The 56817-nt window shown below is 50.1% G+C and carries 60 protein-coding genes, 1 tRNA gene and 1 riboswitch (1 of these 62 only partly in view); of the genes, 29 read left to right on the top strand and 32 right to left on the bottom strand.

The features are described from left to right. Positions 1-960 carry the 3' portion of a TIGR01212 family radical SAM protein gene (locus ACLTX1_RS06220; RefSeq protein ID WP_308448269.1) on the top strand. The gene continues 9 nt to the left of window position 1, outside the view, so only the last 960 of its 969 coding nucleotides appear in the window; the start codon falls outside the window, past its left edge; its stop codon occupies positions 958-960. 57 nt (positions 961-1017) lie between these two features. Then, entirely contained in the window at positions 1018-1938 is a 921-nt protein-coding gene (locus tag ACLTX1_RS06215) for a glycoside hydrolase family 25 protein (RefSeq protein ID WP_176820012.1), read from the top strand. A gap of 53 nt (positions 1939-1991) precedes the next feature. Here the strand turns inward: ACLTX1_RS06215 and ACLTX1_RS06210 are convergent, their stop codons facing one another. Beyond that, positions 1992-2312 (bottom strand): MGMT family protein, encoded by a 321-nt coding sequence (locus tag ACLTX1_RS06210; RefSeq protein WP_308448270.1) that lies wholly within the window; start codon positions 2310-2312, stop codon positions 1992-1994. Positions 2313-2437: 125 nt separating this feature from the next. Between ACLTX1_RS06210 and ACLTX1_RS06205 the strand changes: the two genes are divergently transcribed. Continuing rightward, positions 2438-3265, top strand: coding sequence for an alpha/beta hydrolase family protein (locus ACLTX1_RS06205; protein WP_308448271.1), 828 nt, complete (start codon positions 2438-2440; stop codon positions 3263-3265). A 213-nt stretch (positions 3266-3478) separates the two neighbouring features. Here ACLTX1_RS06205 and ACLTX1_RS06200 read toward each other — a convergent pair whose 3' ends face one another. Both ACLTX1_RS06200 and ACLTX1_RS06195 read right to left on the bottom strand, forming a co-directional pair. After that, positions 3479-4606, bottom strand: a complete 1128-nt coding sequence (locus ACLTX1_RS06200) for a DUF2974 domain-containing protein (RefSeq protein WP_308448272.1) — start codon at positions 4604-4606, stop codon at positions 3479-3481. Positions 4607-4629: 23 nt separating this feature from the next. After that, complete coding sequence (locus ACLTX1_RS06195; RefSeq protein ID WP_308448273.1) at positions 4630-5037, bottom strand: TM2 domain-containing protein; 408 nt, start codon at positions 5035-5037, stop codon at positions 4630-4632. A gap of 186 nt (positions 5038-5223) precedes the next feature. On the opposite strand from ACLTX1_RS06195, the gene ACLTX1_RS06190 reads away from it, so the two are divergent. From ACLTX1_RS06190 to ACLTX1_RS06100, 19 genes are all read left to right on the top strand, one after another. Continuing rightward, positions 5224-5682 (top strand): phage holin family protein, encoded by a 459-nt coding sequence (locus ACLTX1_RS06190; protein ID WP_308448274.1) that lies wholly within the window; start codon positions 5224-5226, stop codon positions 5680-5682. A 4-nt stretch (positions 5683-5686) separates the two neighbouring features. Beyond that, positions 5687-6406 carry an N-acetylmuramoyl-L-alanine amidase gene (locus ACLTX1_RS06185; RefSeq protein WP_412330638.1) on the top strand — a complete coding sequence of 240 codons (720 nt, stop codon included), beginning with the start codon at positions 5687-5689 and terminating at the stop codon, positions 6404-6406. Between the two features lie 213 nt (positions 6407-6619). Then, a complete protein-coding gene (locus tag ACLTX1_RS06180; RefSeq protein WP_412330637.1) occupies positions 6620-6898 on the top strand; it encodes a hypothetical protein in 279 nt (92 codons plus the stop codon). 91 nt (positions 6899-6989) lie between these two features. Then, on the top strand, positions 6990-8777 hold the full coding sequence (locus ACLTX1_RS06175; RefSeq protein WP_412330636.1) for a P-loop NTPase fold protein: 1788 nt from the start codon (positions 6990-6992) through the stop codon (positions 8775-8777). A 422-nt stretch (positions 8778-9199) separates the two neighbouring features. Next, positions 9200-9856, top strand: a complete 657-nt coding sequence (locus ACLTX1_RS06170; protein WP_308448318.1) for a thymidylate kinase — start codon at positions 9200-9202, stop codon at positions 9854-9856. Continuing rightward, positions 9853-10395, top strand: a complete 543-nt coding sequence (locus tag ACLTX1_RS06165) for a DJ-1 family glyoxalase III (protein ID WP_308448317.1) — start codon at positions 9853-9855, stop codon at positions 10393-10395. Before ACLTX1_RS06170 ends, ACLTX1_RS06165 begins: the two co-directional genes overlap by 4 nt. After that, a complete protein-coding gene (locus ACLTX1_RS06160; RefSeq protein ID WP_308448316.1) occupies positions 10395-10976 on the top strand; it encodes a 5-formyltetrahydrofolate cyclo-ligase in 582 nt (193 codons plus the stop codon). The genes ACLTX1_RS06165 and ACLTX1_RS06160 overlap by 1 nt, the downstream gene beginning before the upstream one ends. 4 nt (positions 10977-10980) lie before the next feature. Continuing rightward, entirely contained in the window at positions 10981-12285 is a 1305-nt protein-coding gene (mltG, locus tag ACLTX1_RS06155; RefSeq protein ID WP_308448315.1) for an endolytic transglycosylase MltG, read from the top strand. A 90-nt stretch (positions 12286-12375) separates the two neighbouring features. Then, positions 12376-13596 carry a U32 family peptidase gene (locus ACLTX1_RS06150; RefSeq protein ID WP_308448314.1) on the top strand — a complete coding sequence of 407 codons (1221 nt, stop codon included), beginning with the start codon at positions 12376-12378 and terminating at the stop codon, positions 13594-13596. A gap of 49 nt (positions 13597-13645) precedes the next feature. Next, positions 13646-15244, top strand: a complete 1599-nt coding sequence (locus tag ACLTX1_RS06145) for a peptidoglycan D,D-transpeptidase FtsI family protein (protein WP_412330635.1) — start codon at positions 13646-13648, stop codon at positions 15242-15244. A gap of 49 nt (positions 15245-15293) precedes the next feature. Beyond that, entirely contained in the window at positions 15294-15620 is a 327-nt protein-coding gene (locus ACLTX1_RS06140) for a MazG nucleotide pyrophosphohydrolase domain-containing protein (protein ID WP_176820083.1), read from the top strand. A 278-nt stretch (positions 15621-15898) separates the two neighbouring features. Continuing rightward, on the top strand, positions 15899-16921 hold the full coding sequence (locus tag ACLTX1_RS06135) for a M42 family metallopeptidase (protein ID WP_412330634.1): 1023 nt from the start codon (positions 15899-15901) through the stop codon (positions 16919-16921). A 55-nt stretch (positions 16922-16976) separates the two neighbouring features. After that, on the top strand, positions 16977-19610 hold the full coding sequence (gene alaS, locus ACLTX1_RS06130; protein WP_343284473.1) for an alanine--tRNA ligase: 2634 nt from the start codon (positions 16977-16979) through the stop codon (positions 19608-19610). 48 nt (positions 19611-19658) lie between these two features. Continuing rightward, the gene (locus ACLTX1_RS06125) at positions 19659-19997 is read left to right on the top strand and encodes a histidine triad nucleotide-binding protein (protein WP_176820086.1); all 339 of its coding nucleotides are present in this window, start codon (positions 19659-19661) and stop codon (positions 19995-19997) included. A gap of 49 nt (positions 19998-20046) precedes the next feature. After that, positions 20047-20586 carry a phosphoribosyltransferase family protein gene (locus tag ACLTX1_RS06120; RefSeq protein WP_308448311.1) on the top strand — a complete coding sequence of 180 codons (540 nt, stop codon included), beginning with the start codon at positions 20047-20049 and terminating at the stop codon, positions 20584-20586. Positions 20587-20702: 116 nt separating this feature from the next. Further along, entirely contained in the window at positions 20703-21413 is a 711-nt protein-coding gene (locus ACLTX1_RS06115; protein WP_308448310.1) for an N-acetylmuramoyl-L-alanine amidase, read from the top strand. 69 nt (positions 21414-21482) lie between these two features. Continuing rightward, positions 21483-22868, top strand: a complete 1386-nt coding sequence (radA, locus tag ACLTX1_RS06110; protein ID WP_308448309.1) for a DNA repair protein RadA — start codon at positions 21483-21485, stop codon at positions 22866-22868. Continuing rightward, entirely contained in the window at positions 22856-23623 is a 768-nt protein-coding gene (locus ACLTX1_RS06105) for a DUF6873 family GME fold protein (protein ID WP_308448308.1), read from the top strand. Before radA ends, ACLTX1_RS06105 begins: the two co-directional genes overlap by 13 nt. A gap of 583 nt (positions 23624-24206) precedes the next feature. Further along, positions 24207-25196 (top strand): tyrosine recombinase XerC, encoded by a 990-nt coding sequence (locus tag ACLTX1_RS06100; RefSeq protein ID WP_308448307.1) that lies wholly within the window; start codon positions 24207-24209, stop codon positions 25194-25196. 68 nt (positions 25197-25264) lie between these two features. Here ACLTX1_RS06100 and ACLTX1_RS06095 read toward each other — a convergent pair whose 3' ends face one another. The 8 genes from ACLTX1_RS06095 to queA all read right to left on the bottom strand — a co-directional run bounded on the left by ACLTX1_RS06095 (position 25265) and on the right by queA (position 32039). Next, a complete protein-coding gene (locus tag ACLTX1_RS06095; protein ID WP_308448306.1) occupies positions 25265-26281 on the bottom strand; it encodes a YesL family protein in 1017 nt (338 codons plus the stop codon). Between the two features lie 21 nt (positions 26282-26302). Beyond that, complete coding sequence (locus tag ACLTX1_RS06090; protein ID WP_308448305.1) at positions 26303-27211, bottom strand: tyrosine recombinase; 909 nt, start codon at positions 27209-27211, stop codon at positions 26303-26305. A gap of 32 nt (positions 27212-27243) precedes the next feature. Further along, the gene (locus ACLTX1_RS06085; RefSeq protein WP_343284316.1) at positions 27244-27828 is read right to left on the bottom strand and encodes a hypothetical protein; all 585 of its coding nucleotides are present in this window, start codon (positions 27826-27828) and stop codon (positions 27244-27246) included. A gap of 68 nt (positions 27829-27896) precedes the next feature. Continuing rightward, a complete protein-coding gene (gene proC, locus ACLTX1_RS06080) occupies positions 27897-28715 on the bottom strand; it encodes a pyrroline-5-carboxylate reductase (RefSeq protein ID WP_308448303.1) in 819 nt (272 codons plus the stop codon). A 209-nt stretch (positions 28716-28924) separates the two neighbouring features. Further along, a complete protein-coding gene (locus ACLTX1_RS06075; RefSeq protein WP_343284315.1) occupies positions 28925-29305 on the bottom strand; it encodes a TIGR04086 family membrane protein in 381 nt (126 codons plus the stop codon). 81 nt (positions 29306-29386) lie between these two features. Next, entirely contained in the window at positions 29387-29722 is a 336-nt protein-coding gene (gene yajC, locus ACLTX1_RS06070) for a preprotein translocase subunit YajC (RefSeq protein WP_176820096.1), read from the bottom strand. A gap of 117 nt (positions 29723-29839) precedes the next feature. After that, entirely contained in the window at positions 29840-30970 is a 1131-nt protein-coding gene (gene tgt, locus ACLTX1_RS06065) for a tRNA guanosine(34) transglycosylase Tgt (RefSeq protein WP_308448301.1), read from the bottom strand. 22 nt (positions 30971-30992) lie between these two features. Then, entirely contained in the window at positions 30993-32039 is a 1047-nt protein-coding gene (gene queA / locus ACLTX1_RS06060) for a tRNA preQ1(34) S-adenosylmethionine ribosyltransferase-isomerase QueA (protein WP_308448300.1), read from the bottom strand. 110 nt (positions 32040-32149) lie between these two features. Then, positions 32150-32329, top strand: a riboswitch (Lysine riboswitch). A 174-nt stretch (positions 32330-32503) separates the two neighbouring features. On the opposite strand from queA, the gene asd reads away from it, so the two are divergent. From asd to ACLTX1_RS06040, 4 genes are read left to right on the top strand one after another with little or no spacing between them, the layout of a single operon-like run. Next, the gene (gene asd, locus ACLTX1_RS06055) at positions 32504-33583 is read left to right on the top strand and encodes an aspartate-semialdehyde dehydrogenase (protein ID WP_176820099.1); all 1080 of its coding nucleotides are present in this window, start codon (positions 32504-32506) and stop codon (positions 33581-33583) included. A 24-nt stretch (positions 33584-33607) separates the two neighbouring features. Continuing rightward, complete coding sequence (gene dapA, locus ACLTX1_RS06050; RefSeq protein ID WP_308448299.1) at positions 33608-34498, top strand: 4-hydroxy-tetrahydrodipicolinate synthase; 891 nt, start codon at positions 33608-33610, stop codon at positions 34496-34498. 24 nt (positions 34499-34522) lie between these two features. Beyond that, complete coding sequence (gene dapB / locus ACLTX1_RS06045) at positions 34523-35278, top strand: 4-hydroxy-tetrahydrodipicolinate reductase (protein ID WP_308448298.1); 756 nt, start codon at positions 34523-34525, stop codon at positions 35276-35278. Positions 35279-35296: 18 nt separating this feature from the next. Further along, a complete protein-coding gene (locus tag ACLTX1_RS06040) occupies positions 35297-35758 on the top strand; it encodes an ACT domain-containing protein (protein ID WP_308448297.1) in 462 nt (153 codons plus the stop codon). Between the two features lie 72 nt (positions 35759-35830). Here ACLTX1_RS06040 and ACLTX1_RS06035 read toward each other — a convergent pair whose 3' ends face one another. The 14 genes from ACLTX1_RS06035 to ACLTX1_RS05970 all read right to left on the bottom strand — a co-directional run bounded on the left by ACLTX1_RS06035 (position 35831) and on the right by ACLTX1_RS05970 (position 46813). Next, positions 35831-36010: a hypothetical protein gene (locus ACLTX1_RS06035; protein ID WP_308448296.1), complete on the bottom strand. Its 180-nt coding sequence runs from the start codon at positions 36008-36010 to the stop codon at positions 35831-35833. Between the two features lie 324 nt (positions 36011-36334). Beyond that, positions 36335-37192: a class I SAM-dependent methyltransferase gene (locus ACLTX1_RS06030; protein ID WP_308448295.1), complete on the bottom strand. Its 858-nt coding sequence runs from the start codon at positions 37190-37192 to the stop codon at positions 36335-36337. A 120-nt stretch (positions 37193-37312) separates the two neighbouring features. Then, a tRNA-Leu gene (locus tag ACLTX1_RS06025) sits at positions 37313-37395 on the bottom strand. Between the two features lie 109 nt (positions 37396-37504). Continuing rightward, positions 37505-37765: a TIGR03905 family TSCPD domain-containing protein gene (locus ACLTX1_RS06020; protein WP_308448294.1), complete on the bottom strand. Its 261-nt coding sequence runs from the start codon at positions 37763-37765 to the stop codon at positions 37505-37507. A gap of 14 nt (positions 37766-37779) precedes the next feature. Further along, a complete protein-coding gene (locus ACLTX1_RS06015; protein WP_412330633.1) occupies positions 37780-38601 on the bottom strand; it encodes a PHP domain-containing protein in 822 nt (273 codons plus the stop codon). Continuing rightward, positions 38591-39442 carry an ABC transporter permease subunit gene (locus ACLTX1_RS06010; protein WP_412330632.1) on the bottom strand — a complete coding sequence of 284 codons (852 nt, stop codon included), beginning with the start codon at positions 39440-39442 and terminating at the stop codon, positions 38591-38593. The genes ACLTX1_RS06015 and ACLTX1_RS06010 overlap by 11 nt, the downstream gene beginning before the upstream one ends. Next, entirely contained in the window at positions 39423-40352 is a 930-nt protein-coding gene (locus ACLTX1_RS06005) for an ATP-binding cassette domain-containing protein (RefSeq protein WP_412330631.1), read from the bottom strand. Before ACLTX1_RS06005 ends, ACLTX1_RS06010 begins: the two co-directional genes overlap by 20 nt. 14 nt (positions 40353-40366) lie before the next feature. After that, positions 40367-40951 (bottom strand): HD domain-containing protein, encoded by a 585-nt coding sequence (locus ACLTX1_RS06000; RefSeq protein WP_308448290.1) that lies wholly within the window; start codon positions 40949-40951, stop codon positions 40367-40369. A 136-nt stretch (positions 40952-41087) separates the two neighbouring features. Beyond that, the gene (locus ACLTX1_RS05995; protein WP_412330630.1) at positions 41088-41903 is read right to left on the bottom strand and encodes a metalloregulator ArsR/SmtB family transcription factor; all 816 of its coding nucleotides are present in this window, start codon (positions 41901-41903) and stop codon (positions 41088-41090) included. A 134-nt stretch (positions 41904-42037) separates the two neighbouring features. Then, the gene (locus ACLTX1_RS05990; protein ID WP_308448289.1) at positions 42038-42922 is read right to left on the bottom strand and encodes a YitT family protein; all 885 of its coding nucleotides are present in this window, start codon (positions 42920-42922) and stop codon (positions 42038-42040) included. 429 nt (positions 42923-43351) lie between these two features. After that, positions 43352-44191 (bottom strand): sugar phosphate isomerase/epimerase family protein, encoded by an 840-nt coding sequence (locus tag ACLTX1_RS05985; RefSeq protein ID WP_395506411.1) that lies wholly within the window; start codon positions 44189-44191, stop codon positions 43352-43354. A gap of 31 nt (positions 44192-44222) precedes the next feature. Further along, positions 44223-45275, bottom strand: coding sequence for a Gfo/Idh/MocA family protein (locus tag ACLTX1_RS05980; protein WP_395506412.1), 1053 nt, complete (start codon positions 45273-45275; stop codon positions 44223-44225). A 15-nt stretch (positions 45276-45290) separates the two neighbouring features. Further along, on the bottom strand, positions 45291-46202 hold the full coding sequence (locus tag ACLTX1_RS05975) for an AraC family transcriptional regulator (protein WP_308448286.1): 912 nt from the start codon (positions 46200-46202) through the stop codon (positions 45291-45293). Positions 46203-46309: 107 nt separating this feature from the next. Next, entirely contained in the window at positions 46310-46813 is a 504-nt protein-coding gene (locus tag ACLTX1_RS05970; protein WP_308448285.1) for a MarR family winged helix-turn-helix transcriptional regulator, read from the bottom strand. Positions 46814-46985: 172 nt separating this feature from the next. Between ACLTX1_RS05970 and ACLTX1_RS05965 the strand changes: the two genes are divergently transcribed. Beyond that, positions 46986-47699: a nitroreductase family protein gene (locus tag ACLTX1_RS05965; RefSeq protein ID WP_412330629.1), complete on the top strand. Its 714-nt coding sequence runs from the start codon at positions 46986-46988 to the stop codon at positions 47697-47699. 3 nt (positions 47700-47702) lie between these two features. Further along, positions 47703-48539 carry a deoxyribonuclease IV gene (locus ACLTX1_RS05960; RefSeq protein ID WP_308448283.1) on the top strand — a complete coding sequence of 279 codons (837 nt, stop codon included), beginning with the start codon at positions 47703-47705 and terminating at the stop codon, positions 48537-48539. A gap of 77 nt (positions 48540-48616) precedes the next feature. On the opposite strand, the gene ACLTX1_RS05955 is transcribed toward ACLTX1_RS05960, so the two are convergent. The 7 genes from ACLTX1_RS05955 to ACLTX1_RS05925 all read right to left on the bottom strand — a co-directional run bounded on the left by ACLTX1_RS05955 (position 48617) and on the right by ACLTX1_RS05925 (position 55883). After that, entirely contained in the window at positions 48617-49366 is a 750-nt protein-coding gene (locus ACLTX1_RS05955; RefSeq protein WP_308448282.1) for an HNH endonuclease, read from the bottom strand. A 52-nt stretch (positions 49367-49418) separates the two neighbouring features. Next, a complete protein-coding gene (locus ACLTX1_RS05950) occupies positions 49419-51101 on the bottom strand; it encodes a recombinase family protein (RefSeq protein WP_014080196.1) in 1683 nt (560 codons plus the stop codon). A gap of 118 nt (positions 51102-51219) precedes the next feature. Then, positions 51220-51456 carry a DUF6870 family protein gene (locus ACLTX1_RS05945; RefSeq protein WP_005933564.1) on the bottom strand — a complete coding sequence of 79 codons (237 nt, stop codon included), beginning with the start codon at positions 51454-51456 and terminating at the stop codon, positions 51220-51222. Between the two features lie 499 nt (positions 51457-51955). Continuing rightward, complete coding sequence (locus ACLTX1_RS05940; protein ID WP_015563840.1) at positions 51956-52366, bottom strand: sigma-70 family RNA polymerase sigma factor; 411 nt, start codon at positions 52364-52366, stop codon at positions 51956-51958. Positions 52367-52811: 445 nt separating this feature from the next. Then, positions 52812-53684: a hypothetical protein gene (locus tag ACLTX1_RS05935; RefSeq protein ID WP_235254653.1), complete on the bottom strand. Its 873-nt coding sequence runs from the start codon at positions 53682-53684 to the stop codon at positions 52812-52814. Between the two features lie 131 nt (positions 53685-53815). Continuing rightward, positions 53816-55228: a sensor histidine kinase gene (locus ACLTX1_RS05930; RefSeq protein ID WP_195522533.1), complete on the bottom strand. Its 1413-nt coding sequence runs from the start codon at positions 55226-55228 to the stop codon at positions 53816-53818. Beyond that, a complete protein-coding gene (locus ACLTX1_RS05925; protein ID WP_007887836.1) occupies positions 55212-55883 on the bottom strand; it encodes a response regulator transcription factor in 672 nt (223 codons plus the stop codon). The genes ACLTX1_RS05930 and ACLTX1_RS05925 overlap by 17 nt, the downstream gene beginning before the upstream one ends. Positions 55884-56082: 199 nt before the next feature. Here ACLTX1_RS05925 and ACLTX1_RS05920 point away from each other — a divergent pair, with 199 nt between their 5' ends. Beyond that, the gene (locus ACLTX1_RS05920) at positions 56083-56439 is read left to right on the top strand and encodes a helix-turn-helix transcriptional regulator (RefSeq protein WP_055246230.1); all 357 of its coding nucleotides are present in this window, start codon (positions 56083-56085) and stop codon (positions 56437-56439) included. Positions 56440-56817: the final 378 nt, after the last annotated feature.

Genomic DNA, 56817 nt, shown 5'->3' with positions numbered 1-56817 from the left:
TTTCCGTATACGTTTGATAACAAACGGTATCATACATTAGCTTATCACAACCGGGTGCAGAATTGCAAGACCCAAAAGGCCGTGATCGATGCCGGGCTGAGCTGCCCGAACATAGACGGCACGTGCGGCGTGGGCGGGTGCATCTTCTGCGACGGCGGCAGCGGCTATTTTACGCAGGATAAGGCATTTTCCGTAACGGAGCAGCTGCAAGCGGAAAAAGTGCGTATTCATAAAAAGTCGCCGGAAAGTAAAATCATCGCGTATTTTCAGACGCACACAAACACCTATGCGCCGGTTGAAAAGCTCAGGACGTTATACGAAGAAGCGCTTGCATTCGGCGTTTACGGTGTGTCGATTGCCACGCGCCCGGACTGCATCGGGAAGGATGTTTTGTCGCTTTTAAAAGAATTGAACGGCAAAACGCACCTCACCGTGGAACTGGGCCTGCAAAGCAGTAATGATGAGACGGCTGCGCGTATTCACAGAGGATATAAATACGAGGTATTTAGAGAGATATTTCTGCGCCTGCGCGAAAACAATATTCGCGTTTGCGTGCATATCATAGACGGCTTACCGGGCGAGACGGAGGCGGAGATGATAAAGACCGCCGAAGACCTTGCACAGCTGCGCCCGGACGGTGTGAAAATTCATCTTTTACACGTCATTCGCGGCACGCAGCTTGCGGGCTTATACGAAAGCGGCGCATACACGCCGATGACGTTTGAGGACTATGTGCGCGTCGTAATCCGTCAACTGGAGGTGCTGCCGCCCGAAACGGTCATCGAACGCATTACGGGCGACGGTGACAAAACAAAGCTGCTTGCACCCCTGTGGAGCCGCGATAAAATCCGCGTACTCGGTACGATAGACCACGAGATGGCAGTGGGAAATACTTGGCAAGGCAGACTTTATTCGCCGAATGGCTTGCAAAAAGGACAGAAAATGCGTATAATAGAATAAATCCGAACACGGTGTGCAGTTTACGCTGTGATTTCGTTTATGAAAGGTAATTTTACTATGAATAATAAAGCTCCAAATAAACATAGCGACGCGCGTTCTTTTGAAATGCGCCGTTTGATTTTCCTTGGCGCGGCCGGCGTGCTCATTCTGGTCGTGGTCATTTTATCGCTCCTATCCGCGTTCGGCGGGAAATCCGACGGGCAGAGCACCGGCAACGGCACATCTTCCGCGGTGACGGAGGACGGCAAGCTTGTCATTCAGGATCTTTACGAGGGTGAGATCACCATTCCGAAGTTTAATGTGCCGCTCAATACATACGACCAGTCGAAGTTTAAAAATGACAACGGCCTTGTGACGTATGACGACGCGAACGCGAGCCTCGGCATCGACGTTTCCGACTATCAGGGCGATATCGACTGGGCAGCCGTCAAAGCGAGCGGCATCGATTTCGCGATGATCCGCGCAGGCTACCGCGGTGCAACGCGCGGCAAGCTGAACGAAGACAGCAAGTTTGCCGATAATTACACCGGTGCGAAGGACGCAGGCGTAAAGGTGGGCATCTACTTCTTCTCGCAGGCAACTTCTGTTACCGAAGCGGAGGAGGAAGCGGGCTATGTGCTCCAGCTTTTGCAGAATAAGTCCGTCGATTACCCCGTCGTCTTTGACTGGGAGCAGACGAGCGTAGACGGCTCTCGCACGGCAGATGCCACGGGCGAGCAGATTACGAGTTATGCTTCGGCGTTCTGCAAAAAAATCGCGAAAGCGGGCTACACCGCAGGTGTGTACTTCAACCGCAGTCTTGGCTATAACTATTATGACTTAGAGCAGCTCAAGGACTTTGAGTTCTGGCTTGCGGAATACCGCAGCGTGCCGGCGTTCTACTATAACTTCGGCCTGTGGCAGTATTCCGACAACGCGCAGGTGCAGGGCATCGACGCGGCAGTCGATATTAACGTCAGCTTTAAGAACTACGGCTGATTTTAAAAGTAAAAACGAAAGGTGCTTGATCATTTTGGTCAGGCACCTTTTTGTTATTCTTCGTTTTCGCCGAACCAGCCGCAGGCTTTCATGTCTACGCGGCCGTCGGGCAGGAACTGCACGCCCTCGGCTTCGAGCTTTTCGCGCTGTACATCGGGGCCGCCGAAAACGTAGCCCTTGCACAGAGAGCCGTCTTTGAACACTACGCGGTGGCATGGCGTATTTACGGGGTCCGTGTTGCGGTGCAGCACAAAGCCCACGCCGCGCGAGGCCCGCGGGTTGCCCGCCGCAAATGCCACGAAGCCGTAATTTGTCACCTTGCCGCGCGGGATCTCGCGCACCACCTGAAACACGCGCTCGGAAAAATCGTTCATCGTATTCAACTTCCTTTGCTTTCAAACCGTTTTGTACAGTATAGCATAAAAGTAGTCTTTACAAAAGGGTTTTTATTGATTATAATGAAATATAACGAAACCAAAATTGAAACGGAGTTGTTGATATGGCTATTATTGAAGTGAATTTTATCTCGAAGTGCCTCATGCGCGTGGTGACGTTCAATGCGATTATCCCGGTGGATAAGTTCGGCCCGCAGGCGGAAAACGCAGAGCAGAAGCCGCTGAAGACGCTTTACCTTTTGCACGGTATTTTCGGCAATTATACGGACTGGGTGAACGGCACGCGCATTCAGGCGTGGGCAGAGGCAAACGACCTTGCGGTCATTATGCCCTCCGGTGAAAACCGCTTCTACCTCGACGACGAAAAGAGCGGCGAGCTGTACGGCGAGTTCATCGGCAAGGAGCTTGTAGAGTTCACAAGAAAGCTGTTTCCGCTTTCCGACAAGCGCGAGGATACGTTCATTGCGGGTCTTTCCATGGGCGGCTACGGTGCAATCCGCAACGGCCTGAAGTATGCGGAAAACTTTGGCTGTGTCATCGGTCTTTCCGCCGCGCTCGTGCACGATACGTGGAAGGACGCGGACAACTCCGCGCCGATCTTCACATTCCGCCGCAACTATTACGAGTCAATTTTCGGTGAATATGACAAGGTGAAGGGCAGCGACAAAGACCCGAAGGCGCTGCTTTTGAAGCTGAAGGAGGAGGGCAGACCCGTACCGAAAATGTACCTGTGCTGCGGCACGGAGGACGGCCTCGTCACCGCAAACCGCGATTTCCGTGATTTCCTCAACGAAAACGGTGTTGACCTCACGTATGTGGAGGGCCCCGGCAAGCACGACTGGGTATTCTGGGATACGTACATCAAAAAGGTGCTCGACTGGCTGCCGCTTAATAGAACAGGCGCGGGCATCAACAGCGGAAACGTGAAATAAAGCAAAACAGAAAACAGGGGAACGGATGATGCAGAAGAGAAATCTGAAAAATTCCGCAAGATCACGATGAATGTGCTAACGATGCAGCTCAATTCCATCACGATCATGGATCTCATCGCCGCCAGCTTGCAAATTCGTAAACATAAAGTAAAAGCCATCGAAACGGTGAAGCGCAAGGCTTGCCGCAAACGGTGGCTTTTACTCTATGAAAATTTAATTCTGCGTTTTATTGCCGGGCAGGATATTGAGGTTTTCCGGGACGTTTGGGTGGGGGATGTTGTGCAACGCAAAGCCCGCAAGCTGACGGATGATCTGCAAAACGAACGACCGCGTTTCGGGGTCGAGGTGCACGGCGGCGTTGTAGATAGCGCCGATGTTCTTTTGAATGTCGCCAGCGTCAAATACGTTTTCAATATTGCCGGCGGTCAAAAGGCCGTAGAGTACATCGACAAGGCGTATGCGCTCGTCGATGCTCATGCCGGTGATCCAGCTGTTGAGTGTTTGGTTCATGTATTTTGCGCCGCTGGAAATTTCCTCCAGCGTATGGAATGCACCGTCCGTCACCTGCCACGAGAACGGGTCGTGCTGCATAATGCCCATTTGGTTGCTTTCCACAACGGAGTATGCACCGTGATTTTCAAGCAGCATGCCGATGAGCGAGCCTTTCGGAATGACTTTATGTACGCGGCTTTGAATGCGCCCATATTCTTCGGATTCGAGCGTGTTGCCGATGAAACCGGGGCTGTCGAGCGGGTAGACGCGCTCAATACGCTTTTGAATTTCCGGGTCGCAGAACATGCCCGCGTAGGCTGCAAGGTTGCCGCCTTTGGAGTGGCCCATCAAAAGCAGTTTGCCGGGAAAACCTTCGCCGAGCTTTGTCACATAGTCTGCCGCATCGGCCTGCGAGGGGATGACGGGCAGAAATGCCATGTTAAAATCCTCTTTCCAGCCGACAAGCGTGGCGTCCGTGCCGCGGAATACGGCGCAGGCGTGGTCGTCATCGAGGTATACAGTGATGGCCGCAAACTGCTCCTCTGACTGGTCACACAGCTTTTCAACGAAGTTGCCGATTTTTATGTTGCGCCAGCGCGGGCTTGACGCCATAGCGTACAAAAGCCTCATGTTGCTTTTGGTATCGCGTACGTGGAACATCAACTTTTCAAAGCGCTCTGCCTTTAAAAGCTCTCGAATTTCTATTTTGTTTTCGCATTTAAGCTCGTCTTCAAACGCGCTCAGATTCATGTAGGAAAACTGTGATAAAAGCAGGCTGTCTACATCCGTAAACGGTTTTTCTGCCAAAGGCGAGAATTCGGTTTCTGCATATTCAAGGATGCTTGGCATAGTACGCCGCCTTTCTGAGAAAGTTAAACGTAATAATAGGGACCGGGCTTACAGAGGATGACGATGAGATCGACGAACGCGCCGATGCCGAACAGGCCGCCGGTGAAGATATACAAAACACCCATGCCAATCTTTCCCTCATAAAATTTATGCGCGCCGATGAGTCCTAAAAACAGGCACAGGAAAAACGCTGCCCATTTGCTTTTTGCCACACCACCGTAAGTGACATTGTTGTTTACATAAACAGGCTGGGGCTGTTGGGCAGACTGCAATGGCTCTACCTGCCTGCCGCATGCGGGGCAAACCACGCAGTCGGCACCGATGACCGCGCCGCAGTATTTACAGAATTTCGCGTTTTCGGTGCACGTGCCGCAGTTTGGGCAAAAAAGCTCACCGTTCGGAATATTTGCACCGCAATTTTTGCAGACCATAAGAAAATCTCCTTTGTATATTTGAATGTTTGTCCACCGAAATCATAACACAGATTTTGACATTCCGCAACGTGTTTCACCGCTTTTTCTGATTGCCGCGCACAAAAGCAGCGCGTCTGTCATAGTATGCCGCGGGACAAAGCGCTGTGCATGTCCCAATATGCAGGGAAGGAGGGTAAAGGTTTGATGAAACAGACGGTTTTAAAGACGACGGTGGCCGTGCTCGGCGCGGGACTTGTGTCGTACCTCGGTACGCTTGCGGTGCCGATGCTCGTGCTGCTCGGCGTGATGTTGCTCGATTATATCACCGGCATGATCAAAGCGTATATCCGCGCCGAGTTAAATTCCAAGTTCGGTATTAAGGGGATACTCAAAAAGCTTTGCTATATGGTCATGGTCGCAGTCGGTGCGGCGGTGGATTATCTTTTGCGCGGTGCAGTCATCGGGGCCGGCATCACGCTCGATGTAAAGCTGTTTTTCGGCATGCTCGTCACCGTGTGGCTTACGATCAACGAGCTCATTTCCGTCATGGAAAATCTTGCGGCCATCGGCGTGCCGGGGTTTCCGCGTTTGCAGCGCATTTTAAGGCGGCTCCGTCGCACCGTGGCGGATGAATCGGGTGCAAGTGATGGGAAGAAGGAGTGATCTTATGGTACCGATCCGCGAAAATCTATTATCTTCTGCAAAATACGATTTGAAAGTGCCGGTGGAGTCCTGCGCTAAGGACATGAAGTACATTGTCGTCCACAACACGGCAAACGATGCTTCCGCCGCAAATGAAGTCGCGTATATGATTCGCAACGACAGCTCTACGTCGTTTAACGCGGCGGTCGATGACAAGGAAATCGTCATTGGTATCCCACTGAACAGAGGTGCGTTTGCGGCAGGGCAGCGCGACGGCAACGCGCACGGCATCCACATTGAAATTTGCTATTCGCTTTCAGGCGGTACGCGTTTCGATAAAGCCGAGAAGAACGCCGCAGAGTATATCGCAAAGCTGCTTACCGAGCGCAAATGGGATATTTCGCACGTGAAGAAGCATCAGGACTTCGACGGCAAATATTGCCCGCACCGCACGCTGGATAAGGGCTGGCAGCGCTTTTTGAACATGGTGAAAAGCTACATGGAGCCGGCAAAAACGCCCGTTGCGAGCAAGTTTACCCCCTATCTCATCCGCAAAAACTGCCGTGACCCGCTGAACATCCGCAAAGGTCCCGGTACGAACTACGGCGTGCAGGGCCAGATCAAGGACACGCTGCGCTATACGATCGTTGAGGAGCGCAGCGGTCCCGGCTCCGCCAAGGGCTGGGGCCGTCTCAAAGCCGGCGGCTGGGTCGCGAAGGACTGGGTGAAGAAGGTCAAAAAGTAAATACATAAAGCAAAAGGCGCAGGGCTGCCGGAATCTCCGAGCAGGCTCTGCGCCTTTTTTGTTATAAAAACCGCGCCCCGGGTCGGAAGAACGATGACCGCGGGGCGCTTGACAGATTTACAAGAGCATTATATAAAACCAACAAAGAAATGTCAAGAAAATCTTGAACAGACCTGCAAAAATCTGCTATGATATGTCAAAAGAGGGGTAGCTATGACAAAAGAGCAGATTAGAACAAAATTTGACCGTTGGACTGAACGTGTAGGGCACACGCCGCTTAAAAATGACCTCGACAATGCGACGCTTTTGCTTTCATACGACGATAAGCAAACGAGCGCAACGCTTTCGACCGTGGCGGTCTATGCCGTCGCCGTACATACCGACCACGTGCATGTGTTCTTGTTTTCTGCGCGTACCGTTTGGCAGCTTGACGCACAGGATGATACCGGCGAAGTGCTTGATGAGAGGTATAGGGTTATTGTGGCGTTTTAGCGTAAAGCCTAAATTGCATATTGACCTATGTATTTGACCTAAGTATAATGACAATATCTTAGCTGATCTGAAACGGAGGTAGAAATATATTATGGGCACGCTAGATGAATTAAAATATTATTGTGATGAAGAAAACACTTTCGGTGCGCTATTATTGACCGGTCAATGGGGATGCGGAAAAACATATTTGATAGAGCATCAGCTCTGCGAAGATTCGGATATGAAAAAGAAATTTGTTTTTCTGCGAATTTCCTTGTTCGGTGAGCCTTCAATCGAAAGCATACAGAAAAAAGTAAAGACACTATATCTTTCTCAAAAATGGGCAGGAGAGAGTACTGCGTTTTCAAAAATTGCTAATCCTATTAAAAAAGCCGTTGACATCGTTAAGGACACCGGTGTATTGGGTGACATAGGAAATGCTGTCCTTTCTATAAATCCAACGGATTTTTTTGAAATTGAAAACCAAATTGGTGATAAAAAGGTCGTTTTAATTTTTGATGATTTTGAAAGATGCACCATAAATACAGTTGATCTATTCGGCTGCATCAATAGTTACTGTGAAAACCAAGGACTTAAGGTTATTGTTATTGCAGACGAAGAGAAAATAGAGCCTTCCGAAAAAGCTGAAGAGCAAACCCTACCATATAAAGATATTAAAGAAAAACTCATCACGCGAACAATTCATTACGAGCCTGAGTACGACCAAATAATTAAAGGAATAGTTGGGGCATATAAGGCGCAGTCAACAGAGTATAAAGAATTTTTAAACAAAAATCGCAACCGGATTTGCAACGTGTTTAATAAAAATGAAATCAAAAATTTACGTAGCCTAAAATGTGCAATTCAAGATTTTGAGAGGGTTTATCAAACCTTCAAAGAGCTTGATTATATGACAAAAATTGATGAAACCTTTATTTCTTTTTTAACGTATGTTTTAGACGTTAAAGCAGGAAAAATAGAAACATCATCACACCTTGGAGAGCTAGCACGCGCTAATCCTAATGAAAGGTTTCTTCTTGATCCCGTGAAAGTCTGGGCTGTGTCTAGTAAGTGGGATCAGGAAGAATTAGAAAAAGCAATTAAGGAAAAAATAGAACGAGAAAAGCCTATGGCGCCCAAGGATGAACTTAAATTCACATTTCTATTGGACTTGGATGATGAGACAATTCATGAAGGCTTTGATTCCTATATCAATGAAGCATACTGTGGGTTATTATCACTTGAAGAATATATTACACTTATAGGAAATATTTCGTTTGCAAAAAAAATCGATTATAAATTCCCGAGTGAAATTGATTATATTAAGCTTGAGAATGGTATAAATAAGTGCTTCAGCCGCCTTAATAAAAGCCAAGATGAAACCATCAGATCAGCGCCAATCATTGCGGACTATGATTTTAAAGAACTACCTGAAGAAGAATTTCACCTATATCACCTATATAAAATTATACGCGACTATTCCGATGGGAACATTCAAAAATATGAATTTAATAAACGAAAATATATTGAAGCACTAAACGCGCATGATTCCAAAAAGTTATTAGGCTGTGAATCAATGAGATTTAATACCTTTAGCAGGGAAATGGCTAATGCAGTGTTTGAATATTATCGTAGCTTACCCTCTAACGAACGTAGATTTTTTGTGTATGGATTTTTTGAAATGTGGAAGGGGATAAAGCTCCACTCAGATTTTCGCACTGAAGAATCGCGTATAGGCTTGAATGCGTTGCTATCAAAAATAGCTTCTATTCGTCCTAAGTCTCGATTAGAGCAATATGTAGACGATATATTCATAAAAAGAATAGAAACTTTAATTTCGCTTTTGCCACAGCAACAAGAAAAATCAAACGATGACGAGACTAAACAAAATTTAAAGTAGTTTCATATTGTATTTTTGCAGCTAAGAAGGGGGTTCAGTTTACTTAAATTGGGTCCTCTTTTTACATATCCTTTAGGAAGCTACCTTATAACTTGTATCTCGCTATTCTGAACAGGAATCGTAAATGCGCATGGCATCTATGCAGACGGCTTCTTTTAACGCTGCGCCGTTTTCGCAATCGGGTGTCCGCTCATTTTCAGCCATATTTGTAAACCTCCTTTGTGGTTTCTCAATGCCATTGTACGAAAAAGGGCGGGTATTGTGCCTGTCCCGCCGCTTTGCTCGGTTTTTTCGCATTGTAAGAAATTTTTCGGTTGTATATTTCGCCGCAGTTTGCTATAATGAATAGGAATGTACCGCGCTGCGGTGCAAAAAGTCGGCAAAGGCCGGCAAATTTACGCAGAAAGCAGTAAATGAAACTTATGGCATTGATTGTAATTGAAGGTCTGGACGGCAGCGGCAAAGGCACGCAGGCAAAGCTTTTGTATGATTACGCCTTATCGCGCGGCCGCGCACGGCAGGTAACGTTCCCGGATTATGACTCTCCGTCTTCGTCGCTTGTAAAAATGTATCTGAAAGGCGATTTCGGAAAAGAGGCGGGAGACGTGAACGCCTACGCCGCAAGCGCATTTTACGCCGTGGATCGCTTTGCAAGCTACCGCATGAAGTGGAAAGACGATTATGCAAGCGGTGTGCCGATCATCTCCGACCGCTACGTGACGTCCAACATTGTATATCAATTAAGTAAGCTGCCGAAAACGGAGTGGAAAGCGTTCGTTTCGTGGCTTGAAGACCTGGAATATGAAAAATTCGGGCTGCCGAGGCCGGATCGTGTGATTTATCTGGATGTGCCGCCGAAAATTTCCCAAAGGCTGCTCACAGAGCGCTACGCAGGCGACACCACCAAAAAAGACATTCACGAAAGCGACATACATTATCTGCTACATTGCAGGGACTGTGCACTGTACGCCGCAGAGCATTTAAACTGGACCGTATTAAACTGCGCCGAGGGCGACACCTTGCGCAGCATTGAAGATATTCATCACGAGATCAAGGAAAAGCTGGAGGATTTATTATGATCTATGTATTTCTTGCAAACGGATTTGAAGAGATTGAAGCGCTCGCGCCCGTGGATATTCTGCGCCGCGCAGAGCTTGAAGTAAAGATCGTCGGCGTCGGCGGCAAAACAATCACCGGCTCCCACGGCATCACCGTAACAGCTGACATCGAAGAAAAAGACGTTACAACGGACGATATGGAGCTGATGATCCTGCCCGGCGGCATGCCCGGCACACTGAACCTCGAAAAATCGCCGATCGTCACAACCTGCGCGGAATACTGCGCAAAGAACGACATTTACCTTGCGGCAATCTGCGCTGCACCGAGCGTTCTCGGCCATCTCGGCCTCCTGAACGGTAAGGAAGCCATCTGCTTCCCGGGCTTTGAAGGCGAATTAAAGGGCGCCACAATCTCCGAAAAGCCGGTCTGCGTAGACGGCAAGATCGTCACGGCAAAAGGCATGGGCGTTGCCGTGCAGTTTGGCTTGACGCTTGCTGGTCTCATGGTCGGCAAGGACGTTGAAAAGAAGATCCACGACGGCATTCAGTGCACGGATTGATGACCGATACAACCGAAAAAAACGCACTGCGCCGAAAAATGTGTGCGGCACGCAAAGCCTGCACGGATCGTGCTACACGGGATAACTGCCTTTTGCAGCGGCTCATGGCACTTTCGGTGTACCAAAAGGCATCGTGCGTTTTGAGCTACGTAAGCTTCGGCACGGAAGCGGATACGCTCAGAATTCTCGATCGTGTACTTGCAGACGGCAAAGCGCTTTACGTACCGAAATGCGTACCAAACACGAACCGCATGGTGTTTTACCGCATCTCGGCTTTACGCGATCTTTCGCCGGGCGCTTACGGCATTTTGGAGCCGAAAGAAGCAGAGGTTTATCAAGATGAAGCAAGTGCGCTGTGCCTTGTGCCGGGACTGGCGTTTTCAGCGAACGGCGCACGGCTCGGGTACGGCAAAGGGTACTACGATACGTTTTTTGCGCAGCACCCGGTTTTAAAGCTCGGTCTATGCTACGATTTTCAGCTCGTGCCGCAAGTGCCGACGCAGCCGCACGATGTGCGCATGGACGGTATTTTGACCGACAAGCGGCTCGTTTTGACGGCAGATGAAGAAAGGATGGAATGAAAATATGAGTGATAACGGCAGGCGCTATGCCCCGAAGGACGCGACACCGCGCAGCCAGAATTCGCGCGAATTCAAGCTGAATCTTTCCGAAGATCAGCTCAATCACACAGACGAACTGGAGGACTTGCAGGGCTATGCTGGCAGCCGCGCACCACAGCGTGTGGAAGAAAGCTCTGCCGGTGCACGCTCCGCCCGCGCGGAACGCAATCAGAAAAAGGAAGCGAAGGAGCACAAGAAAAGAAACCGTGTAAAGGCCAGAAAAAACAAGCGCATTTTCGCGTTCACGTGGCTTGCCATGGTTATTCTGGTCTCTCTGACCCTTGCTTCGTACCTGATTGGCGGCTCCAACGATTTTCTTGGTGTAGACCGCATGGATTCCGAAGTGGAGGTCACGATTCCCGAAAACGTGACGCAGGAGCAGCTGACAGACATTCTTTACAAGAGCCACGCGATCGATAAACCGGAGTTTTTCTCCCTTTTCTGCAAATTCACCACGGAAATGGAGTATTTTGAACCCGGCACGTATACGATCAAAACAAACTACGATTATAAGCAGCTTGTCAATACCTTACAGTCCGGTCCGGATCTCGGCGAAGAGATCACCGTCATGTTCCGTGAGGGCATCACGGTGCAGCAGCTTGCCGCTTTGCTGGAAGAAAACGGCCTGCACACTGCAGACGAGATCCTTGAAGCTTGCAACTCTTCGAATTACGACAGCTACTCGGATGTTGCAGCCATCACGAACACAAGTGACCGCTACTATAAGCTCGAGGGCTATCTGTTCCCGGATACGTACCAGTTCTTTGAAAACGATACGGTAGAATCGATCCTTGACCGCTTCCTCAATAACTTTGAAAATAAGCTCACCGACGAAATGCGCGATGACATTGCGAAATCCGGCTATACCACGGATCAGATCATCACGCTCGCTTCCATCATTCAGGCAGAGGCTGCAGATACAAAAGATATGTATAAAGTTTCCGCTGTTTTGCACAACCGACTGGAAAGCGGCGCAGAGCATGACATCTACACGCTGGACTGCGACTCCACAGTTTATTATCCGTACAAAACGGCAAATGACGCGCCGGAGGGCTTTGTAAGCTCGTACTCCACGTATGACAACAACGGCCTGCCGGCAGGCCCGATCTGCAACCCGGGTCTTGATGCCATTATGGCGGCAATCTATCCATCAACCAGTGATGATTGTCGTAATGCCTATTATTTCTGTCATGACAGCAATGGTAAGGCTTACTACGCTTCCACGATGGATGATCATTTGATGAACATGGCGGAAGCCGGTCTGCTGTAACCGACACAACATTTACGATAACAAAGCTACCTGTGCCTTTCCGGCGAATTTTGTCCGGGAAGGCACAAATGCAGTAAAGGAATGAATTTCATGGAACAAAAACGATATAACGCGCCGGAGCTTCTGGCGCCGGTCGGCGATATGGAGCGCCTTATTTCCGCCGTGCGCTACGGTGCGGACGCGGTGTATCTTGCCGGTAAATCCTTCGGCATGCGCTCTGCGCCTTCCAATTTTACAAACGAGGAGCTTGAAGAAGCTGTAAAATACTGCCACGCGCAGGGCGTGAAGGTCTATGTCACCTGTAATATTCTGCCGCATAACGCAGAACTTGCCGCGCTGCCGGCGTTTCTCGAGTTTTGCCAGACAATCGGTGTAGACGCGTTCATCATGACCGACCTCGGCGTGATGTCCATGGCAAAAAAATACGCGCCGAATGTCGCGATACACATTTCCACGCAGGCCGGCGTTGTGAACTATGAGACCGCAAACGCGTTTTATAACATGGGCGCAGAGCGCGTCGTGCTGGCACGCGAGCTCTCGTTTGAAGAAATCGCGGAGATCCGCGCGAAAACGCCGAAGGCGCTCGAAATCGAAGCATTTGTGCACGGTGCGATGTGCGTTTCGTTCTCAGGCCGCTGCCTACTTTCAAACTACATGACCGGCAGAGACGCAAACCACGGCGATTGCGCGCAGCCGTGCCGCTGGGATTATTACCTCATAGAACGCACGCGTCCGGATCAGGTGTTCACGATCGAACAGGATCAGAAATCGACGTACGTCTTCAATTCCCGCGATATGTGCATGATCGAGCACATTCCGCAGCTCATCGAATGCGGCATTTCGAGCCTCAAAATTGAGGGCCGCGCAAAGTCCGCGTATTACGTTGCCTGCGTGACGAATGCGTACCGCCACGGCATCGATGCCGTTATGAACGGTAAGCCGCTTCCGCAGTGGGTCGTGGACGAAACAGAAAAGATCAGCCATCGCGCGTACAGCACCGGGTTTTACAACGGTCACGAGCCGGGGCAGACCGTAAACAGCGGCGGATACATCCGCGGCTGGGATGTTGCGGCCGTGTGCGCCGGCGAAGAAAACGGCATGGTGCGCCTTTCACAGCGCAACCGCTTCTTCCGCGGCGAGACTGTCAGCGTACTGGAGCCGGGCGAAGTGCCGTATGACCTCACACTTAGTGAAATCTACAACGAGGATATGGAGCCAATCGAATCCGCACCGCACGCGACGATGACGGTCTACCTCAAGACCGACCGAAAAATCAAAGAGAGCGCGTTTCTAAGAGTGAAGCGCGGCTGAATAACACCTCCGTTTAGGACCCATACTCTTCCTATACGGAGGTGTTTTTATGTCTACACGCAGGATCATCGCAACGTATGCGTTTGTGATGTTCTTTCTCGTCATCGCACTGCTCGGCACCGTGACCGCCGCTTTCGGCGGCACAAGCTATACGGAAGCCGCCGGGCGGCAGAGTTTATATACCTTAACGGCCGCCAAGGCGCGCGGCACGATCTACGACCGCAATTTGCAGCCGCTCACAAACGCCGAGCGTGTTTATGTCGCTGCGGTAATCCCCTCACGGGAAACGCTTGCCAAATTAAACCGCGCTGTACCGGAAGAAAAACGCGAAGTCCTGCGCACGGCGCTTGAAAGCGGAAAGCCGTTTCTGATCGAAGTCACAACACCCGTCAGCGATGACGGCATTCAGACATTTTCCGTCACAAAACGGTATGCAAACCCGCAACCGGCGGCAAATCTGCTCGGGTATCTCGACAGCGACTATAACGGCGCGGACGGTGTGGAAAAAAGCTTCGACGCACTGCTTGCGGAAAACCACGGAGAAATCGACGTTACCTTCGCCATTGATGCGCTCGGCAATGCCATCTCCGGCGAAACAATGCACGTGGAAAACACATACCGCTTTGCGGACGGCGGCGTGATGCTGACGCTGGATAAGCGCATACAGCAGTGTGTGGAAAATGCCTGCGCGGAAATTGAAAAAGGTGCCGCCGTCATTTTAGACTGCAAAACCGGCGAAATTCTGGCTTCCGCAAGCTTCCCGGCCGTAGACCCGAACAACCTTGCTGCGTGCATGGAAAATGAAGATGCACCATTTGTAAACCGTGCCCTGTGCGCGTATACGCCCGGTTCGGTCTTTAAGCTCATCTGCGCCGCCTCGGCGCTCGAATACGGCATCGATTACAAGGAGGTGTATACCTGCACCGGAAGCATTGTTGTTGACGGCCTCACGATCACTTGCTACGGCGGCAAAGCACATGGGGAAGTGAATCTCCACACGGCGTTGCGCAGCTCGTGCAACGGGTATTTCATACAGCTCGCGCAGAAGCTCGGCGCGGAAAAGATTTTAAGTATGGCGGAAAAGCTCGGTTTTGGTACATCTGTTTCGCTTGCAGACAATTTAGAAACGGCCGCAGGCTCGCTTTCGAACGCGCAAGCCCTTAAAAACGCCCGTGCGCTGGCGCTGTTTTCGTTCGGCCAGGGTGAAACGACTGTCTCACCGCTGAATTTGGCCGCTGCCGTAAACGCCATCGCCGCTGACGGCATTTATATGACGCCGCGGCTCGTATACGGCACGGTCGATACAAATTTATCCGTACAGGAAACCGAAGAAAACACCGGTGAAAAAGTCATGGAGCCGACGACCGCCGCACGCTTACGTGCCTATATGGAAAGCACAGCACGGTTCGGTACAGCACGGATCGGCGCGCCGCAAAGCTGTGTTTCCGGCATCAAGACCGGCACGGCGCAGACAGGTGTATATGACGAAAACGGGGAAGAAATCGAGAATTATTGGTATGCAGGCTACATCTGCAATGCACAGGAAGAGCCGCTTTATACCCTCGTCGTGTTGGAAGAAACTGCCGGCGAAATGCATGTACCGCAGGCTTTCCGTAAAATCGGCGAAGCACTTGTCGATTTTAATTGACAAGCCGGTAAAAAAGCATTATAATAAGATACGTATGAGGGGTGGAGATATGGCAAGCCTGAATCTTGAAGATATGCAGCAGATTCAAAAAGAACTGCAAGCTAAATATCTCGAAAAGTGGGGAGGCCTTTCTCCAAAAATCGGTCGCGATAAGCTCCTTTGGATGATGATTGAAGCCGGTGAAGTTGCCGACATCATCAAGAAAAAGGGTGACGATGCGATTTTGAACGACCCCGAGACCAGACACCACTTCACGGAAGAAGTGTGTGATGTGCTCATGTATTTAAACGATGTTCTGCTGTGCTACGGCATCACGCCGAATGAAGTCGAGAACGTATATCTCGAAAAGCACAAACGAAACATGAGCCGCTGGTGATTTTAGATTTTAATTTGTTTTATAGCAAAAGGCACGGGCAAATGCACATAGCTGTACCGAACAGAGAGCGGATCCACAGGCTGGAAGATCCTCGGAAAACACCATGTACAGGCCAACCCGTATGACTGCCGCACAGTGATGAGCTGTGCCGTTTTCCGCGTTAAGGAGTTCAAAGTGGTGTATGAAGAAAAGCTTTATGCACAATTTGGGTGGTACCACGGAACTGTCCGTCCCATTGCGGAGGACAGTTCTTATTTTTTTGTAAGGAGTGGCAAAACATGAATATGGACTATTGCCTTTCTGAGCTCAAAGCCCTGCTTTCCATCGATTCTCCGTCCGGCTTTACGGATAAAGCGGCGGACTATCTTATCGGTGAACTGACAGCACTCGGCTACGCTCCGGAAAAAACAAGAAAGGGCGGCGTTTTCTGCTGCCTCGGCGGCGAGGGCAGCCCGCTTGTGCTGATGGCACACGTAGACACGCTCGGCGGCATGATTTCCACAATCAAGCCGAACGGCCGCATCACGATCACGCCGATCGGCGGCCTGCGCGCCGAAAACTGCGAAGCGGAGAACTGCCGCATTTACTCGCGCTTCTCCGGCGTTTACAGCGGCACCTTGCAGCTTTGCAATGCGTCGATCCACGTGAACGGCTCCTACGGTGAAAAGCTGCGCACATTTGAAACGACCGAGGTCGTGCTCGACGAGCCGGTAAAATCCGCCGATGATGTGCGCGCACTTGGCATTGAAGCGGGCGATTTCGTCTGCTTTGACCCGCGCACCGTCATCACGGAAAGCGGCTATATCAAGAGCCGTTTCCTCGATGATAAGCTCAGCGCCGCCATGCTGCTTGCGCTCGCAAAGGAGATCAAAGACAACAACCGCACTTTGAAGCGAAAGGTCTATCTGCACTTTACGGTGTATGAGGAGGTCGGACACGGTGCTTCCGCTTCCGTGCCGAACGATGCCGAAGAGCTCATCAGCGTAGACATGGGCTGCGTGGGCGACGGGCTCACCTGCACGGAGCGCGAAGTTTCCATCTGCGCGAAGGATTCCGGCGGCCCGTACAATTATGCCGTGACAACCGCGCTTGTGGAAGCGGCGAAGTCCGTCGGTGCAAAGTATGCCGTGGACGTTTATCCGCACTACGGCTCCGACGTAGAGGCATCGCTGCGTTCCGGCTGGGACGTGCGTCACGGTCTCATCGGCGCAGGCGTTTACGCTTCACACGGCTACGAGCGCTCCCACATTGAAGGCGTCAAAAATACGTTAAAGCTGCTTGAGGCTTATGTTTTAGACTGAGCTTAGGCTTTTTATATTATTCTATCTGCAAATTATAGAAGGAATGGTGAATACAATGCAGTGGACAGGATTAAATGATCTCAGAGAAAAGTATCTTTCTTTCTTTGAGTCTAAGGGACATCTGCGCCTGCCGAGCTTCCCGCTGATTCCGAAGGATGACAATAGCCTTCTTCTGATCAACTCCGGCATGGCCCCGATGAAAAAGTATTTTACGGGTGAAGTGACCCCGCCGAGAAAGCGCGTTACCACCTGCCAGAAGTGCATCCGTACCCCGGATATCGAGCGCGTGGGCATCACGGCACGCCACGGTACATTCTTCGAGATGCTTGGCAACTTCTCCTTTGGCGATTACTTCAAAAAGGAAGCGACCGCCTGGGCTTGGGAGTTCTTTACAAAAGTTCTCGAGATGCCGGCAGATAGGCTTTATATCTCCATTTATCAGGACGACGATGAAGCGTTTGACATCTGGACAAAGCAAAACGGCGTAGACCCGTCGCATATGGTACGCCTTGGCAGAGAAGATAACTTCTGGGAGCATGGCTCCGGTCCGTGCGGTCCGTGTTCCGAAATTTATTTTGACCGCGGCGAAAAGTACGGCTGCGGCAAGCCCACCTGCGGCGTGGGTTGCGACTGCGACCGTTACGTTGAGGTTTGGAACCTCGTTTTCACGCAGTTTGAGAACGACGGCAACAACAACTACACGCCGCTTGACCATCCGAACATCGATACCGGCATGGGTCTTGAACGTTTGGCATGTGTGATGCAAGGCGTGGACAACCTGTTCCTTGTCGATACCGTGCAGAACATCATGAAGCATATCTCCCGCATTGCAAATGTGCAGTACGGTGCGGACGAAAAGTCCGATGTTTCTCTGCGCGTCATTACGGACCACATCCGCAGCACGACGTTTATGATCAGCGATGGTGTTATGCCGTCCAACGAAGGCCGCGGCTATGTGCTCCGCCGTCTGCTCCGCCGCGCGGCACGCCATGGCAGACTTCTCGGCATCAACCACCCGTTCCTCGCGGACGTTGTAGATACTGTCATTCACGAAAACGAATGCGCTTACCCGGAGCTGCGTGAAAAGAGTGCTATGATCAAAAAGGTCATCGCGTTTGAGGAAGAAAACTTCTATAAGACCATTGATAAGGGCTTCGCGCTGCTCAACGACATCATCGACCGCACCGATGCAAAGGTGCTTTCCGGCGAAGACGCGTTCCTGCTCAGCGATACGTTCGGCTTCCCGATTGACCTGACCAAGGAAATCCTTTCCGAAAAAGGCATGAGCGTTGACGAAGACCGCTTCCGCGCACTGGTACTCCAGCAGCGTGAGACGGCTCGTGCAAGCCGCAAGAATGCCGGTGCAGACGCATGGGCAGGCGACTCCGCTGTGCTTGACGACATTGCAAAGACCGAATTTGTCGGCTACACCGATATGAAGGCAACCGCAAAGGTCACGGCTATCGTGAAGGATGGCGCACGCATTGAAGCTGCCGAGACCGGCGACGACATCGTGTTCACACTCGACCGCACCTCTTTCTATGCGGAAAGCGGCGGCCAGGTCGGCGATACCGGCGTCATCACGAACGATTCCTGCACCATCCGCGTTCTGGATACCACGAAGAATGCAGCGGGTGTGTTTATCCACAAGGCTGTTGTGGAGGAAGGCTTCCTCCGCGAAGGCGACACCGTTGAGGCTGTTGTAGATGTTGAGAGACGCAGAGCGATCATGCGCAACCACACGGCAGCTCACCTCCTGCAGGCTGCACTGCGCTCCGTGCTCGGCGACCATGTTGAGCAGGCCGGTCAGCTCGTCAACGAGAATGCCGTTCGTTTCGACTTCACGCACTTCTCCGCCCTGACGGACGAAGAGCTGCTCGCGGTTGAGAACCTCGTCAACAAGAAGATCCTCGAAGACATCAAGGTTGAGTGCCGCGAAATGCCGATCGAAGAAGCAAAGAAGCTCGGTGCTATGGCGTTGTTCGGCGAAAAATACGGCGACGTCGTGCGCGTTGTAACGGTAGGCGAATTCTCTAAGGAATTCTGCGGCGGCACGCATATTGATTCCACCGCTAAGCTCGGCCTCTTCAAGCTCGTCAGCGAATCCTCCGTTGCAGCCGGTGTGCGCCGTATCGAAGCGGTCACAGGTCTCAACGTCATTAAGATGATCTACGCAACGAACACGCTGCTCAAGGATACCGCTGTTGCGATGAAAGTCAATAACCCGTCCGACCTCCCGGCAAAAGCTGCACAGGTCAACGCCGACCTCAAGGAGAAGGACAGAGAGATCGAATCCATGCGCTCCAAGATTGCATCCATGAACCTCGGCTCCATTCTGGATAACGCCGTGGAAGTTAAGGGTGTCAAGATCGTTACGGCGATGCTCTCCGGCACAGGCAGCGACGCACTGCGCACCATGTGCGATAAGATCCGCGACGAAAAGAGCGATACGGCCATTGTAGCCGTGCTCGCAGGCGTTCTGGACGGAAAGGCAACGCTTGCAGCGACCGCAACGAAAGCGGCACAGGCAAAGGGCGTCAAAGCCGGCGTGCTTGTAAAGGCAGTTGCACAGCTCACCGGCGGCAACGGCGGCGGTAAACCGGACTTCGCTATGGCAGGCGTCAAGGACCAGACGAAGATTGACGAAGCCCTTGCAGCTGTTGAAAAGATCCTCAGCGAACAGATCTAAGTTCTCTCTATACGTTCTATATAAAATCTCAAGAAAGGAGAAAGGCAAATGGACTGCATTTTCTGCAAGATTGCCAACGGCGAGATTCCGAGCACGAAGGTCTACGAAGACGACAAAATGCTCGCATTCCGCGACCTCGACCCGCAGGCGCCGGTGCACATTCTGATGATTCCAAAGGAGCACATCGCTTCCGCAGATGACCTTACGGAAGAAAACGCGCAGATCGTCGCACATATCTTCACGGTCGCAAAGAAGATTGCGGCGGCAGAAGGTCTCACGAACGGCTATCGCATCGTCAACAACTGCGGCGAAGACGGCGGACAGACCGTAAAGCACCTGCATTTCCACCTGCTCGGCGGACGCTCTATGGCGTGGCCTCCGGGCTGATTCCCCGCATATGACGAAAATCGATAATTTTTGAAGGTAGGTTTTTACAATGGGTGAAGTTTATAAAATGACGATCGCCGGCTGCGAACGCGAGCTGCCGATCTGCCCGATCAGCGATACGCTGGATATTGCCGGTTTTGTTATGTTCGGCGATGTAGAGATCACCGAGAAGGCCGCAAAAGCGCTGATGGAAAAGTGCCCGGAGCACGACATCATCATCACGGCGGAGTCTAAGGGCATTCCGCTGGCTTACGAGATGGCGCGCATCGGCTGCCGTCAGTACGTTGTTGCACGTAAGGGCATCAAGGCGTACATGACGAACCCGATCAAGGTCGAGGTGAAATCCATCACGACAGACCACATCCAGACGCTGTACCTCTCCGAAGAAGACTGCGCAATGCTGAAGGGTAAGCGTATTCTCATCGTAGACGACGTCATCAGCACCGGTGAATCGCTGAGCGCGTTGGAAGATCTCGTGCATGAGATCGGCGGTAACGTCGTCGGCAAGGCGGCTGTGCTCGCCGAGGGCGATGCAAAGGATCGTACGGATATCATCTATCTGGAGCCGCTCCCGCTGTTCTTCAAGTAATTTCATAAAAGCTAAAAAAGCTGTTCGCTTCGGCGGGCAGCTTTTTGCTTTTTATAGGGTATTTCCGGCAGCTTCAATGCATAAAAATCTATGGGTGATGCGGCTTGAAACGGTATTTGTCTTTTAAAATCGCGTATATTCCTGTGGTGTTTTTCCTCGGTGCTCTGACATTTTTTGTGTGCTCTGTTTTGGGTGCGGTACATGCGGTATCTGTGGCCGCAGCACAGACCGAAAACCGCCCCGTGATCGTTCTGGATGCAGGGCACGGTGGGGAAGACGGCGGGGCCGTAGGCGTAAACGGTGTGGAAGAGAAAACGGTAAACCTTGCCATTGCGCTGTTTGTGCGAGAGAAGCTCGAAGCTGCGGGCTACCCCGTGAAAATGATTCGCGAAGTGGACACCGCCGTCGGCGATACCACGCTGAGCACATTAAACGAACGAAAGCGGTCTGATATTTTATACCGCACACAGATCGTAAACGAAACTGAGAACTGTATTTTCGTGAGCATCCATCAAAACTTTTTTGAGCAAAGTCAATACAGCGGCGCACAGATGTTTTACTCAGCAAATAATGCTAGAAGCGCCGACCTTGCCGAAACCATCCGCCGTGCGGTCATCGAGCAGGTGCAGCCGGATAACACGCGTGCCTGCAAGCAGGCAGAAAGCCGCGTGTATATTTTGAGCCATGTAGACGTACCCGCCGTGTTTGCAGAATGCGGGTTCCTCTCAAACCCGGAAGAAGCTGAAAAGCTGTGCGACGAGAACTACCAAAAGAAATTGGCGGCGGCTATCGCGGATGGCATTATCGCCTTTTGCAAAGCGGAATAACTCTTTACAAAACATCTGTTCCGTGGTAAAATAGGCTTAGAATTATACAAAATAAGGGCGGTGCGCATTATGGCGGCTAAAAATAAAATCGTCTACATCTGCTCAAACTGCGGGTTTGAATCCGCAAAGTGGGCAGGAAAGTGCCCGGATTGCGGCGAGTGGAACACCATGGAGGAATCCGTCAAAACGGCTGTTTCCGCAAAATCCGCCGCTTCCGGGTATTCTTCTTCAGCTTCTACGCTGCTGACGCGCCCGCTTGCAATTTCAGAGATCGATACGGAGGACGAGCATCGTTATCACACCGGACTTTCGGAGCTTGACCGCGTGCTTGGCGGCGGCCTTGTAAAAGGCTCGCTCGTGCTCATCAGCGGCGACCCGGGTATCGGCAAATCAACCATTCTTTTGCAGATCTGCGAATACCTCGGGCAAAAGCTGCGTATTTTATATGTTTCCGGCGAAGAATCTGCACGGCAGATCAAGCTGCGCGCAGGGCGTCTCGGTGTTTCCAGTCCCAACCTGCGCATTTTGGCGGAAACGGACGTGCAGCTCGTGGTGGAGCACATTCGCACCGAAAAACCGGATATCGTAATGATCGACTCCATCCAAACGATGAACTTTACCGATCTCAATTCGTCGCCCGGCAGCGTCACACAGGTGCGCGAATGCACGAACGCGATCATGCGCTGCTCCAAGTCGCTCGATATCCCGGCGATTCTCGTTGGTCACGTCAACAAAGACGGCGCCATCGCGGGTCCAAAGGTGTTGGAGCACATTGTGGACGCCGTGCTGTACTTCGAGGGCGACCGCCAGATGACGTACCGCATTCTGCGCGCCGTAAAAAACCGCTATGGCTCCACAAACGAGATTGGCGTATTCGATATGGGGGAAGCGGGGCTGCGGCAAATCGAAAACCCCTCGCAGGCAATGCTTTCCGGCCGCCCGACGAACGCTTCCGGCACATGCGTAACCGCCGTAATGGAGGGTACACGTCCGCTGCTCGCGGAGATTCAAGGCCTTGCAACGACAAGCGGCTTCGGTACGCCGCGCCGCATGTCCACGGGCTTTGATTATGCGCGTATGGCGCTGATTTTGGCCGTTCTGGAAAAGCGTGCAGGTTTCTATTTTTCCAATTTAGACGCGTATTTGAACGTCGTCGGCGGCCTGCGTATCGATGAGCCGGCGGTCGATCTGGCCGTTGCAATGGCACTCGTATCAAGCCTGAAAGACACGCCAATCCGCGATGATACCGTCGTGTTCGGCGAGATTGGTCTTGCAGGCGAGCTGCGGTCGGTCAGTCATATCGAGTCCCGCGTTTCGGAAGCATATCGACTGGGATTCACGCGCTGCGTACTGCCGTACCACAGCATGAAGAGCATAGATTCAAAAAGATTCAGCGGGGTGGAGCTCATCGGCGTCCACAACGTGAGGGAGGCGTTTGACGCATGTGTGCAGTAAAAGAACGATTTGTTGAAAAGCCGAATCTGCCGGAAAGCAAGGTCACGACAGCGGCGGTCTCCGGCGCATATCCGGAGATTTTGGAAGCTTTAAAGGCGCATGGTATTCGGTGCGTCACAACGGAGTTTGACACGCGTCTGCCGGATCCGATCGCGTACCATGCAGATATGCAGATGTTTCATTTGGATAAAGGACGCACGTTTGTTCTGCGCGGAGAAGAGGCACTCAAAAAGCAGCTTACGGATATCGGCTATCAGGTAGCGGAGACTGCCATGACTCCGGAGCCGAAATATCCGAAAGATGTTCTTTGCAACATGTTAAACCTGAACGGCACGGTGCTTGCAAACCTCGGTGTTATGGATCCGAACATTTACACCTGTCTGGAAGACGCCGGCCTTAAAATGAGGCATGTCAACCAAGGCTACACGCGCTGTGCGACGGCTGTTGTGGCGAAAGACGCGATCATCACGATGGATCTCGGCATTCGTGCACTGGCACAGTTTTTAGGCATCGACGTGCTGCTTGTGCACGAAGAAAACGTTTTTCTGGATGGCTACGATTACGGCTTCTTAGGCGGCTGCTGTGGCTTGATCGACAAAAATGTGGTGGCGTTCACAGGCAAGCTCGATTCTTTAGAGTGCGCGGCGGAGATTCGTGCGTTTCTCGAAAAGCACTGCGTACAGTACATTGAGCTGACACAAAACCAGATGATCGATATCGGCGGCATTTTACCGCTGATGGAGCTTGACGTTTAATTCCTAATTTTGTGTTTAAAAAGCCTCCCACGAAGTTTCCGTTGTTGATAATACACTAAACGCTTGTGTATTCATGTACAAGCACCCAAACACGCACATTTCAAAACAGATTCACACGGAAGCATACAAAGGGGCTTGAATCTAAAAAATCTCAAATTATACAAAATAGATATTTTGTATAATTTTGGGGGAGCAGCATTTTACGAATAGCTGGCTTTTCAAGCGGATTTTCGTAAAACCTGCGAGATCATCCTTTTTCAGCCAAACTCAATGTTTTGCGATTGCAACTTGCTTAAATAAACGCATTCATTATGAATCGTGATTGTGTGCGTTGATTCTTTGTAAATCTCGGCTGCGGAAATCCGTGCGTTTCTCAATTAGATTGTTTTTAATAACCTCGGCTCCGTTTATTCAGCTGTCTGTTTAAGTACCACGGCATGTCTATACGTCTCGTTCCGAATTATAATGATGATCCAAGAGTAAATTCAAGTATCGATTAGGCTAAACCCGAAAGCTTTGAAGCCAACGGAGCTGAACACCAAGCTGCGGCTTTAAAATTCAAAATTTGTGAGGTGTACCCGTTATGGATATTTTGTCTGAAATGCCGGAGATTGTGCGGCAATATGCTTTATATTACCGCAACATCAAAGGCCGCGCGCCGAAGACTGTAAACGAATACTGCTCTGACCTGCGGACATTCTTTCGTTTCATGAAACATTTTCGCGGATATGTTTCACAAGATACGCCCATGGAGGAGATTCCAATCGACGATATTGACCTTGAATTTATCCGTTCCATCACGACGATGGACATTTTTGAATTCATGAACTACGCTGCCGACGGACGCAGCAACATGAGCTCCACGCGTCAGCGAAAATCTTCGAGTCTCAAAAGCTTTTTTAACTACCTGACCGTGCACGAGGGTCTTTTGGATTCTAACCCCACAGAGAATCTGACCCCGCCGAAAAAAGCCAAAACCCTTCCCCGCTACCTCACGTTAGAGCAAAGCCGCGAGCTTTTAAACGCCGTGGACGGGCCGGATAAAGAGCGTGACTATTGCATTTTGACGCTGTTTTTAAACTGCGGCATGCGCCTTTCCGAGCTTGTTTCCATCAACATGAGCGACGTGATCCACAACAACTCCACCCTGCGCATCGTCGGTAAAGGCAGCAAAGAACGCATCGTATACTTAAATGACGCATGCTTAGCTTCTATCGATGGCTACGTGCGTGTGCGCCCAAAGGACGACGTGAAGGATAAAAACGCGCTGTTCATCAGCAACCGCGGCACACGCATCAGTCCTAAGACCGTACAGGCCATGGTCAATAAATACCTCACGAAAATCGGTCTTGGCGGCGCGGGATACTCCGTACACAAGCTGCGGCACACGGCGGCGACGCTGATGTACCAATACGGCAACGTAGATATTCGCGTTTTGCAGGATATTCTGGGCCACGAAAATCTCGGCACTACAGAGATCTACACGCACACCTCCAGCAAGCAAATGGAGGAAGCCGTAAACGCCAACCCACTTTCCAAAATGCGTGAAAAGACTGATAAGAATGAGAAATAATTGAAATTGAGCAAAATGAAAGCCTCTATCGATTTCAGTTCGATAGAGGCTTTTATGTTTGTTTTAAATTACTGTAAATGATCGGAAGTATCCGTTTTATCCGAGAACAGAGATTCCTGCTCCATGATCTTACGGTCGATCAAGCGGCCGTTCACGTACACATACTGCGGCTTATCGTCGTCATCGTCGTCCAACTCATCATTGTCGAAATTGAACGTATCGCCGTCTTTGGCTACGCGAATTTCAGCGTCCTTCGCTTCCGCTTCCTTTTTGTAGAACGGCTGGATCAGGTACGTATCGAGCAACGAATACGTCGCAAAGCTCGTCAGATAGCTGATGAACGCACACAGGAAAATGATTACGAGCAGCAGCGGGATCACTGCAAATGCCGCCGGGCAGAACAAAAACGCAATGAATAAACCCGCAAGGATTGCCGTAATCATCAGGTTGCGCAACAGACCCATAATAGAGAAAATAAACGCGTTTCTGTAAATGTGGCGCAGCTTCAAGTCAAACGTGACGATCATAACCGGAATGTAATACTGCGCAAACAGCATTAGAATCGACAGGATGCAGCAAACTGCAAGCGGAATCATAAACATCCAGTTGTCCGATACACGTGTGGAATAAAAGAAGATTGAGAAGCTCAAGATTACATATGCGAGATACACGATCACGCCGTTCAAAAGTGCCGGCTTCCAGTTGTTTTTCACAGCGTCCCAGAAATCCGACCAAACGAACGCATGCTCTTCCCTTGCGAAGTTTCGCGTTACATATGCTAAGCCGCATGTGAACGGCGAAAGCAGGATGAGCGGCAGTGTAACCGCATACAGAATGTACAGGTCAAGCACACCGAAGAACGACGTTGCATAAAGAAAATGCGGAACCGGTAAAAGAAATACGCCCACCATCAACGCGATGACCACAATAAATGGGATCATAAATGTCAGATTCAACTGCACCAGTTTAGACAGCTTTCGCCACAAGATCTCAAAAAAACGTACCGGCGCTGCCTTTTTCGGTTCATCTTTGTCAACGCCCGGACCCGGCTTATCATAATTACCGAAAAGTCCTAAAAATGCCACAAAATCAACTCCAGAATTAGATTAACTCGTTTTTGCACGAGGATGACACTCATTATACACGCTTTTCACGTGATTATCAAGGTCTAATAAATGAACATATACCTGTGTGGACGAAATATCTGCATGTCCCATCATGGTTTGAATGTCTTTTACGGAAGCACCACCCTGCAAAAGGTGCATGGCAAACGAATGACGCAGCGTGTGTGGCGTAATCTCCTTCGTAATGCCGGCCTCCGCCGTATACGCCTTGATAATTTTCCAGAAACCCTGACGCGTCAAACGCGAGCCGTTCAGATTGACAAACAGCGCGTCTCCGCTGTTGTCCGGGTCCACGATCAAATCGCGCATGCGGTAAAGATAATCGGACACAGCAACGACCGCTTTCGCATAAATCGGAATGGTGCGCACGCCCTTGGTGCCGCGGCAGAACAGCTTTCCCGTGCGCAGGTTGATATCCTGCACGTTGAGGTTGATGAGCTCACTGACGCGAATACCGGTGGCATAAAGAAGCTCCAGCATCGCTTTATCGCGGCAGCCCTTAGCTTCCGTGACATTCGGCTGGGAAAGCAGCAGGTCTATCTCCTCGCTTGTCAGCGTCTGCGGCAGCTTTTTCGGCTCTTTTTCAAGCTTTACGGATTTCGCCGGGTTCACCTGCATATCCCCGCGCAGGATGAGAAACTTATAAAAGCAACGCACAGAGGCAATATTGCGGGAGATCGTGGAATTTGTGCGGTTTAAGCTGTGCAAATGCTGCACATACGCTTCCACCGTCTCCGTTTCCACTTCGAGTGGAGATGTTATATTTTCACCCTCCAAGTAGCGCAGGAAAGCCGAAACATCGCGCAGATAAGAATCCCGCGTATTTACGGAACTCGGTTTCTGCACGAGCATGTACTCGCGAAACAGCACGAAGTATTCATCCATGTTCATTCATTTCGGCCTCCTTTGCTTTAAAATCTAATCTAAATTTGCAAAATCAAAAAGTGCAATGCACCGTATAAAATCGAAATGAAAACCAGCGCCGCAAACGCAAGCAAAAACCGCACGGTGCAGTTTTTTACGGAAAGCGGTTCTCCGTTTCCGAAAAACACCCGACAGCTGCGCCTTGCCGTGCAAAGCGCTTCCGCCGCAAGCAGCAAAAGCACCGTGATGCACAGCATTGTCATCGGCAGATAATCAAAGCACCGCCGAAAATACGATCCGATACCCTCAAGCCGAATCAGTGCCGTAAGCGACGTGCCAAGCGTGAAGCCCTTCAGAATTATCGCAGCGGGAATCACAAGCACACCCAAAAACGTCATGCCAAATAAAAAAATCGGCAATGCGTAAAAAAGCGAATCAAATAAAAATGCGGAAAATACAAACGGAAAGTCCGTTCCCGTTTCAAACGGCCCCCTAAACCACACAGAGCCGGAAACCGGCGCCATAGCTATTTGCGATGTCCGTGCGAATAAGCAGCCGAACAAAAAGCCGAGCAGGAACAAAATGCGCAAAGCCATTAAAACAGATAGGCTACGTGGTTTTGCATATTTCGGCTTTGCTTCCATTTTCGTTCACCACCTATAAAAGATGGTCAATCTATATGTGAAGCATCGCCGTGTTATGCCTTGCACACTCACATGGAAAGTTCTTCGGCGCGGTGCGTGCAGGCTTCAAACGAGCTGATCATCGCCTCATTAAAGCCCTGTTCTTTCAAGACATTCAGCAAAGCAAATGTTGTGCCGCCCTTTGACGTGACCATATCCATAAGCGCCTGTGGGTCTTTGCCGCTGTTTAAAAGCATATCGGCGCTGCCTTTCATGGTCTGGCAGAACAGTGTAAGCGCGGTCTTCGGGTCAATGCCCTGCTGCGCTGCATAATCACAAGTGAGCTTTGCAAGCAGATACAAATACGCAGGCGAGCTGCCACTGACCGCAATCACCGCATTCATCTGCGCTTCGTCAATCTCCTGCGTGACACCGCAGCAGGAGAAAGCGGAACGCACGCGCGCAAAGTCTTCTTCCGGCACATTGCTTGTCCGGCACAGCGCCGTAGCGCCCTCACCGAGCAGCAGCGGCGTGTTCGGCATGGCACGCACGTAGCGGCGGTCTGCGCCGAGCGCGTCCTGCAAATTCTTAAACGTTACGCCCGCAGCGATTGAAACGATGACAACATCGTCAGCATTCTTCTTCGCAACGGTCGGCGCAATAACGCGCAGCACCTCCGGGAAAATCTGTGGCTTTACGCAAAGGAACACCGTATCACAAAGCTCGGTAACTTCTTCGGCAGAAGTACAGGCTACGCAGCCGGATTCTGTAAAGCGCTGCATTTTTTCCGCGTGCGGATTGTACATATAAATATCTCCGACCGGGAAAGTGCCGGAAGATAAGATACCGCCAATAATCGCGGACGCCATGTTTCCTATGCCGATAAAGCCCAATTTGCCGTTTTTCATGATACGCCACCTCACTTCTGTCTTATATACTATAATACTTTTTAGCCAAATTTGCAAGAGCTTCCGTGAATATTTTTGCATCTGCACAAATTTATGTCTATAATCTTATGTAAACTTATGAATATGCAGTTCTGCTTTGCTACAAGCCGTTGTGAATAAATATGCAAAATCGTTCTTATACTCTTGATTAGCAGCTACAAAATTATGGCTTAAAATCTGATTTTTTCATCTCTATTCACGCCCATTACTCCACCGCATACGCTGCATATTACAAATATTACGCTCCGTATAACAAGAAGTACAATCCGCATATTTGCATACAGCATAACGCTTATCGCAACATAGAAAACTGCATAGAGCGTGCCAAGCACAAGGCCGTGCAGCAAGCCTTTTTCCCCCGCGAGGCGCGCCGCAAGGAAAGCGGAAGCAAAAACGGAAACGCCGCCGATCGCCGCCGCAGCCGTACCGAGTATAGGCTCGGACGGCAAAAAGCCGAGCTTTAAAATCATAAAGGCACAAACCGCGATCAGCACAGCCGAAAACAGCACAGAAAACAGGAGACCCAAAAACAGCTTCTTAAAATTCAGCATAGAAAAAGCCCCTTGAAATAAGTTTTGTTTCATACTTATTCCAAGGGGCTCAAAACTATTCGCTTTTAAACAGAGTGAAACTTACGCGTCTTCCTCGTGGATGGTATCGACGCTGCCGATCGCCCAACGCTTGATGCGCAGTCTTGCACGGTCGCTGCCGGTCTCGATGATAACGCTGTCGGTCTCATCCTTTACAGCGATGATTCTGCCGCAAATACCGCCGATGGTCGTGATCTCGTCGCCGACCTGTGCGTTCTTGCGCATTTCCGCTTCCTTCTTCTTCTTCTTGTTCTGCGGGCGGAAGAAGATGAAGTACATAGCCGCGATGATCGCACCGTAAACAAGGAGCATGATCAGCATGCTGGACATGTTGCCGCCGGCTGCTGCACCTGTCGTTGTCAAAACACTCAAATTCATGGTTTTCTTTCCTTTCTTTCATGGTGCGCTCCGTTCGACTGCAAAGCGGTCAATACACCCGTCACCAAATTAACTTTATACATTATAACAAAAGCCATTCGTGGTTGCAAGGATTTTCTAAATTCTTTTGTTAAATTTCTCTGAATACTCCTGATAAAATGCTTCAAACCGGTCTTCATCGAGCGCGTTACGAATGCGTTCCATCAAATTGTTGTAGAAATAAAGATTGTGCATAACCGTCAAGCGCATGGCAAGCATCTCCCCTGCTTTGAAAAGGTGGTGAATATAAGCGCGGGAAAACTTGCGGCAGACCGGGCAGTCGCAGGTCGGGTCGATCGGTTGATCGTCCAGCGTGTATTTCGCATTGAGCATATTGCGCACGCCTTCATTTGTAAATGCATGACCATGGCGTGCATTGCGGCTCGGCATCACGCAGTCGAACAGATCAACGCCGCGGTGCACCGCTTCCAGAATATTTGTCGGCGTGCCCACACCCATCAGGTAGCGGATCTTATCCTGCGGCATATGCTCTTCAACCGCTTCAATCACTTCATACATGACCTCTGCCGGCTCGCCGACCGCAAGGCCGCCAATAGCATAACCATCGAGCCCCAATTCCGCAATCTCCTTCATGTGGTTCACGCGCAGGTCGATGTATGTGCAACCCTGGTTGATGCCGAACAGCATTTGGTTCGGATTGATCGTATCCGGCAGCGCATTCAGTCTGTTCATCTCCGCCTTGCAGCGGCGCAGCCAGCGTGCTGTGCGTGCGCAGGAATTTTTCGCGTAGTCGTATTCCGCCGGGTTTTCCACGCATTCGTCAAACGCCATGGCGATGGTAGAACCGAGGTTGGACTGAATACGCATGCTTTCCTCCGGGCCCATGAAGATGCGATGGCCGTCGATGTGTGACGCAAACGTCACGCCTTCTTCTTTGATATTGCGCAGCTTCGCGAGAGAGAAAACCTGAAACCCGCCGCTGTCCGTCAGTACAGGGCCGTCCCAGCCGGTAAACTTGCGTACGCCGCCCATTTTGCGCACCACGTCATCGCCCGGGCGCAGATGCAGGTGGTACGTGTTGGAGAGCATCACTTGACATTTAATATCTTTAAGGTCGTAAGCAGAAACCGCACCCTTAATCGCCGCAGCCGTCGCGACGTTCATAAACGCCGGTGTCTGCACCGTACCGTGCACGGTTTGGAGCTCGCCGCGCCGCGCGTGGTTTTCTCTTTTGATAAGCTTGTACATGTAAAGAAAATTCCTTTCAAATTTATTTGATGAACATGGCGTCGCCGAAGCTGAAGAAGCGGTAGCGCTCCTTGACGGCAGTGTTATACGCATTCAAAATGTGTTCGCGGCCCGCAAGCGCGGAGACCAGCATGATGAGCGTACTTTCCGGCAAGTGGAAGTTCGTGATGAGCGCATCAAGGCCCTTAAATTCAAAGCCCGGATAGATAAAAATATCCGTCCAGTCATCGTCCTCGCAAATTTTGCCGCATTTCTTTGCGACAGATTCAATCGTGCGGCAGCTCGTAGTGCCGACAGCGATCACGCGTCCGCCGTTTTTCTTCGTCTCGTTGATGGCATCGGCAGTCTCTTTCGGCATGTGATAATGCTCGCTATGCATTTTGTGGTCGAGAATGTTATCCACGCTCACCGGGCGGAACGTGCCAAGGCCGACATGCAGTGTGACGAACACGACCTTCACGCCTTTTGAGCGAATTGCATCAAGCAGCTCCGGCGTAAAGTGCAGACCGGCCGTCGGCGCAGCGGCAGAACCTTCCTCTTTGGAATACACCGTCTGGTAGCGCTCTTTATCCTTGAGCTTTTCTTTAATATAGGGCGGCAGCGGCATCTGGCCAATCTTATCCAGCTCCGTGAAGAAGTTCGTGCCCTTGTCGTAATGGAAGCGGATCATGCGGTTGCCGTCGTCCTTCACTTCAATGACCTCGCAGGTCATGGAGCTGCCCTCGAACATGAACGATGTGCCGACCTTTGCACGCTTGCCCGGACCTGCAAGTGCTTCCCATACGTCGTCACCGCAATTTTTCAGAAGCAAAAATTCAACGTGCGCGCCGGTCTCGTTTTTAATGCCGTAAATACGCGCAGGCAAAACACGGGAATTGTTGAGTACAAGACAATCGCCCTCATTCAAATACTCCGTGATGTCGTGAAAATGCCTGTGCTCGATCTCACCGGTTGTTTTGTCCAACACCATCAGGCGCGAAGCGTCACGCGGTTCAATCGGCGTCTGGGCGATAAGTTCTTCCGGAAGCTCAAAATCAAAATCTTTTGTTTGTAAAGTCTGCGTATCCAAGTATATTCCTTCCAATCTGAATTAAAATAGCCGCATCCCCCAAATTACGCAGGATTATTCTAAGAATTTTTCATAAATAAATTGACAACAATCCGTATTCCATGTATTATAATAAGGATAGAGGCGCGGTTTGTAAGAGTATCCGCGGGTTTTGGCCCTCCACAGGCATCGGCCCGCAGAAAAAGGACACACCGCCGAAGATCTCAGCGCATGTGGTACGCTTGGATCTGGTTGCTGTGGCGAAAGCCCCGTAACTGTCATCTGCAATAGGATGGAGTGCTATCAGAGCTTTTCCGCAGGGAGACTTTCGTAAAAGCCTGTGCACATTCTATTATATTGTATGTATGACCGGATTTCAACCGGTTTTTTTTCGCTCAAAAATGAAATTTGACCTTAATTTTGTTTTTGAGCGTACATTTCATCATTTTTGAAAGGATGTCCTGCAAACAGGACGGGTGAAAGAAATGAAAAAGTATAATGTCGGTATCATTGGTTGCACAGGCATGGTCGGTCAGCGTTTTGCAACACTCCTTGAAAATCATCCGTGGTTCAACGTGACCGCGCTTGCGGCCTCTTCCCGCTCCGCCGGTAAAACATATAAAAGCGTCGTAGAAAAGCGTTGGGCTATGAAAACGCCCATTCCCACAAGTATGGCGGATATGATCATCTTAGACGCTGTTGCAGATATGGACGAAGTCGTCTCCAAGGTCGATTTTGTATTCTGCGCCGTCGATATGAAAAAAGACGAAATCCGCGCCCTTGAAGAAGCTTATGCGAAAAAAGAGTGCCCGGTCGTCTCCAACAACAGCGCAAACCGCGGCGTCGAGGATGTGCCGATGGTTGTGCCGGAGATCAACGCCGACCACATTGAAATCATCAACGCACAGAGAAAGCGCCTCGGCACAAAGCGCGGCTTTATCGCCGTAAAGTCCAACTGCTCCCTTCAGAGCTACGTTCCGGCTATTCACCCGCTGATGGACCTCGGCGTCACGAAGGTGCTCGCCTGCACATATCAGGCCATCTCCGGCGCCGGCAAAACCTTTGAAACGTATCCCGATATTCTCGACAACGTCATCCCGTATATCGGCGGCGAGGAAGAAAAATCCGAGCAGGAGCCGATGAAGCTGTGGGGCCACATTGAGGGCGATAAGATTGTCAACGCGACCACCCCGTCCATCACGGCACAGTGCTTCCGCGTGCCGGTTTCCGACGGCCATACGGCTGCGGTGTTCGTCTCCATGGAAAAGAAGGTCTCACCGGAGGAAATCATCCGCCGTTGGACAGAGTTCCGCGGCCCGGCACAGGAGCTCGAGCTGCCGAGCGCACCGAAGCAGTTCCTGCACTACTTTACGGAAGCAGACCGTCCGCAGGCAAAACTCGACCGTGAACTGGAGCATGGTATGGCCGTTTCCATCGGCAGACTGCGCCCGGATACCCAGTATGACTACAAGTTCGTTTGCCTTTCCCACAACACGCTGCGCGGCGCAGCAGGCGGCGGTGTTCTGCTTGCAGAGCTGCTCGCAAAGAAGGGCTATTTTGACTGATACCGTTCAGGAGGTATTTTTTAGATGAAAGAAACCATTTTTACCGGCGCAGCGGTGGCACTTGTTACCCCGTTTAACCCGGATATGTCCGTAAACTACGAGGAGCTTGAAAAGCTCATCGAGTTTCAGATCACAAGCGGCACCGATGCCATTGTCACCTGCGGTACCACCGGCGAAGCGGCAACGCTCACCGATGAAGAGCACGTGAAGGTCATCGAGTTCACCGTAAACAAGGTTGCCGGCCGCGTGCCGGTCATCGCAGGCACCGGCAGCAATGATACCGCCTACGCCGTGGAGCTCTCCCAAAAAGCAGAAGCACTCGGCGCAAACGGCCTTCTGCTTGTCACGCCGTACTACAACAAGACTTCCCAGCGCGGCCTCGTTGCAAGCTTCAACCGCATCGCAGGCAGTGTAAAAATTCCGTGCATTGTGTATAATGTCCCGAGCCGCACCGGCCTCAACATTCTGCCGGAAACGTACTACGAGCTCTCGAAGACGCAGAACATCGTTGCCACAAAGGAAGCGAACCACGACATCTCCGCGCTCATCAAAACGCGTGAGCTTTGCGGTGATGACCTCACGGTTTACTCCGGTGAAGACACGCAGACTTTGCCGATTGCGTCTCTCGGCGGCAAGGGCGTCATCTCTACATTCTCCAACATCATGCCGAAAGAAATGCACGAGCTTGCCACCGCTTCTGTTGCGGGCGACCTCAAGACGGCGCAGGCACTCACGTTTAAGTATCTCGACCTCATGAACGCACTGTTCATGGACGTCAACCCAATCCCGGTAAAGCAGGCATTGAACCTGATGGGCTTCAACTGCGGCCACTGCCGCTTGCCGCTTGTCGATATGTCCGATGAGCAGATTGCAAAGCTGAAGGCCGAAATGGCAAAGCATCTGCAGCTCGCCTGATTAAAAGAAAGGAACGGACGTAAAATGACAAGGATTATTTTATGTGGCTGCTGCGGCAAAATGGGTCACTTCATCACGCAGCTTGTTTCCGAACGCACCGATTGCGAGATTGTTGCCGGCGTTGATCTGAACGTCAATGCACAGACTGCTTCCTACCCCGCTTACACCTCCATCGATCAGGTAGCGGAAGCGGCAGATGTTATCATCGACTTCTCCCACCCCTCCCTTTTGACGCCGATTTTGCACTACGCGGCGGAAAAGGGCGGCATTCCGGCCGTACTCTGCACCACGGGCTACACAGCAGAGCAGACCGCGGAGCTTACCAAAGCTTCCGAAACGCAGCCAATCTTCTATTCCCGCAACATGTCACTCGGCATTAACCTGATGCTGGAGCTTGCAAAAAAGGCGGCAAAGGTGCTCGGCGACCAGTTCGACATTGAGATCGTCGAAAAGCACCACAATCAGAAGATTGATGCGCCGAGCGGCACGGCTTTGATGCTTGCCGATGCGCTTGCTTCCGTGCGCGACGGCGAAACGCAGTATATGTACGATCGCCACGCACAGCGCAAAAAGCGCGAAAAGAGCGAGATTGGCATTCACTCCGTGCGCGGCGGCACCATTGTCGGCGAGCATGAAGTGATCTTTGCGGGCAACAACGAGGTCATCACGCTCTCCCATTCTGCGCAGTCCAAAGAGCTGTTCGCGGTGGGCGCAGTAAACGCAGCGGTATTCATGAGCGGCAAAGGCCCCGGCCTTTACGACATGTCCGCTTTGGTTTAAGAAAGGATGGAACAGATCATGGGCACAACCGAAATCAGCACGGTCAGCAATATCACACTGGTCACCCTGCAAGGCAGCCCCGCCACCACAGGCTTTATGGCTGAGGTATTCGAGCGCATCGCGGAGCTCGATATCAACATCGATATGATCTCCATGCCCCCGAACCACGGTGCAAATGCCGGCCTTTCTTTTACCATTTCTGACCAAGACCTCATCGAAGTGCTGTCTTTTGCGAATACGCTCAAGACCGAGACCGGCATCAAGGTTATCGTCAGCAGCGTGAACCATAAAATCTCCGTCTATGACCCGCAGATGAAAAACACGCCGGGCATGGCAGCCAGAGTGTTCAGCGCCATCGCCGCAAGCGACGCCGACATCCGCCTCATCACGACTTCCGAAGTCGAGATCTCCCTCCTCGTCACGGAAGCGGACTACGACACCGTTTTGGAAGCCATCGAAGAAGCGGCCAACGCGAAATAATTTTTAGGCAACTATAAATACGAAAACAGAAGGTCAAGTCTCTTATCCGGCTTGACCTTCTGTTTTCGATTCTTATGCTTTGTATTTTTGATTCAATTTCAGAGAATAAAGTTTATAAAGCGTATAAGCACTTTCATTTTTATTGTGATGAATCATGTTTACACACGGCTCAACGAGATCTTTATATACCTCGTTCCAGATTTCTTGGGCGTTCGATTTTTGATTGATAGCTTCAACGATACCCTGTGCCATTTCATAGTATTCTCTGATTTTCGCTTCGCCGTTCGGCCGATCGTGTCATATATATGGCATATTAAAACGAGTGAACACAAAAGCCAAAGCCTCTGAATACACTCGTTTTTATGGTGCGGGTAGCAGGGGTCGAACCTGTGACTTTGAATTAGGTTATGGGCAACTGTCGTTGCCTCATTGTATCGCAACGCCAAAACAATTCACCGGATTGTTTTGGCTGCGACAGATAACAGCCGCGTGTGGTTGTTGTGAGTGGTGGAACAGACTTGTACTCAATTTAAAGTGAAACATTATTGAGGACACACTCGTAAACCAACTTTTTGCTTACGGTTTTTCTGCTATCGCAAATATACCCGCACGTCTGAAACTGCCCATACCGTTTGGCATAACATATTTGTCGTAATAATCGCAGATTTCAAGAAATTTCTTGTCCATACTGATTTCATTGATTTTCTTATGCACTTCTTGAGCGGAATTCTGCCGATAAAGATGCAACAAATACAGATGCGTTAGACTACCAATGCTGCGACATTCCAAAACATTCATCCCGTTTTTGTTCAAAACATCCCTTAATTCATCAATATCATAGGCTTTTAATTCAGCAATGGATGTAAGTTCCTCAGCATTGTCGTAGTTCTCTTTGTTAAAGCAACCTGTTTCCATTATGTCCTTTACGGACGGGTGAATGTAGTGCAGTTTACTAAGACTATAGTTCAGCCATGTGACTGTCATACAACTTTTGCTAGAAACCGAAAGCATTACCTTTTTTCCGACTCTGCATATTTCAGCAATTACATCTTCTGCCTTGCTTCCAGAGAATGAAATTGCCCCGTCAAAACATAACACAAGGTCAAATTCATTATTCTCGAATACATCCAGACAACAAGCATTGTGCTTAATAAACTGAATGTTTGTTAAACCTATCGCTTTATCTTTTGCCGCCTTAATCATTTCATCAGATAAATCCAAATGTACTACATCAAAGCCCATTCTAGCCAAAGGTATGGAATAAGCTCCTGTTGCTGCTCCTACATCCAAAATTTTATGAACCCCTGATAAATGGCTTTGAATTGCCTTGAGCCTCAAAAGACGATTTATCATTTCATCGTCATAATCAACTTCTTCCGTTTTGGACATTTCATCCCAAAATTTCTCATATTCGGTCAATTTATTTTTATTCACTCCTTTAAGTTTGGTGATTAATTAAACTACAATTTATTGCCCTCATTATATCATTTAATAAAGCACTTAGCAAGATGACAAAAAGTCCGCCGTAATTCTATCAAAATTACGGCGGACTTATGGTGCGGGTAACAGGACTTGAACCTGCACACCGAAGTACCAGAACCTAAATCTGGCGCGTCTGCCAATTCCGCCATACCCGCATATTTTGTTGACTAAACTATTATACCGTATTCTGAGGAAAAATCAAGCCCAAACAGAGAAAAACCCGGAAAGAGTTTCTCTCCGGGTAATTTCTCTTGAGCAAATTACTTATGCCTTCTTCTGCTCTGCGAGCGCTTCTTCCAGTGCGAGCGCGAGCTGATCCGGGCAGGAGGTGTTCTTAAAGCCGCACTTGATGCCCTTGCAGCGCTTTACGTATTCGTCAACGGTCATGCCGACCGCAAGCGCTGCCACGCCCTGCGTATTGCCGTTACAGCCGCCATCAAATTTCACGGAGCGGATAACGTCGCCGTCAAGCTCTACATGAATGCCTCTGGAACATACACCTTTCGGTGTGAAATCATACTTCATTTTGCATTTCCCTTTCATTCAGAAAATAATTTATCAAATTCGGATTCGGCCGTCGTAAACGTGCCGACCGGATTTTTCTTTGTCGTGTAAAAGCCGTGATAATCCGTGCCGCCGGTGACGGCAAGGTCATACTTTTCGGCTAAGCGCAACATTTCCGCTTTATCCTCCTCCGTGTTGCGCGGGTGATAAACTTCAATGCCGCGGATGCGGTGGTTTCTGCACAGCTCGCGCAGAAGATCCATGCTGTGGTATTCGCTCGGGTGCGCCAAGACCGCGATGCCCTCTGCGGCGTCAACCGCGTCCATCACGGTATCGATGTCGGGATAATCCACCTTCTCGTAGGCGATGCCCGTTTTGGAATCATAGAGCTTCTTAAAAACCTCGCCGAACATCTCACTCGCGTAGCCGGCGTCCATTAACGCCTGCAAAACGTGCTGCTTGTAGATATTCGTCGAGCCCTCCGCGCGGCGCAGAATCATCTCGCGCGGAATCGCATACAGGCGGCAGACCTTATCAACGGAGCGTAGCATCGCCGCATGGCGGCTGTCCGTCGTTTTTTGCAGCAGCGGCAGTAACACTTCGGGCTTCTTCGGCTTATAGCACAGGATATGCGCTTTGCCGTGACGCTTCGGGTCTGCAGCAGAAATTTCCACGCCGGGAATCACCGTCACGCCCGCTTCCCGCCCAAGCTCCGACGCGCATTCGCAGCCCGCCATGGTATCATGGTCGGTGAGTGCGAACGTCGTCACGCCGCGGAGCGCAGCAAGCTGTATAAGCTCCTCAAGCGGCGTGGAGCCGTCCGAATATCTTGTGTGGCAGTGCAGGTCAATAGACATTGGTTTTCTCCTTTCGCGGCTTTTCCGGCGGACGCGTCAGCAGCTTTTCGGCTGTGAAGCGCCGGAACCCGAAGTTGAATAAACACAGGTCGATCACAACGATGATCGCTGTCAAAATCAAAAGCGCAATACTGTTTAAGCGATACAGGCCCATGATCTGCCCGATGAAGATGAGCAAAATCGGCAGCACGATATAGCCGGAAATTTGAATGGATTCCGCTGTGGAGCGTGCTTTCACGGTCAGCATCGCAGCAAACGTAACGCCCAGCACCGTGATGGCCGGCGAGAGCAAAAACACCAGAACGAACCATGAAAGATCGAAGAAAAACGGCGCTTTCAAAACCATATCACCGATAGCCGTGACGACAAAGAACAGAATAAACGAAACCGTCGTGACAAGCTCGGAAGCCAAAACACTGCTTGCCGCCTTCGCCTGCAAAAAGCGGCGCACGCTGAACGGCGCAAACAGAAGCGTTTCCATTGTGCCGTGTGCCCGCTCGCCCGCAAACGTGTACGAAGCCGTAATGATTGCCGATAAAAGCGGAATGAGCATAAACAGCATCGGCGAGATAAACGCCGTGAAAATGTAGAACATCTGCGCGCGCTCGTCCGTCCCCTGCGGAATGTTATCGAGCAGGTTTTTAAACTGCTCCACACCAGAGGATTCCGGTGAGACCATAGCGGAAACGAACAGGAACAAAAGTGGGAACGCCACCGCAAAAACGAGCGGCAGTGCGATGAGCAACGTCAAGATCAGCCTGCGGCGGCACAAAGCGGAAAGGTCCTTCATCATGAGTGCACGTTCCGCTTTGGAAAACAGCTTATAAAACAGCTTCTTCATGCGGTGTCTCCTCTCCCGGCTTTTTCACAAACGCGTAATAAACATCCTGCAATGTGGGCGTACGCACGGATGCTTCGTAAATGCCGACATTCTCCCGCACAAGCCCGGAAATAAGCTCCGGCATATCGGCTTCGGATTCGATTGGCTTTTCCCACGCGCCATCATGCAGTGTGAAGTCCTCCGGCATCTTCTGCGTGTCGCTCACGCGAATCACCGCCATAGGCGTCAATTCGGAAGCGGCCGTAAGCATCGAAAGGTCGCCGCTCGCCCGTAAAAAGCCGTGCTCCAGCACCGCAAAGCTTGTGCAGATCTCCTCCGCGCTTTCAAGATGATCGGTGCAAAGCAGCACCGTGGAGCCGGTTTCCTTTGCGTAATCCGTAAGTGTACGCAGCACCATTGCGTCCGATACCGCTTGCTCGTCGCCGGGCAAACCGTCCGAAAACACGATCTGCGGGCGATGCACAAGCGCACGCGCCAGCGATAGTCGGCGGCACATCTCTGTGGAAAACGTGTAGACCTTGCGGTCGCGCGCGTTCCAAAGGTCAAGCTTCTTCAAAAGCTGCGCCGCATGTGTACGGGCTTGCTCCTTGCGCATGCCATACATGGAAGCGAACATCAGCAGGTTTTCCAGAGCGCTCATGCTGCCAATGCAGGCCGCCGTATCGGTAACGATACCGCTTTTCGCGCGCAGCTTGCGACTCTCTTTCACAGAAGAAAGTCCCAGCACTGTGCTGTCGCCGAGCGTCGGGCGCACAAGACCCGTTAAAAGGCGCAGCAGCGTCGTTTTGCCGGATCTTTCCGGGCCGAGGCAGCCGACGATCTCCCCGGCTTCCACTTCAAGGTCCACGCCATTTATCGCAATGATGTCACCGTATTTTTTCGTTAAATTTGCAGTTTGTATCGCGATCATCTGCTCACCGCCTCTCAGCGCACATCGGAGGTGCCTTTTTCGCGCAGATAGGTTGATTCCAAATCAGCCATGTGCAGCTTCACGGCGAGCGGATAGCGGTCAAATGCCAGGCTGATGGCAAAGCTGCCGCCCTTCGCCGCGTCGTCAAAGCCACCCATGTGCCAGCGGATTGCCATGGCCTCCACGGGCTTTAGACGCATAAAACGCTCGATGAGGTAAACGGATTTTTCTCCGTGACCAAACGGGAATGCATCGTCCACCGTGTAAAACGGACGCTTTTCCCACTGCCCGGTCTCGTCATTTTTCACGTTGCGCGTGGAGGTCTTATAAAACTGCGATTTGCACACGTCGTGCAGCAGCGCGCATATCGCAAAGCTCTCTTCACTGTCGCCCTCGTCAAACCAACGCTCGCGCATCGCCTTGTAGACATTCAGGCTGTGCATCACAAGGCCGCTTTCGCAGGCACAGTGGAACTTTGTGCTTGCCGGCGCGGTGTAAAAATCGGTGGTATCCAGCCACGCCAAAAGCTTCTGCGAGCCCTCGCGCGTGATATTCTGTGTATAAATGGAGATAAATTCCTCTCTGTACGGATTCGACATGCTTGTCCTCCCGTAGATAAATTTCAAACTCTGCGTATAGTATAACACAGAAATCGCGTGTTTTCAAACAGTTTCGCAGTTTGTAAAGAAAAAGAAAGGTCATCGCAGCAAATGCCGAAATGACCCTTCCGGTAAATCAATGATTGCCCGCGCAGCCGTGCTTATCTTCCCCGCAGCTATGGCTGCCGCAGTCATGACCGCCCTCGTGGTGATGGTGTGCACAGACGGTGTCCGGGTTATAGAGCAGTGTGCCGTTCAGCAGCGAATTGACCGCCGCGTCCGCGCTTCCGGAAACACCGGGATACAACTCGATGCCCGCTTCTGCAAGCGCCGTGCGCGCACCGCCGCCGATGCCGCCGCAGATGAGCGCATTCACGCCGTGCTGCTTCAAAAAGCCAGCCAGTGCACCGTGGCCACTGCCGTTTGTGGGCGCGACCTCTGCATTTTTAACTTCGCCGTTCTCAATCTCATAGATCTTAAATGCTTCGGAATGGCCGAAATGCTGGAAAACCAGTCCGTTCTGATACGTTACCGCGATTTTCATGTTCATGCTTCCTTTCAAATCAAATATCCTATTTTCTGCTACGTGCAGAATATGCTCCGTCTGCGGCTGTGCCGCGTTTCGGCATTTGTCATATTCCGCACGGCTACACCCGCCATGCTGCGGCGTGCAGGGCATCTGCTCTGCAGAAAACGCCATGCGAGAGAGCTGGCTGCTGAGTTCTTTAAGCGCCGCGCGATTGACGGTGTAGTGCATGAAATAACCGCACTTTTCGCCGAAAATGAGCCCCGCTTCACGCAGAACTTTTAAATGCTGTGAAACCGCCGCTTCCGAAATATCCAGCTGTCTTGCCAGTGCGCGCACGCAACAGTTGCGGCGCAGCAAAAGGCGCAGCAGCAAAAGGCGGTTTTCATCTGCCAGTGCTTTGAACATCATAGCCGTTGACCCCATAGCGTCCTCCTGATTAAGTATTTGCTAAATTAAATTATAGCACGAATTTTAATTAAGTCAATACTAAATTAAATTTTCGCCTGTAAAAAAGCAGCACACCGAAACGATGCGCTGCCAAAAACTTTTATGTACGGTCATTCAACAGAACGGAAGCCCTTGCCGATGATCTCGCTCGTATTCGTGATGAACATAAATGCCTTTTTATCGACGGAACGGACATACGCGCGGAGCTTCACAGCTTCACCGCGTCTGCACGCAACCATGACGACCTTGCAACCCTCATGCGAATACGCGCCTGTGGCATCCACAATGGTCGAACTGCGGTTCATCTTGTGAATGATGTAATCGCAAATCTCCTCCGGGTGCGTGGTGACAATGGAGAAATATTTGCAGAGGTTAATACCTTCAATCACGGAATCGACCATGAACGCCTTGATAGCAAGACCGAGCAGCGAAAACAGGCCTGTGCGGATATCGAATACAAACATCGCGGAAAACGCGATGAGCGTATCGCTGACGAGCAGCGCTTTGCCGATATCAAGACTCGTGTACTTTTTGAGGATCATCGCAACAATATCCGTGCCGCCGCTCGAAGCGTTGCAGTTAAAGAGGATCGCCGAGCCGACCGCCGGCAGCATCATACCGTAGCACAGCTCGAGGAACGGCTGGTCGGTAAGCGGCTTAGAAAGCGGAACGAGCTTTTCAAGCAGCCACGTCAAAAACGAAAGCAGCATGCTACAATACACGGTAAGCACACCGAAACCGCGTCCCAAAATGATAAAACCGACGATGAGCAAGATGATATTGATAATCCACATGATACCCGCTGTGGAGAACGACGGAAAAATATGACCGAGCAGAATAGAGATACCGCTCACGCCGCCGGTGGAAAAATTATTCGGAAATTTAAAGAAATAAGTGCCGATGGCAAAAACAAAGGTGCCGAACGTGATGAGCATAAACGTCTTTAAATTCTGTTTTGTAAGCTTTTCCTTAACATTTTGAATCGGGTTATTCATACTGCGCCAACTTTCCTCATTACAGGCGAAGCGCCTGTTTTTAATCCGTTTGAGATTTTAACACAGCAAACACCAAAATTCAACAGGAAAGCATACAAATGAATAATTGATTTTCCCCCCGTCATTTTTTGCAAGTTGCGTCTTTCAAAACTTGCTTTACATATGTTTCGAGCGCGTTTTGATACGCCGGAAAACGTTCCCGAAGGGAAGCGGCAAACGCCACGGACTGTACGAAATCGCAGAATTTGTCATACGGCAGAAATTTGTAATCGATCGTTTCATTCGCCTGCAGCGTGATTGGGATATCCGCACTTTCAACCGTTGCGGCATACACGTAAAACACCGTTGGGCCATGCGTCAGACGCAGCAAAAAGTTATGATGCAAAAAGGAGAGCGGCCGAAACCGTTCTCCTTCTGTGCTTTTTAAAATCAAATCAGGCTGCGGATGTAATCTGCCGCCTTGCGGATATCGCCCTCGGGGTCGTCGCCGACTTCACGTTCGATCGTCAGGAAGCCCTTATAGCCGATGTCGTTCAGCGCCTTGAAGTACGCCGGGAAATCTACGTCGCCTTCGCCGAGCGGAAGCTCAATGAAGGAAGCGTCGTTCAGCATGTCGGATTCCTCCATGCCGTACAGGATCTCCGGGCTGACATAATGCAGACGCTTGCCGTCTTTTGCATGTGTGTGCACAATGTAATCCTTCAGCGTGTAGACCGCCTGCACCGGGTCGTCGCCCGTGACCATAACAAAGTTTGCCGGATCAAGGTTGACGGAAACACCCTTGGAATGGAGGCCGTCAAGGAACCCCTTCAGCGTCGTTGCAATCTCCGGGCCGGTCTCCACAGCGAAGTGTGCCTGCATGGAGTCTGCATACGCCGCAAGCTGGCCGCAAGCATCCTGCATGATTGCATAGCGCGGGTGGCTCGGGTCGTTCGGTACAACGCCGATATGCGTTGTGATCACATCGGTCTCGAGGTCCTTTGCAAGGTCTACGATGCGTTTGGATTTTTCAATGAGCTCCGGGTTCAGCTTCGGGTCGTTGAAGCCGTGGCCGAGGTCGCCGCACAGCGCAGAGATCGTCAGGCCGTGATCCTTCACGCGCTTCAAAAATTCGCGGCGTGCTTCTGCGTTCATATTCTCGGGCGACATTTCGCCTCTTGTTGCGTAAACCTGAATGCCGGTCGCGCCGACTGCAACAGCTTTATCGAGAGCCGTGAGCGTATCGGTGCGGAAGCCGTCCATCAGAACGCCGATAGAAAAGGGATACATAAGCAATTTCCTTTCTTAATGCACAGGGAGTTTAGCCCAGCGTGATCTCTTTGTGCTGCTCGGAGGAATCGTAAATCGCCTGCATCATCTGTGCCGTGATGATAACGGTATCGATGTGAGACGGCAGCTTCTTGCCGGTCTTGATGCAGTCAATGAATGCGTCAATCTCGTTCTGGAAGTGGTCGCGCATCTTAAAGACAGGCTTATACTCCGTGAGTGCACCGTACTCGGAGCTGTAAACGGTGAAATCCTTGCCGTACTGGAGACGGATGCCACCCTTATCGCCCATGAAGTCGATGTAACACTCGTTTTCGCCGATGTTCTGCGCCCAAGCGCCGTGCAGAGAGATGACCGGGCCTTCGGTACGGATCATGCCGACAACGGAGTCGTCCACGTCGTAGGTGCCGTCGTACTTCGGGGGACCTGCCCACATGTCGGTGTATGCGTAGCCCTTCATGTCCTTGCCAAGCTCGCAGAAGGCTTCACCCGTAACGGTCTTAACCTTCGGGTCACCGCAGCAGTACATAACGATATCAAGGTAATGCACACCCCAGTCAATCAGAGCACCGCCACCTGCAATCGCCTTTGTGGTGAACGCGCCGCCGAGGCCCGGAATGGAGCGGTGTGCACGGAAGCTGGCATGTACATGGTAGATATTGCCGAGCTTGCCGTCGTCGATATACTTTTTGATGAGGTTCACGCTGTCATTGAAGCGGTTGACAACGCCGATGTTGAGCACTTTGCCGGTCTCGTGCTGAACCTTCTGCATCTCAAGGGCTTCCTTGTAGGTTCTTGCAGCCGGCTTCTCGCACAGAACATTCTTGCCTGCGCGCAATGCGTCAATGGAAATGGTCGGGTGAACATTGTTCGGGGTGCAGACGGAAACAGCTTCAACTTCCGGGTCTGCCAGGACATCGTGATAATCCACAACAGCGGTGCCGCAGCCGTACTTTTCAACGGCAGCCTGTGCGCGCTCCGGGATGATGTCGCAGAAATACTTGATTTCTGCCTCCGGGTTGTTCATGTAAGACGGGATGTGCGCTGCATTTGCGATCGTACCGCAACCAATAACGGCAACTTTCATTGGAATACAACTCCTTTAAGAATTTTCTGCGGGCTGCGGAAGGTTCTTTTTATCCTCCTCGGCCCATTTTTTATATTCACGCGGCGCCATGCCCACATATTTTTTGTAGGCGCGGCTGAACGCATGGATCGATTTGAAGCCCATCAGCTCGGCGACTTTTGTAACGGAATATCCCTGGCGAAGATACTCGTTTGACTTTTCAAAGCGCCGCTTCGTGTGATAGGATTTCAGGCTTTCGCCCGTAAACGCAGAGAACTTCTGCGCAATATGGGTATAACTGTACCCAAACTCCGCACTGAGCGCGCTGAGATTTTCCATGGACTCAAGGTGCACATCAATGTAATTGATGACATCGTAGACGAGCTTTTCATCGGAATTATTGCTGCCGCTCAGTAAGTAGTTTTTGTAGAACTTTCGGCTGAAAATGCGGTATACGCCGCAGATGATCTCCTGCATGTACGCTTCAATCAAAAGGTTCGAGAGTACGTCGTCCGAAATGAATTCGGAAAGCACGCGCATGAACGTGTCCTGTAAGCTGACCGCGTTATGAAACTGCACCTGCTCGTTCGTATCGAAAAAGCTCTTAAGCTGTGCAATCTTCTCATTTACGATCGGCTCTACAAAATCAAAGCCGAGATAAAAGAAACGCAGCGGTTCGATCTCCGCCGAGATGATGTTGTGCATCTGTCCCTTGCGCACAAGGAGCAGGTCACCCTTCTGCATGGTGTACACCGTATCATCTACATAAAATGCACCGGTGCCGGAAAGCACGTACGTGATTTCGTAGACCGCCTGTTCGTGCTCAAAGGTCTGGTAACCTGCTTCGCAGCTTAAGTCCCCGATCTGATACAGAACATATGGCCCGTACAGCATATCCATACCGGCGTATGTATTATCGAAGTGAAATTTTGCCCGATTGACCGGCATTGTGGTATCGCCTCTGTGTTTACGCCCTTATTATAATGAAAGAACGCAGGAATGTATTTGATATTTTTTGCAAATCAGATGGTAAAAAACACAACCTTACCAGAAAATCAGCTTTTCTTCGCCTCTTTTTCAATGGCATCGAGCTCCCGGCACAAATGGCCGAACAATTCGCCGCTCACAACATTCTCGCTCTCGCCCGTCATGTTGAGCGTCACGCGATCCAAAAAAGAGGAAAACACTTCAAGCTCTTCTTCCGAAAAGCCCTGAAACGCCACCGCGTCGATCTGGTCTAACCGCTCGCGGCACATGGCACAGGCCCTTTGCCCTTCTTCTGAGATATAAAGCCGCTTGCAGCGTAAGTTTTCGGCATCCACTTCTTTTGTGAGATACCCCGCCTTCTGCAAACGCTTTGTAGAGAGCGCAATGGAGGCCGGGCTGACACGCAGATGGTCTGCCACCTGCACCTGTGTACACCCGGGATTTGCCGCAATGAAATCCAGCACAGGCATCTGGCCGAAATACAGACCATGCTCCTGCGCCCCACGCCGATGCGCAAGCTGTTGCACAAGCTCCAGCTTATGTAATTTTCCCATCAGTTCATGCAATTCCATAGCCGCACTCCTCATACGCCTCTTTGATATTATTATAACCCCGCTGTTAAATTTGTCAACCCATAGTACCGTTTTCCCGTGCACTTCGGCTCTATATTTTTCTTTACACAGATGCTTTATTGTGCTATACTGTTAGCAGCTTAATTACAACAATTTGGAAGGGGTCTAAAAAATGAATGAAACGATTCAAGTTTTGATGAACCGCAAGTCCGTCCGTGTTTTTGAGGATAAGGAGATCTCACCCGAAATCAAAGATATTATCCTTGCCGCTGCCATGCGCGCACCGACCGGCGGCAACTGCATGCCGTACTCCATCATCGACGTGACGGATCAGTCCATTAAGGATAAGCTTGCCGAAACCTGTGATCATCAGCCGTTCATTGCACAGGCGAAAATGGTGCTCATTTTCTGTGCAGATTACCACCGTTGGTACAGAAAGCTCAAAATGGCGGGCTGCGAAAACATTCCCGCGCCGGAGCTCAGCAACATGGTGCTTGCAACGGAAGATGCCGTCATCGCCGCACACACAGCCTGCATCGCCGCGGAAAGCCTCGGCATCGGTTCCTGCTATATCGGCGATATTGTGGAGAACTTCGAGATTCACAAAGAGCTTTTAAACCTGCCCCCGCAGGTCGCGCCGCTTTGCATGCTGGTCTTCGGCTATCCCACCCAGCAGCAAAAGGAAAGAAAGCAGACAACTCGTTTTGCAAAGAGCTCCATCGTGTTTGAGAACCGGTATCGTGAACTTTCTGAAGAAGAGCTGCTCGAAATGATGCCAAACGACCGCACGAAGGCGTTCTATAACCGCAAATATGTTTCCGATTTTGCGCAGGAAATGGTGCGTTCCACAAAAGAGATCTACAAAAACTGGAACTCCAAGGAATAAGCCATGCTGCACATCGGTTGTCATCTTTCTGCCTCTAAGGGCTACTACGCCATGGGCAAAACGGCACTTTCCATCGGCGCGGATACGTTCCAGTTCTTCACGCGAAACCCGCGCGGCAGCCGTGCAAAGCCGCTTGATCTGAACGATGCACAGAAGTTAAACGAGTTAGCGGCGGAAAACCACTTTGCCGTGCTGCTCGCCCACGCGCCGTATACGATCAATCCCTGCTCCGCAAACGAAGACACCCGCACATTTGCCCGCGAAACGATGCAGGATGATTTGAAGCGTCTGGAAGCCACACCGCACAATCTCTATAACTTCCACCCCGGCAGCCACGTTGGACAAGGCATCGAGACCGGCGTCACACAGATCAGCGAAACGCTGAACGCCATTTTATCTCCCGAACAGACCACCACGGTTTTACTCGAGACCATGGCAGGCAAGGGCACGGAAGTCGGCTCTCATTTTGAGGAACTCCGTGAAATTCTGGACCGCGTAACGCTCTCCGACCTCATGGGCGTGTGCCTCGATACCTGCCACGTGTTCGATGCCGGGTATGACATTGTAAACGACCTCGACGGTGTGTTGACGGAGTTTGACCGCGTGATTGGGCTTAACCGTCTGAAAGCGGTACACATTAACGACAGCATCTTCGGGCTTTCCTCTCACAAAGACCGCCACGCAAAGATCGGCGAGGGCAAGATTGGCACGGAAGCGTTCCGCCGCATCATCAACCACCCTGTCCTGCGCCGCCTCCCCTTTTATCTCGAAACTCCAAACGAACTCCCCGGCTACAAAGCCGAAATTGAACTTTTGAGAGCGATGGTTGAGGAGAGCTAAAAAAGCTTATATTTTAATTAAAAAGCAAAAGAACACAAATCGTTTTAAACTAACTGCTCACGATTTGTGTTCTTTCTTTATGTCGTTCTTCTATTCCCCTTTCTGCCATTACATTTTGAACACAGCACCTGCAAATTAGACGCAACCGTTTTTCCGCCTTTTGAAATCGGAATAATATGGTCGATTTGGAGTCCTACTCCATCCGGCATGTACTTTCCGCAATTTTGACATGTATAGTGATCCCGTTTCATGATCTGTTGGCGTAACTCTTTTGTCATCTGTCGCCGCTGATCTCGACTATGGTATTCTTTCAGTGTCGCTTCAAACCCTATTCTCTCTAATTTTCTATGACGTTGTACAAGCCAGTCCCAATCAACAGCTATTTCAGAATCAAGCACGGACACTTTATAGGATGTCTTCACGTAATTTTGCTGTCTGTATCTTGTTTGATCTCTAACCGTTTTAAAGCGAAAAGCAAAATTGTCATCTATGATTTCATAAAGCTGGCGAGTACGCCTCTTTTTCAATATACAAGTTTGAATGTAACTCTCCGTTCTTTTCTTCCAATTTATGATCGTATTATGGTGTTCCACTATACAATTCCAGCCAAATTCACTACACAAATATTTATCTATATAATCTTCAATGTCTACATTTCTCTTCCGAGATACATCAAAAGAACGCACAAAATATGGATAATGAAAAGGGTTACGCAATATTCGGTATAAACCATAAATCACAAGGAAAATCGCCATTAAAGCTGCAACGATCACCAATACATTCGACATAGAGCTTTGAAAATGATATGGCCACTGTTTCATCACCATATGATTAGCGCCTATTAGGAAAACACACTGTCAAAGGGGTTCGTAGCGGGGGTTAGCCCGCTACTGCGGTATCTTCCGTAGTGTTGATTTCAATGTACTCGGCAATCTTGCGGAGCTCGTCAGCAAATTTGAATTTCACGCTGATATTGCCGTTTTCATAGACCTTGATATAGTCCACAAGCTCAACCAAGATTTCACGATTGAGGGCTTCAATGTTTTGATACTTCATAAAGGCTACCAGTGCGGGATGCTCGTTGTCCACACCGTTTGCCAGTTCTGCGCGTTCAGCGTTCAGCCGGGTAAGCACCGCGGAAATATCAGAAGTCTGCCGTTCATAGTCAGCCTTCATATCCCGGTATTCCTGCTGGGTGATTTCACCGTCTTTCCAGTCCTGATAAAGAGATTGCTTGTAGCGTGTTATCTTTGTCAGTTCCCGCTCTTTTGCAGCTATCAGATCGTCCAGTCGGTAAGACTGGCTTTTTTTGATTGGAGCGGAATTGATCTGCGTGACGATTTCCGAGTAGGAAACAGCCAAATGTACCTGATGCTGTACAGCGAACAAAACAGCAGCCTCCAGCCGTTCATGCTTGATTGAGTGCATGGTGCAGGCTGTCCGGGAACGGTTCTTGTAGGTTGAGCAAGAATAATATACATTGTTGTTCTTGCCAACGCATCGGGTAATGGCCCGCCCGCAATCGGCACATTTCAGAAAGCCGCTGAATAAATGTACCTCACGGCCTTTCGGGGAAGTACGGGTATCACGCTGTAAGAGAGCCTGTACCTTGTCGAAAGTTTCATAGTCGATAATGGCCTCATGCGTTCCAGCCACTTCCACCCATTCCTCGCGTGGAACAGCTTCAATCTGGTGTACCTTGTAGCTTTTCACCCGGCTTCGGCCTTGGGCTAAATCCCCGGTGTAGGTCGGATTGGTAAGAATGGAGTGGATCATGCGGACTCCCCACATAGGATCGTCATACCCTCTTGTCGAAACAGGCAAGCCCTTTTGTACCTTGTAAGCCGAGGGGCTCGGTACGCCGTGTTCGTTCAGGTACAATGCGATAGCACGTTTTGATGACCCTTGAATAAGCATTGTGAAAATGAGTTTGACATTTTCAGCAGCATCGGGATCAACAATCAGCCTGTGCTTGTCCTTTGGGTGCTTTACATAGCCGTAAGGAGCAAATGCTCCGATATACTGGCCGTTGCGCCGTTTGTAATCAAATACCTGCCGGATCTTTTTGGAAGTCTGATAGCAGTAATTATCGTTCATCACGTTTGTAATGGGAACGATGATATTTGAAACGCTGTCGGGGTTCTTGTAGCTGTCCACATTCTCAGCAAGGCTGATAAAGCGAACACCCATTTGAACAAACAGGTTATCGATCAAACTTCCGGCATCGCTATAATTTCGTGCGAAGCGGGACAGGTCTTTTACTATAACGCAGTTGATTTTACCACTCATGACATCCGCCAAGAGCCGTTGAAAATCTTCACGGTTGGCGTCCGTTCCAGTATGACCATCATCCACATATTCCGTGATGCTTTCAAACTCGTCAATGTTGCGTCGGTAAAAATCGTTCAGTAGGTCACGCTGGTTCTTTACGCTGTTGCTATCGTCTTTTCCTTTTTTCAAATCTTCCTTTGAAAGCCGGATATAGATGCCCAGCCGCCAGCGGCGGATTGTGTAAGAGGGAGAGAAACTCTGCTGATACCCTCTGTTTTTTGCTCGTGCCATTGTTCCTCCTTCCCTATCACATTACACTTATATTATAACTCTGTCCGGGGAGGACAACAAGGATGCCTCCGCTTCGGGACACTTTGTCTCGAAGAAGCAAAACGAGCTGTAACCGAAGTTACAGCCCGCTTCTTTGCCGCAGCAGGAAATCCGTCAGCTTATCTTGGAGAGATGGCCCGCTTTCAGCAAATTCAATTTTCACGCCAACACCACCGATGCAAAAGCAGTATGGATTTTTGACAGTCTGCAAAAATCGAGAGATGCGCTCCTTTCGGGAAAGCGCATTGTCAAAGGTCATACCGCTCACATCAGGCAGGGACTCGGCAGCCACCGCGCCAATGTCAACGCTTCTCATTTGTTCAAGTTCCTGTGTAGTTAATTTCACGGTAAACCTCCTTCGCAGATTGATAGAACGCCTCCCGCTGTTTGGTGGGGAAACGCAACAGGCCAGCACCACCGGGATGCTGGCCTGTTGCCTTACTCCACCTTGGGACACTTTGTCTCGAGGTTTATTATAGTTTTTGAATATTAGAGAGCGCCGCACATATTTACTTGGCCTGTCCAAAGACAATCGTTATTTTCTGTGCGGCGCTCTCAACGCAAGTAAAGCGACAAGCCCGGAGGAACAGGCAGCCAACCTGTTCAGCGCCGGATCATGGCCTTGGGATGGCCGGGCCCATTTACAGTGTTGGTGTTGTTCGCTCAATCTCTTTTGGGAGATGTCACCGCGCACCCACCGTCTGGCTCCCCGTACTTACTCAGGGTTGCCGTTATTCCCTTGCGTTAGGAAGAAAACCTCCTCTCATAAACCGAGACATTTTTTCATCAATTCCAAGTGGGTTAAGATGAAAAAATCAAAAAGTTTTTTTCATGCGTTCAAGGCCACGCTTGATCGACTGGCGAATAGACTCCTCATGTACGCCCTCGGCCTCGGCAATTTCCTTAATCGACTTGCCAAGAATGATATGTGCGTCAATTCTGCGGCCCTGGATCTCCGGCAGAGAATTGAGAGCGTTCCACAGACGAAGAAAGGTTTCCATCCGTTCAAGGAGCTCCTGCGGGGTCGGCTCATGCAGGCAAGCGGAATACTCAATCCCGTCATCGCAGTCCAGAGAATACTGCGCCTTGTGCCGGGAGAGCCGCCGCTGGTAGGCCATCTCATAGCGGGCATCGGCCTTGAATACCTCGGCCACCTCGTCAGAAACTTCGATAAGCTGATCCTGCGTGTACCAATAATAAATATCTTTCAAATTGATAGTAGTCATCGTAAAATCCTCCATTTCAGTTTGTTCGGGGTTGGTCGGAAACGAAATGGAGTAACGGCGGAGAACGGCACCGCACCTCGGGACACTTTGTCTCGAAGTCTGGAAAGCAAAATGCGCCTGCGCGACACAAGGCCGCACAAGCGCACGAAAATATATTATCGGTTATGTACTGTTTAATTTCACTTTCAAAGCCGGACTGCTCCGATGGAGGGGCTACGCTTTTTTTAGCTGGTGCAGATCACGCGAACAATGAAATAATAAAATGAACACGGCAAAATAACCTCCAATCGGCTACCGTGTCCCTGCAAGTCGTCATTGGTTTGTGTAGACGCAAAGAAACGGCGGCTCTGAAAATCAAAGCCGCCGTTTCAAATGGGCGTGTCAAATTGTCTGCTCTACGACGGCTTTTTTTCTTTTGCCGTCGTCCGGCAGATAGATGGTTTGTTTAGTTATGGCTTGCATTACCTATGGGCTGATTTCCAGACATTCCGGCCTGTGTATGCTCGTCAAATTCCTCTTGACTGTATTTCTCGATGCCAGTTAATGTTCCGTGATGTTCGCTGTTCAAGTGGCCGTAATCACGAACGGTATAAATGTCTATTGTGCCAACACCACTTCCAAGCGTTCTCATTTCGCCTCGGAATTTTCCGCTGGTGAGGCTTTCACCATTAGAAGTGAGAACATCCCGGAAATAGCGGACTTCCTCACCATTGAAATACCACTGATCTTTTTCGGCATCATAGGTTACTCCAAATGCCTCATACTCTGCAACGAGCTTTGCAGTTTCGCTATCTTCAAGCGGCGTTCCTGCCATAGCAACGGATGTGCTGTTTTTCAACGCCTCAATATCCCGTGCGTCAAATTCCTGCTGGGTAAACTCTTTTAAGCCAATCAGTTTACCCGCCGGATCAACGGAGCCGTCAGCCGCTTTTGAAAAGCTCTCTAAATCCCGTACAGCATACACATCTACTGTGCCGTTCTCATTTAGAAAATCAATACCGGCGGTTTCGTTGTTACTGATGGGATAATAGTCCTCAAACCAGCGAACCAAATTCCCGTTATAGGTAAGTTCATCTTTGACCGCGTCATAGGTCATCCCGTATTGTTCATAAGGTGCAAACATTTTTTCTTTGTCTGCGGCGGAGAGTGCCGAGCTGTCCTCGCTGTTTCCCAGCGCCTCAGAACCGCCAAGAGGTTGACTGATTTCTTCCTTGATAACGGGATTACCTTGTTCCTGGCTGTTCTGTGGTGTCGTACTGCATCCAGCCAAACAGCCTAACAAGAGCATGGACGCAGCGCATAATGCCATTCTTCTCATAGTGTTTACCAATCCTTTCTTTGAATGTACCCCAAGTATAGCAAAGCATTTTGGGATACCTTTGGGATTAGTTTGTGATTTATGTGTAGTTAAAAAAAGCGGCAGGTTGTTCACCTGCCGCTGATTGTCCGCTAAATCGTGAAGAAGAATTTAACACCGTTTTCTGTGTTGCAAGCCTCACAATAGCTGTTATGTTGTTGTAAAATTCTTTGAACCATATAAAGCCCTAAGCCGCTACCGCCTGTTCTTCTACTGCGGGATTGCTCCATACGATAAAAAGCGTCAAACAATTTGGGAATATCATCTTCTGGTATATGTGTACCTGTGTTCTCTACGGAGAACAAAAAGCGTCCGTTGGTATTTTGTAAAATAATATCAACGCTTGCTCCATGCGGCGAATACTTTACAGCATTTGAAATCAAATTGGAGAACACCTTTTCAATCAGTAATTTGTTCCCATTGATAAAAGCGGGAGACTGTATAGCAAGATGTATTTGTAGCTCTTTTGTTGCCACTAAATCATCAATCTCCCTCAAATAGCCATGTATCATGGGAGCGCAATCAAAATGCTCCATTTTGAAATCGACATTGGTTTCCAGCCTTGAAATCGTTAATATTTCCTGCACCATCGTTTCAAGCGTAGCTGCAACTTCCAAGGATCGGGCAAGATACTTTTCGTGGTCTTTATATGCCCCTATACCCAATAGCATCCCCTCTAATTGACCCTTGATAATGGTGATAGGGGTTTTCAGTTCATGGGAAGCGGAAGAAAAGAAATCCTGTTGTGCCCGTTCCAGCGCCTTTTGATGTTCAATATCCTTTTGGAGCTGGAGATTTGCACTTTGCAACTCCTCCAAGGTAGCAGATAGTTTCCGGGACAGCGTATTCAAGCTATTCTCCAGTACACCCAGCTCGTCAGAACGGCGTTCCTCAAGTTGCCATTCCAGCCGCATATCAGACATTTCTTTAGAAATCCGACTGATTTTTAATACCGGGTTTGTAATGATACGAGAATACACCCAAGCAGTTGCCAACGATACAAGGAGAATAACGCAAAACAAAATCGGTAATACGCTTACAAATGATTGCCGCAGTTCTGCGATTTGAGAGGCTTCTCCATAAACTGTTAAAATATATTGGCTATTATCATCTGCAAATGAGAAGTAATAGCTGTTGGATATAATCGGCGCACTTTCATAAGATGCTCCGCCAAGAGCCTCCCCGGTGATCCCATCGTTAAAGCTATTTTGGTTAGACGGTGTTTCCACCAGAACACCATCAGCAGTATAAAGCTCCACCATGCTAATTGTCGTGTTTTGAAGAAACTGATCAAAAAGTCCGCCGCTATCCTGCATACGGATATGTTCTAATTCATAAATAAAGTCGCTTGTCTGTTCATCTAATGCCGCATTGAGATTGTTAGAATAGGTTTGAGGCATATACCAAGCCAAAACGCCATAGACAAGAAAGCTCACGCAGAGCAAAACTGCCACAGTCAGAATAAAGACTTTAGCAAACAGACTGCCTTTAATTCTCTTTATCAACTTTATATCCCACCCCTCTGATTGTTTGAATGAAATCTATTCCCAATTTTTTTCGTAGATTTTTGATATGGGTATCAACAACACGCTCGTCCCCATAAAAATCATATCGCCACAGCTTATCCAACAAGTTCTGCCGGGTCAATATCCGGCCCTGATGGGTCAGCAGTTCCCGCAGTATTTCAAATTCCTTTTGTGTCAGTTCAAAATTAGCTCCGTCCACGGTGGCGGTGTAGCTGTCACAGTTCAAAAGCAAATTGCCATAAGTAATGATTTGATACTTTTCATCTGTTTCCCGGTTACTGCGCCGAAGTACAGCCGCAATTTTGCGGAGCAGGACAGGCATAGAAAACGGTTTTGTGATGTAGTCATCCACCTGCAAATCCAATCCTTTAATCTGATCTTCTTCTCCGCTTAATGCGGTTAGCATAATGATAGGAACATCAGATTGCTTGCGTATCAATTCACAGACACCGTAACCGTCAATTTTGGGGAGCATAATGTCCAACACAATCAAGTCATATCGTTCTCCCGCAAATAAAGATAGTGCCTCGACACCATCATTTGCAACAGCTACTTCATATCCTGCTTCTTGTAAAAAATTCTGTAAAAGTTCTTGAATATCAAAATCGTCCTCAACGACTAAAATCCTTTGCATGGTAACACCTCCAAAGATAGCGTATCATAGATTTTTGTGATTAAAGTGTAGTTTTCAAATTTTCTTTCTGTTATTATACCTTGGCCGTGTAACATCGGCAACCTTGTCAGCGGACAATAAAATACTACCAAAACATAAAACTGTGTTTCGTTCTCATAGTCAAACCCGAAATGTAAAATAATATAGGGGTGATATGAGAATGTACCAAGACACCAGACGGCTTGACTTCCACGCATTAGGCCGGGAGATCAAGCGCAAGAGAGAGGCGAAAGGCTGGACACAGGAATACCTTGCACAGCTCGTAGACCGTACCCCTCGTTCCATCATGTATTTTGAGAACCGGGGCCAGCATCCGAGCCTGAACACCTTTTACCAAATCGTCACCCTGTTGGACATTTCCGTAGACCAATTCTTTTATCCTGACAGGCAGAACGGCGAAAGCGACTGCCGCCAGCATATTGACAGGCTACTCAATACAATGGACGAAAAGGAATTGACGGTCATGGAGGCCACAGCAGAGGGACTACAAAAAGCCAGAGAAACGGAGGATGCGTAAGAAAGCGTGACCTTCGTTTTTTTGCGCCATGTAGCGGAAGCGCACGAAATGGCAAGCAATTCGGGTGTGGCCACACTCCGAAATTTTTGCTGGCCGCAGGCCCGCAAAAATGCTTGTTGGGGAGCTCCCCAAACCCGCTGGACTTCGGGACAAATTGTCCCAAAGTCCCGGCGCTATGCGCCTGTTGTCTGCGGCCTGTCGCTATCGCTCCTGGGCCTTATTTTCCCGCCCGTCCGTCACGCCGAGCAGATGATCAATGTTCGCCTTGATTGCCACAGCCTGCCGCATATCCGCCTGGGCCTTGCGGTATTCCGCATAAAGCTCTTTCTTTTGTCCCGCCAGCTCACGGCGGGATTTTTTTAGTGCTTCAATCTTAGG

The organism is Hominenteromicrobium sp., assembly GCF_046974225.1.
In the GTDB taxonomy this organism is placed as follows: Bacteria; Bacillota; Clostridia; order Oscillospirales; family Acutalibacteraceae; genus Hominenteromicrobium; species Hominenteromicrobium mulieris.
This window is presented reverse-complemented; position numbering and strand designations above follow the sequence as displayed.

Bases quoted from the DNA above. Each gene is read 5' to 3' on its own strand.
- proC (WP_308448303.1), bottom strand. From the start codon at position 28,715: ATGAAAAACGGCAAATTGGGCTTTATCGGCATAGGAAACATGGCGTCC.
- ACLTX1_RS06215 (WP_176820012.1), top strand. From the start codon at position 1,018: ATGAATAATAAAGCTCCAAATAAACATAGCGACGCGCGTTCTTTTGAA.
- ACLTX1_RS06035 (WP_308448296.1), bottom strand. From the start codon at position 36,010: ATGGCACAGGGTATCGTTGAAGCTATCAATCAAAAATCGAACGCCCAA.
- ACLTX1_RS06180 (WP_412330637.1), top strand. From the start codon at position 6,620: ATGACAAAAGAGCAGATTAGAACAAAATTTGACCGTTGGACTGAACGT.
- yajC (WP_176820096.1), bottom strand. From the start codon at position 29,722: ATGAATTTGAGTGTTTTGACAACGACAGGTGCAGCAGCCGGCGGCAAC.
- ACLTX1_RS06040 (WP_308448297.1), top strand. From the start codon at position 35,297: ATGGGCACAACCGAAATCAGCACGGTCAGCAATATCACACTGGTCACC.
- ACLTX1_RS05935 (WP_235254653.1), bottom strand. From the start codon at position 53,684: ATGAGAAGAATGGCATTATGCGCTGCGTCCATGCTCTTGTTAGGCTGT.
- ACLTX1_RS06015 (WP_412330633.1), bottom strand. From the start codon at position 38,601: ATGTCTATTGACCTGCACTGCCACACAAGATATTCGGACGGCTCCACG.
- ACLTX1_RS06175 (WP_412330636.1), top strand. From the start codon at position 6,990: ATGGGCACGCTAGATGAATTAAAATATTATTGTGATGAAGAAAACACT.
- asd (WP_176820099.1), top strand. From the start codon at position 32,504: ATGAAAAAGTATAATGTCGGTATCATTGGTTGCACAGGCATGGTCGGT.
- ACLTX1_RS06125 (WP_176820086.1), top strand. From the start codon at position 19,659: ATGGACTGCATTTTCTGCAAGATTGCCAACGGCGAGATTCCGAGCACG.
- ACLTX1_RS06190 (WP_308448274.1), top strand. From the start codon at position 5,224: ATGAAACAGACGGTTTTAAAGACGACGGTGGCCGTGCTCGGCGCGGGA.
- ACLTX1_RS05955 (WP_308448282.1), bottom strand. From the start codon at position 49,366: ATGGTGATGAAACAGTGGCCATATCATTTTCAAAGCTCTATGTCGAAT.
- ACLTX1_RS05965 (WP_412330629.1), top strand. From the start codon at position 46,986: ATGAATGAAACGATTCAAGTTTTGATGAACCGCAAGTCCGTCCGTGTT.
- dapA (WP_308448299.1), top strand. From the start codon at position 33,608: ATGAAAGAAACCATTTTTACCGGCGCAGCGGTGGCACTTGTTACCCCG.
- ACLTX1_RS05985 (WP_395506411.1), bottom strand. From the start codon at position 44,191: ATGTATCCCTTTTCTATCGGCGTTCTGATGGACGGCTTCCGCACCGAT.
- ACLTX1_RS06200 (WP_308448272.1), bottom strand. From the start codon at position 4,606: ATGCCAAGCATCCTTGAATATGCAGAAACCGAATTCTCGCCTTTGGCA.
- ACLTX1_RS06160 (WP_308448316.1), top strand. From the start codon at position 10,395: ATGACCGATACAACCGAAAAAAACGCACTGCGCCGAAAAATGTGTGCG.
- ACLTX1_RS06000 (WP_308448290.1), bottom strand. From the start codon at position 40,951: ATGTCGAATCCGTACAGAGAGGAATTTATCTCCATTTATACACAGAAT.
- ACLTX1_RS06090 (WP_308448305.1), bottom strand. From the start codon at position 27,211: ATGAACATGGATGAATACTTCGTGCTGTTTCGCGAGTACATGCTCGTG.
- ACLTX1_RS06085 (WP_343284316.1), bottom strand. From the start codon at position 27,828: ATGGAAGCAAAGCCGAAATATGCAAAACCACGTAGCCTATCTGTTTTA.
- alaS (WP_343284473.1), top strand. From the start codon at position 16,977: ATGCAGTGGACAGGATTAAATGATCTCAGAGAAAAGTATCTTTCTTTC.
- radA (WP_308448309.1), top strand. From the start codon at position 21,483: ATGGCGGCTAAAAATAAAATCGTCTACATCTGCTCAAACTGCGGGTTT.
- ACLTX1_RS06165 (WP_308448317.1), top strand. From the start codon at position 9,853: ATGATCTATGTATTTCTTGCAAACGGATTTGAAGAGATTGAAGCGCTC.
- ACLTX1_RS05925 (WP_007887836.1), bottom strand. From the start codon at position 55,883: ATGCAAAGGATTTTAGTCGTTGAGGACGATTTTGATATTCAAGAACTT.
- ACLTX1_RS06120 (WP_308448311.1), top strand. From the start codon at position 20,047: ATGGGTGAAGTTTATAAAATGACGATCGCCGGCTGCGAACGCGAGCTG.
- ACLTX1_RS06145 (WP_412330635.1), top strand. From the start codon at position 13,646: ATGTCTACACGCAGGATCATCGCAACGTATGCGTTTGTGATGTTCTTT.
- ACLTX1_RS05960 (WP_308448283.1), top strand. From the start codon at position 47,703: ATGCTGCACATCGGTTGTCATCTTTCTGCCTCTAAGGGCTACTACGCC.
- ACLTX1_RS06135 (WP_412330634.1), top strand. From the start codon at position 15,899: ATGAATATGGACTATTGCCTTTCTGAGCTCAAAGCCCTGCTTTCCATC.
- ACLTX1_RS05980 (WP_395506412.1), bottom strand. From the start codon at position 45,275: ATGAAAGTTGCCGTTATTGGTTGCGGTACGATCGCAAATGCAGCGCAC.
- ACLTX1_RS05945 (WP_005933564.1), bottom strand. From the start codon at position 51,456: ATGAGAAGCGTTGACATTGGCGCGGTGGCTGCCGAGTCCCTGCCTGAT.
- ACLTX1_RS05940 (WP_015563840.1), bottom strand. From the start codon at position 52,366: ATGACTACTATCAATTTGAAAGATATTTATTATTGGTACACGCAGGAT.
- ACLTX1_RS05975 (WP_308448286.1), bottom strand. From the start codon at position 46,202: ATGCCGGTCAATCGGGCAAAATTTCACTTCGATAATACATACGCCGGT.
- ACLTX1_RS05920 (WP_055246230.1), top strand. From the start codon at position 56,083: ATGTACCAAGACACCAGACGGCTTGACTTCCACGCATTAGGCCGGGAG.
- ACLTX1_RS05950 (WP_014080196.1), bottom strand. From the start codon at position 51,101: ATGGCACGAGCAAAAAACAGAGGGTATCAGCAGAGTTTCTCTCCCTCT.
- ACLTX1_RS06075 (WP_343284315.1), bottom strand. From the start codon at position 29,305: ATGCTGAATTTTAAGAAGCTGTTTTTGGGTCTCCTGTTTTCTGTGCTG.
- ACLTX1_RS06140 (WP_176820083.1), top strand. From the start codon at position 15,294: ATGGCAAGCCTGAATCTTGAAGATATGCAGCAGATTCAAAAAGAACTG.
- ACLTX1_RS06210 (WP_308448270.1), bottom strand. From the start codon at position 2,312: ATGAACGATTTTTCCGAGCGCGTGTTTCAGGTGGTGCGCGAGATCCCG.
- ACLTX1_RS06020 (WP_308448294.1), bottom strand. From the start codon at position 37,765: ATGAAGTATGATTTCACACCGAAAGGTGTATGTTCCAGAGGCATTCAT.
- ACLTX1_RS05970 (WP_308448285.1), bottom strand. From the start codon at position 46,813: ATGGAATTGCATGAACTGATGGGAAAATTACATAAGCTGGAGCTTGTG.
- ACLTX1_RS06100 (WP_308448307.1), top strand. From the start codon at position 24,207: ATGGATATTTTGTCTGAAATGCCGGAGATTGTGCGGCAATATGCTTTA.
- ACLTX1_RS06010 (WP_412330632.1), bottom strand. From the start codon at position 39,442: ATGAAGAAGCTGTTTTATAAGCTGTTTTCCAAAGCGGAACGTGCACTC.
- ACLTX1_RS06195 (WP_308448273.1), bottom strand. From the start codon at position 5,037: ATGGTCTGCAAAAATTGCGGTGCAAATATTCCGAACGGTGAGCTTTTT.
- ACLTX1_RS06105 (WP_308448308.1), top strand. From the start codon at position 22,856: ATGTGTGCAGTAAAAGAACGATTTGTTGAAAAGCCGAATCTGCCGGAA.
- ACLTX1_RS06150 (WP_308448314.1), top strand. From the start codon at position 12,376: ATGGAACAAAAACGATATAACGCGCCGGAGCTTCTGGCGCCGGTCGGC.
- mltG (WP_308448315.1), top strand. From the start codon at position 10,981: ATGAGTGATAACGGCAGGCGCTATGCCCCGAAGGACGCGACACCGCGC.
- ACLTX1_RS06005 (WP_412330631.1), bottom strand. From the start codon at position 40,352: ATGATCGCGATACAAACTGCAAATTTAACGAAAAAATACGGTGACATC.
- ACLTX1_RS05995 (WP_412330630.1), bottom strand. From the start codon at position 41,903: ATGGGGTCAACGGCTATGATGTTCAAAGCACTGGCAGATGAAAACCGC.
- ACLTX1_RS06185 (WP_412330638.1), top strand. From the start codon at position 5,687: ATGGTACCGATCCGCGAAAATCTATTATCTTCTGCAAAATACGATTTG.
- ACLTX1_RS05990 (WP_308448289.1), bottom strand. From the start codon at position 42,922: ATGAATAACCCGATTCAAAATGTTAAGGAAAAGCTTACAAAACAGAAT.
- ACLTX1_RS06170 (WP_308448318.1), top strand. From the start codon at position 9,200: ATGGCATTGATTGTAATTGAAGGTCTGGACGGCAGCGGCAAAGGCACG.
- ACLTX1_RS06205 (WP_308448271.1), top strand. From the start codon at position 2,438: ATGGCTATTATTGAAGTGAATTTTATCTCGAAGTGCCTCATGCGCGTG.
- dapB (WP_308448298.1), top strand. From the start codon at position 34,523: ATGACAAGGATTATTTTATGTGGCTGCTGCGGCAAAATGGGTCACTTC.
- tgt (WP_308448301.1), bottom strand. From the start codon at position 30,970: ATGTACAAGCTTATCAAAAGAGAAAACCACGCGCGGCGCGGCGAGCTC.